General features: G+C 43.4%; 35 protein-coding genes and 2 pseudogenes (1 of these 37 running past the window's edge). 18 read left to right on the forward strand and 19 right to left on the reverse strand.

Features of this window, described 5'->3' with window-relative positions:
- Positions 1 to 389 (forward strand): HNH endonuclease signature motif containing protein (locus QUB35_RS18040; protein ID WP_333143154.1); only part of this gene is annotated, 389 nt, incomplete at its 5' end.
- A gap of 428 nt (positions 390 to 817) precedes the next feature.
- Here the strand turns inward: QUB35_RS18040 and QUB35_RS18045 are convergent.
- Positions 818 to 6,556: an alpha-2-macroglobulin family protein gene (locus tag QUB35_RS18045; protein WP_333143155.1), complete on the reverse strand. Its 5,739-nt coding sequence runs from the start codon at positions 6,554 to 6,556 to the stop codon at positions 818 to 820.
- 771 nt (positions 6,557 to 7,327) lie between these two features.
- On the opposite strand from QUB35_RS18045, the gene pbpC reads away from it, so the two are divergent.
- The gene (gene pbpC / locus QUB35_RS18050; RefSeq protein ID WP_333143156.1) at positions 7,328 to 9,658 is read left to right on the forward strand and encodes a penicillin-binding protein 1C; all 2,331 of its coding nucleotides are present in this window, start codon (positions 7,328 to 7,330) and stop codon (positions 9,656 to 9,658) included.
- Positions 9,659 to 10,137: 479 nt separating this feature from the next.
- Here pbpC and QUB35_RS18055 read toward each other — a convergent pair whose 3' ends face one another.
- Positions 10,138 to 10,428, reverse strand: a complete 291-nt coding sequence (locus QUB35_RS18055; protein WP_333143157.1) for a hypothetical protein — start codon at positions 10,426 to 10,428, stop codon at positions 10,138 to 10,140.
- 10 nt (positions 10,429 to 10,438) lie between these two features.
- Here QUB35_RS18055 and QUB35_RS18060 point away from each other — a divergent pair, with 10 nt between their 5' ends.
- Positions 10,439 to 10,729, forward strand: coding sequence for a hypothetical protein (locus QUB35_RS18060; RefSeq protein ID WP_333143158.1), 291 nt, complete (start codon positions 10,439 to 10,441; stop codon positions 10,727 to 10,729).
- Positions 10,730 to 11,319: 590 nt separating this feature from the next.
- Here the strand turns inward: QUB35_RS18060 and QUB35_RS18065 are convergent.
- Both QUB35_RS18065 and QUB35_RS18070 read right to left on the reverse strand, forming a co-directional pair.
- Positions 11,320 to 11,802 (reverse strand): Hsp20/alpha crystallin family protein, encoded by a 483-nt coding sequence (locus QUB35_RS18065; protein WP_333143159.1) that lies wholly within the window; start codon positions 11,800 to 11,802, stop codon positions 11,320 to 11,322.
- 260 nt (positions 11,803 to 12,062) lie between these two features.
- Positions 12,063 to 12,425: a DOPA 4,5-dioxygenase family protein gene (locus QUB35_RS18070; protein WP_333143160.1), complete on the reverse strand. Its 363-nt coding sequence runs from the start codon at positions 12,423 to 12,425 to the stop codon at positions 12,063 to 12,065.
- Positions 12,426 to 12,555: 130 nt separating this feature from the next.
- Between QUB35_RS18070 and QUB35_RS18075 the strand changes: the two genes are divergently transcribed.
- Positions 12,556 to 13,833, forward strand: a complete 1,278-nt coding sequence (locus QUB35_RS18075; protein ID WP_333143161.1) for an alpha-L-fucosidase — start codon at positions 12,556 to 12,558, stop codon at positions 13,831 to 13,833.
- Positions 13,834 to 13,976: 143 nt separating this feature from the next.
- Here QUB35_RS18075 and QUB35_RS18080 read toward each other — a convergent pair whose 3' ends face one another.
- Entirely contained in the window at positions 13,977 to 14,975 is a 999-nt protein-coding gene (locus tag QUB35_RS18080; RefSeq protein WP_333143162.1) for an IS630 family transposase, read from the reverse strand.
- 323 nt (positions 14,976 to 15,298) lie between these two features.
- Between QUB35_RS18080 and QUB35_RS18085 the strand changes: the two genes are divergently transcribed.
- Together QUB35_RS18085 and QUB35_RS18090 are read left to right on the forward strand one after the other, a co-directional pair.
- Positions 15,299 to 15,709 carry a hypothetical protein gene (locus QUB35_RS18085; RefSeq protein ID WP_333143163.1) on the forward strand — a complete coding sequence of 137 codons (411 nt, stop codon included), beginning with the start codon at positions 15,299 to 15,301 and terminating at the stop codon, positions 15,707 to 15,709.
- Between the two features lie 129 nt (positions 15,710 to 15,838).
- Positions 15,839 to 16,489 carry a hypothetical protein gene (locus tag QUB35_RS18090; RefSeq protein ID WP_333143164.1) on the forward strand — a complete coding sequence of 217 codons (651 nt, stop codon included), beginning with the start codon at positions 15,839 to 15,841 and terminating at the stop codon, positions 16,487 to 16,489.
- Between the two features lie 210 nt (positions 16,490 to 16,699).
- On the opposite strand, the gene QUB35_RS18095 is transcribed toward QUB35_RS18090, so the two are convergent.
- Positions 16,700 to 17,650 carry a GIY-YIG nuclease family protein gene (locus tag QUB35_RS18095; RefSeq protein ID WP_333143165.1) on the reverse strand — a complete coding sequence of 317 codons (951 nt, stop codon included), beginning with the start codon at positions 17,648 to 17,650 and terminating at the stop codon, positions 16,700 to 16,702.
- The gene (locus QUB35_RS18100; protein WP_333143166.1) at positions 17,640 to 17,765 is read right to left on the reverse strand and encodes a hypothetical protein; all 126 of its coding nucleotides are present in this window, start codon (positions 17,763 to 17,765) and stop codon (positions 17,640 to 17,642) included. Before QUB35_RS18100 ends, QUB35_RS18095 begins: the two co-directional genes overlap by 11 nt.
- A 177-nt stretch (positions 17,766 to 17,942) precedes the next feature.
- On the opposite strand from QUB35_RS18100, the pseudogene QUB35_RS39195 reads away from it, so the two are divergent.
- Together QUB35_RS39195 and QUB35_RS18105 are read left to right on the forward strand one after the other, a co-directional pair.
- Positions 17,943 to 19,115: pseudogene (locus QUB35_RS39195) on the forward strand (non-ribosomal peptide synthetase); the annotation flags it as partial.
- 96 nt (positions 19,116 to 19,211) lie between these two features.
- Positions 19,212 to 25,400, forward strand: a complete 6,189-nt coding sequence (locus QUB35_RS18105) for an amino acid adenylation domain-containing protein (protein ID WP_445252044.1) — start codon at positions 19,212 to 19,214, stop codon at positions 25,398 to 25,400.
- A gap of 130 nt (positions 25,401 to 25,530) precedes the next feature.
- On the opposite strand, the gene QUB35_RS18110 is transcribed toward QUB35_RS18105, so the two are convergent.
- The 4 genes from QUB35_RS18110 to QUB35_RS18125 all read right to left on the reverse strand — a co-directional run bounded on the left by QUB35_RS18110 (position 25,531) and on the right by QUB35_RS18125 (position 29,425).
- The gene (locus QUB35_RS18110) at positions 25,531 to 26,247 is read right to left on the reverse strand and encodes a class I SAM-dependent methyltransferase (RefSeq protein ID WP_333143168.1); all 717 of its coding nucleotides are present in this window, start codon (positions 26,245 to 26,247) and stop codon (positions 25,531 to 25,533) included.
- 121 nt (positions 26,248 to 26,368) lie between these two features.
- Complete coding sequence (locus tag QUB35_RS18115) at positions 26,369 to 27,472, reverse strand: aminotransferase class I/II-fold pyridoxal phosphate-dependent enzyme (RefSeq protein WP_333143169.1); 1,104 nt, start codon at positions 27,470 to 27,472, stop codon at positions 26,369 to 26,371.
- Between the two features lie 17 nt (positions 27,473 to 27,489).
- Positions 27,490 to 28,458, reverse strand: coding sequence for a guanitoxin biosynthesis L-arginine gamma (S) hydroxylase (gene gntB, locus QUB35_RS18120; RefSeq protein ID WP_333143170.1), 969 nt, complete (start codon positions 28,456 to 28,458; stop codon positions 27,490 to 27,492).
- Between the two features lie 103 nt (positions 28,459 to 28,561).
- Entirely contained in the window at positions 28,562 to 29,425 is an 864-nt protein-coding gene (locus QUB35_RS18125; protein ID WP_333143171.1) for an AAA-like domain-containing protein, read from the reverse strand.
- 568 nt (positions 29,426 to 29,993) lie between these two features.
- Here QUB35_RS18125 and QUB35_RS18130 point away from each other — a divergent pair.
- Positions 29,994 to 30,551, forward strand: a complete 558-nt coding sequence (locus QUB35_RS18130) for an EF-hand domain-containing protein (protein WP_333143172.1) — start codon at positions 29,994 to 29,996, stop codon at positions 30,549 to 30,551.
- Positions 30,552 to 30,656: 105 nt separating this feature from the next.
- Here the strand turns inward: QUB35_RS18130 and QUB35_RS18135 are convergent, their stop codons facing one another.
- From QUB35_RS18135 to QUB35_RS18145, 3 genes and pseudogenes are all read right to left on the reverse strand, one after another.
- The gene (locus QUB35_RS18135) at positions 30,657 to 30,857 is read right to left on the reverse strand and encodes a WD40 repeat domain-containing protein (RefSeq protein ID WP_333143173.1); all 201 of its coding nucleotides are present in this window, start codon (positions 30,855 to 30,857) and stop codon (positions 30,657 to 30,659) included.
- A gap of 27 nt (positions 30,858 to 30,884) precedes the next feature.
- A complete protein-coding gene (locus tag QUB35_RS18140; protein ID WP_333143174.1) occupies positions 30,885 to 34,445 on the reverse strand; it encodes a WD40 domain-containing protein in 3,561 nt (1,186 codons plus the stop codon).
- A gap of 229 nt (positions 34,446 to 34,674) precedes the next feature.
- Positions 34,675 to 35,008: pseudogene (locus QUB35_RS18145) on the reverse strand (Uma2 family endonuclease); the annotation flags it as partial.
- 394 nt (positions 35,009 to 35,402) lie between these two features.
- Between QUB35_RS18145 and QUB35_RS18150 the strand changes: the two are divergent.
- The 3 genes from QUB35_RS18150 to QUB35_RS18160 all read left to right on the forward strand — a co-directional run bounded on the left by QUB35_RS18150 (position 35,403) and on the right by QUB35_RS18160 (position 38,761).
- The gene (locus tag QUB35_RS18150; RefSeq protein WP_333143175.1) at positions 35,403 to 35,540 is read left to right on the forward strand and encodes a hypothetical protein; all 138 of its coding nucleotides are present in this window, start codon (positions 35,403 to 35,405) and stop codon (positions 35,538 to 35,540) included.
- 206 nt (positions 35,541 to 35,746) lie between these two features.
- Entirely contained in the window at positions 35,747 to 37,738 is a 1,992-nt protein-coding gene (locus QUB35_RS18155) for a histidine phosphatase family protein (RefSeq protein WP_333143176.1), read from the forward strand.
- Between the two features lie 15 nt (positions 37,739 to 37,753).
- Positions 37,754 to 38,761, forward strand: coding sequence for a hypothetical protein (locus QUB35_RS18160; protein WP_333143177.1), 1,008 nt, complete (start codon positions 37,754 to 37,756; stop codon positions 38,759 to 38,761).
- Between the two features lie 148 nt (positions 38,762 to 38,909).
- On the opposite strand, the gene QUB35_RS18165 is transcribed toward QUB35_RS18160, so the two are convergent.
- The 4 genes from QUB35_RS18165 to QUB35_RS18180 all read right to left on the reverse strand — a co-directional run bounded on the left by QUB35_RS18165 (position 38,910) and on the right by QUB35_RS18180 (position 43,043).
- Positions 38,910 to 40,259, reverse strand: coding sequence for an AAA-like domain-containing protein (locus QUB35_RS18165; RefSeq protein ID WP_333143178.1), 1,350 nt, complete (start codon positions 40,257 to 40,259; stop codon positions 38,910 to 38,912).
- A 118-nt stretch (positions 40,260 to 40,377) separates the two neighbouring features.
- A complete protein-coding gene (locus QUB35_RS18170; protein ID WP_333143179.1) occupies positions 40,378 to 40,764 on the reverse strand; it encodes a four helix bundle protein in 387 nt (128 codons plus the stop codon).
- Positions 40,765 to 40,929: 165 nt separating this feature from the next.
- Complete coding sequence (locus QUB35_RS18175; protein WP_333143180.1) at positions 40,930 to 41,862, reverse strand: pentapeptide repeat-containing protein; 933 nt, start codon at positions 41,860 to 41,862, stop codon at positions 40,930 to 40,932.
- Positions 41,863 to 42,494: 632 nt separating this feature from the next.
- Complete coding sequence (locus QUB35_RS18180; protein WP_333143181.1) at positions 42,495 to 43,043, reverse strand: EF-hand domain-containing protein; 549 nt, start codon at positions 43,041 to 43,043, stop codon at positions 42,495 to 42,497.
- 214 nt (positions 43,044 to 43,257) lie between these two features.
- Between QUB35_RS18180 and QUB35_RS18185 the strand changes: the two genes are divergently transcribed.
- Together QUB35_RS18185 and QUB35_RS18190 are read left to right on the forward strand one after the other, a co-directional pair.
- Complete coding sequence (locus tag QUB35_RS18185; RefSeq protein ID WP_333143182.1) at positions 43,258 to 45,003, forward strand: aromatic amino acid ammonia-lyase; 1,746 nt, start codon at positions 43,258 to 43,260, stop codon at positions 45,001 to 45,003.
- Between the two features lie 55 nt (positions 45,004 to 45,058).
- A complete protein-coding gene (locus QUB35_RS18190; protein WP_333143183.1) occupies positions 45,059 to 47,680 on the forward strand; it encodes an adenylate/guanylate cyclase domain-containing protein in 2,622 nt (873 codons plus the stop codon).
- An 82-nt stretch (positions 47,681 to 47,762) separates the two neighbouring features.
- On the opposite strand, the gene QUB35_RS18195 is transcribed toward QUB35_RS18190, so the two are convergent.
- Entirely contained in the window at positions 47,763 to 48,113 is a 351-nt protein-coding gene (locus QUB35_RS18195) for a four helix bundle protein (RefSeq protein ID WP_333143184.1), read from the reverse strand.
- A gap of 199 nt (positions 48,114 to 48,312) precedes the next feature.
- Between QUB35_RS18195 and QUB35_RS18200 the strand changes: the two genes are divergently transcribed.
- The 4 genes from QUB35_RS18200 to QUB35_RS18215 form a co-directional block, all read left to right on the forward strand.
- Positions 48,313 to 49,803 carry a mechanosensitive ion channel domain-containing protein gene (locus QUB35_RS18200; RefSeq protein ID WP_333143185.1) on the forward strand — a complete coding sequence of 497 codons (1,491 nt, stop codon included), beginning with the start codon at positions 48,313 to 48,315 and terminating at the stop codon, positions 49,801 to 49,803.
- A 456-nt stretch (positions 49,804 to 50,259) separates the two neighbouring features.
- A complete protein-coding gene (locus tag QUB35_RS18205) occupies positions 50,260 to 51,342 on the forward strand; it encodes a substrate-binding domain-containing protein (RefSeq protein WP_333143186.1) in 1,083 nt (360 codons plus the stop codon).
- The gene (locus QUB35_RS18210; RefSeq protein ID WP_333143187.1) at positions 51,339 to 51,815 is read left to right on the forward strand and encodes a hypothetical protein; all 477 of its coding nucleotides are present in this window, start codon (positions 51,339 to 51,341) and stop codon (positions 51,813 to 51,815) included. Before QUB35_RS18205 ends, QUB35_RS18210 begins: the two co-directional genes overlap by 4 nt.
- Before the next feature lie 343 nt (positions 51,816 to 52,158).
- On the forward strand, positions 52,159 to 57,671 hold the 5' portion of the coding sequence (locus tag QUB35_RS18215) for an amino acid adenylation domain-containing protein (protein WP_333143188.1). Its footprint extends 1,174 nt past the window's final position; 5,513 of the gene's 6,687 nt are visible here — the first part of the coding sequence; it begins with the start codon at positions 52,159 to 52,161; its stop codon lies off the right edge, out of view.

Consider the following 57,671-nt stretch of genomic DNA (forward strand, 5'->3'; position numbering starts at 1 on the left):
GTGCAGGGAAACTTGCAAGCACGGTTCTTAGGGGGGAAGGGGACAGCAATGTCCCTGCCCTACCCGACTATTGGAGTTCAAGAATGGGTAAAAACCCGGAAATGCCGTCTAGAGTGGCAACGCTCCTGAAAAAGCAAAAAGGGAAATGCACCCACTGCGGTTTGTTCTTCCGTGAAGATGATGTAATGGAAGTTGACCATATCATCCCCAAATCGAAAGGTAAAAAGGATGAGTATAAAAATCTTCAACTTCTACATAGACATTGCCATGATATAAAGACAGCCAATGATGGCAGTTCTGGCAGCAAATCCGACTGCAACAGTGTCGAGCCTAAACCCACCAAAAGACTTGAAAGAGTCGAGGATAAATGGGTAATGAGGTATGCGTAACAAGCACCAAATCATTGAGGAGCCGTGTGAAATTAAAGTTTCATGCACGGTTTTGAAGACCAACGGGGTTGGTGACAGTCTCGTTGAGTTTAATGGTGACACGCGGTACACAGAGCGATTAAGTTTTCAGGGCGGTTGTCCTCCGGTATCCGATTGCGATGGTGCACCGCCAAAGTTAAAGCACATCGTTCCGATTTGGTTAAACCGCTTTGTTTGCCCGGTCGGAGGCATTGTTGATGGCACTTTGTACAACGCCACCCCGCGTTTTCTTTCACCGAGAGCGCAATCTCTTGCCAATTGTCGGGATACCTCTTGGGTTTAGGCATAGCGGTAAAAGCTCATCTTTCTAAAATATGGCGATCGCTTTTGTTGCCATTACTTAGAATACCGCCTCATCCGGGCATAAAAGCGATCGCGCAACGGCTGATTTACTTATCCGACACAATCAAGGTAGAGGAAGCCGATCGCCCAAATTCTTCGGGAGCGTATTGTAAATGAGCTTCCGCACCCGGCCAGAGATAGGTTCCGGGGGTGACAGAACGGACGAGGTAGTGGAGGCTGTAGGCTCCGGGTTCGAGGCGATCGCTATAGGTGACAACGCGATCGCGATACATCGTTTTATACCCAATTTGCCAGCTATCACCTTGAGCTTCCACCGCCTTTGTAGAAGTTTGGAAACTGTTATCAATTGCCTCTAAACCAGCAGGTAGCTGGTCAGTAATTACCACATGATCTACAGGGCGATCTGCGATAATTTCCAAAGCAATATCAAACACTTGTCCAACTCCCAAAGTCAGCGGTTGAGGAATAGAAAATTGCTGTTTTCCTAACACTTTGTCTTCCCCAGCAGGTCGGATTTCTCGCAATACTCGCAACCCATTTAAACGTCCCGGTTGATTACCCTGCAAACGATAACCATAATTGACGAGATAGTGCAGCGTACCTTGACCAGATTTTTGAATAATTAAATCACCATTTCGCGGCAACAGATCTGTTGCTATAGTGATAAACAGACTGGGATTGCGGTAGCCGTCAAACTGAATCGAATCTAACTGTTTACCAGCCAGTTTTACAGTAGCACTAAACTTAGGCGGTGTCGGCTGAGTCTTGCTGTAGTCAGCTAAAGCTGCGAGTGCTTCTGCGTTGTCATAAGTGCTTTGCCAAGTGCCATGTCGCCGCAGATTTAGGAGACTTTGCAATAAGCGATCGATATCTTCTGCCTTGCTTTTTTGAGCGATAAATAGTCGCAAGGCTTGAGATTGAATAGCGGTAGGAGATGCTATCCAGCTTACATTTTGAGGTAGATTAACCCTAGCTGTACGACCAGTGATATAGATGTTTTTTTGCAACTCGTTAGTCAGCAATTTAGACTCATCTTGCCAGTCTTTGAACTGCGATAAATAACGGGCTAGCTCAATTTGAGTGACTAGATTATATTCACTTCGCTGCTGATAGATATCTGCGAGAAAGTCATTGCGTTTTTCGCCTAATTCTGCTAAGGCAATCAGAGATGATAACCTTATCTGATTCTTGCAAATTTGCTTTTGACAAAACTCATATTCTCCGGGGTCAGCAAGAGTTTTCTTCAAGTAGTCTGTCAGGCGAGACAGCATCCCAGCATTGACTGTATTGGCAAAAGCCTTAGATGCAGAGGCGATCGCATTCGCTGCATAGGGAGTCACAAACGGGTCAGATTGTTCTTGTCCGGGATAGGAAGCAAAACCGCCATCGGGACGCTGAAGTTTTTGCAGTCGTTCAAGTGCGCTCGCAGCTTCTTTACTAGGATTAAAACCTTTCAAACTCTGAGCGTATTGTTGAGCAAGAGTTTGCAAATTGGCTGCAATTAATAACTGACTAGCCGCAGGTTCCAAAAATGGTAATTGTTCATCCTGCAAAACCTGTTTCGCCGGTGCCACAATTTCCGGTATCAATGTACTAGCTAGAGAAATCTCCAAACCGCCGACATCAGACACGACATTTTTATCAATCTTCAGCGAAATTTTTACCTGATTTGCAGTTGTTCCCGTTTCTACAACGTTTTCTGTAACTTCTAAAGGTTTTACCTCTAAAGGCACTTCAAACGCATCCACGTTGCCATTTAATTGTGTAGCAAATTGAACTTTAGCATCACCAGCACTACCCGCAATAAAGGGAAAACGGTAAGCACGAGTACCCGACTCAGCCTGAGTTTTTAGATTCGCCGCTGCTGGATTATTGCCTTCAAATTTTACGGCACCGGCTACTTGACCGTTAATTGTCAGATTGCCTTTTTGCTGAGTATTGTTAGTCACAGATAAGCCAGCTTTTATGCGATCGCCTGGACGCGCAAACTGCGGCAAAATTGGATGAGAAATCAGCGATTTAGTGGTAATAAATGTCGCCTCTCCCTTGCCGAAATCTAAATTGCCGTCAGTAGCAACAGCCATCACTCGCCAAGTTGTCAAATCATCAGGGAGTTTAAATTTAACACTCGCTTTTCCATTAGCATCTGTAATAACAGAACCATTGTAATAAGCCAAAGCTTGAAAATCTTTGCGGACGCGAGTATTTGCTGTACCTGTTGAAAAGCCACCGCCATAACCCCAACCTTTTGCCAGTGGAGAGGTCATATTTTCTAATACTACATTCGGTCGATTATCACTGAAACGGGTAGAAATTGACTGTTCAGCATAGACAGTTTTTACCAAATCGGGCGGGCGATATCCAGTTAGTTGCAGCACGGCTTCATTGACAACCATAACTGTAAATTGTCCCTTGATTGGTTTCCCCTGATTGTCCTGCAATTTCAGTTGTACCGTTTCCTCTGCACCGGGTTGTAATTCTGTTTGCTGGGGAGTGACTTGGACTTTCAAATATTTAGCATCTAAACTGGTTTGAAAAGGAGCAAAGCCAATTTTTACCAGATTTTCCAGACTTCCAGGTTCCAACTCTTTTAAACTCTTGCCTTGACGGACTAGGACAGCTTCTACCGCTGCATTGGGCAACATTTCTGGCGTTACTTGAAACTGGATTTGAGGAGCACCACCCTTAACTTTAGTGACAGTTTGGTAGAGAGTTCTATCGCGTACAACTGCAAAGTATAACTCTGCTTCTGGATAAGGCGATTGAATTAAAGCTGTTGCCGTTTCACCTGGTTGATAGTTTTTCTTATCGAGTTTGACTTCCAGGCGATTATTATCGTATCTGTTACCCCAGCTTACGAGGTTTTCGCCTGTTGCCCAAATCTGCAAATCAGTGGCAGTTACTTCATTACTGCCATCAGCAAAATTAGCCCGAATGCGGTAAGAACCAGATTCAGGAGGATTGAGAGATACTGTTTGAGGATTGCTACCAGATTTTACCTCTGTTTTTGCTACTGTTTTGTATTCGATTTGATTGCGAGGATTGCGACTACCTTCGACTACTTGCGTGACGCTGCTGTAGTTGATTTTTTGCAGTTCAACGCGGACTTTTTGACCTTCTAGTAGTTTTCCTGTAGGATCGGTAACGATGAGTTGAATGGGTAAAGCTTTGCCTGCATCGGCAACGAAATTAGTTTGTAAACCAATTAATCGCTGGCTGGGTAGGGCAGTAAATGTTTTAGAATCGGATACAGACAGATTTGAAACATCGGAAACTTCAATATCTACCCGATAATTCATCGGATAGGGCAAATCTTTGCCGACTGTAAATGTTTGATTGCCTTTACCACTAGCATCTAAGACTGCATTTTGTTGCAGCACATCGGTGGGAACATTCGGGCTTTCTTCTGGCCAAAACCACTGCCGCCCAAAGGCAAATTCTTCCCAACCTTTGGGGGTAAATTCTGCTTGGCGGCGAGTGACATAGTATTTGGCTTTTCCACCTTCCACTGGCGAACCAAACAGATAATTACTTTGGGCATTGGCCTCAATTTTATCGTCAATCAGTGCAAATGCTTTATCAAGGTTTAAATCTACCTTAAAATTGGGTGGTTTGAATTCAGCAATCCGAAATTGACCCGAAATTTCCGCTCCGCTTGTCCCTTTAGCTAGAATGGAATAATAGCCTAAAGGTTGATTGCTTTCGATGGGCAATTCTAGGGAAAATGTGCCGAATTTATTAGTGGTCTGAGTTCCTAAATCAGTTGTAGTGCCGCTTGGAGTTTGCAGCTTAACTGTATAGCTAGCATTTTTATCCTGCTTGATAACTCCATTTTGGAGATAGTAGGCAGTTCCCGTAAACCAAGCTTTTTCCCCTGGTTGATAAAGTTGTCTGTCTGAGAAGATTGTACCGCGTGATTGTGGCTTATTACTGTTCCAAGTATCTCCCTCAATGCCGTAGCCATAAGCACCGCTATATTCTTCTGTTCTGGCAAATGCCCAGTCTTTATTTTCGCGGGCAATCACTAATAATTTTGGTGCTTTTTCAAAGCCGCCTGCTTGAGATTGAATACACTTCTCTAAATTCTCACGGTTTAGCAGTAATGCACCGTTATTGTCAGTTTTACCTGTTGCACAAGGAGTAGGTTTAGGGCTAGATTTTGCCTCTAATTGGGATTCATAAATCTCGACTGATGCTGCTACTGGGGAACCGTCATCAAGATGATGTACTCGAATCAAACCTGACTCTGGGAACCACTGGGCAAATACTCCCAAATTAGTTAACTGGACTAAGCCGTAATTGGCAGGTTCCCGCCATTGCTGTTTACCCTTTTCATCTGAGTAAAGATTCGTGCGTGCTTGAACTCCATAGGCCAGCATTCCTGTTGCCGAACCCAGTTTTTCTCGCAAGGGAACTGTTATATCATTTGTCTGATTTTTCTTGCCTGAAACTCGAAAAGTTTGCCACTCAGAAGGATTGGAAAGTAAATCATTTTCCCCCCCTCTGGGATATGCGTCAGCATTATAAACTAAATCAGTAGGTTGAACGACTTTATAAGCTGCTTTGTACTGGGATTCTGGCAAATTTACTGTGGAAATATTCAGTTGTAAGTCTTTACCTGCTGGAAAAATATTTAACCCTGTTGGTGTCGAAATTTCGCCAGAAACATCGCCTGTTTCATACAGCAATGTGACGGGTTTCCCCAAAGTTTGACCGAATTTATCTTTGAGGTTAGCACCAACAGTAATAGTATATTGTTTGGCTGGTTCTAAACTCCAAGGGTTGAGACTAACCAAGGATTCATTGTCATAAGCTTGAACAAGTGTAGGATGTTTTTTTTTAGGTGGGGGATTAACGGTGATATTTTCCTGCGCTGAATCGGCGATAATACCGTTATTAAATTGTAACTGACCGCTGCCTTTCACGAACCGCCCATAAGCACCGCCAGCATTGGGTTGCCCAAAAAAGTTAATAGCTTTAAATGCTAAGGGGGAATAAGTTTCTACCTGACTGGCGAATGCTGTTTCGCTGGGGAGATTACCGTGAAGTGGTAGCAAGCCAGAGTCAAATTGTAGGCGGTACTGAGGGGCTTTTTCTAGTGTTTGTTGGGGAAGTATGGTATAATTAAAAGCGCGAACAGATGGCTCGAAGTTTTCTTCTGGAGTTTGCCGATTTTCTGATTTTGCCTCTGCTTTTTCTAACTCTATTTTAAGTGGCACAGTTTTTGTCTGTCCCTCTGGCATTAGTTTTAAATGCTCTTGCACTGAAGCTAAATCTAATTCTACATTTGATGTAAATTTCAGGGTGGGCTTTAACTCAATGGGTTGGAATTCTGAATTCTCTGTCTTAGAAGTTGGTAAATTTGACAGTTGGATGGGTTCTGTGTTAAATGTCCAAGCTAAATCTTTGTCGAGGCGGTGATTTTTTAAATCGGTTAAACCTGCTTTGATGGCAATTTGAATGCGAGTAGCTTTGGGTAATGCTTGTTCGGGTTGAAATCCCACCATGCGCGGGGTTAAAAAACGAAATTTACCGGGGATAGTAGGTTGAATTTCAAATACTTTTAGTTGACTTTGCTGTTCGGAACTATCAAGGCTTGCAACTGGAATTAATGCTTCTTTAAACCGAATGCGAATTTGGTTGAGAGGTTCAGCTTTTCCAGTAGGGCTAATTTCTTCAATCCAGTCTACCAGTTGCGGAGCAATTAGGGGAGCAACTGAGGGAAGTGCCTCAATTTTTGAGGATTTATTAGCGACTCCACAGGTAGTTATTGCCAGTACGAGCGTGAAGACAAGTACCGCACCGATCCATTTTTTTAATTTCATAATAACGTCTCAATAAAGCGAGGGGCATGGTCAGCACAGCTTGCAAGATTACTCTTACAAGCTCAGTCTATGAGAGGACTGAGTTACTGACAAGTGATATCTCTTTTACGGATACTTGATCTACAGTTGACGCGCTAGAATTTCCAGATAAATTTATTAATTTTTTAACTCAACCACAGCCAGGAGGATATAGCCTTTCTCACAAAGATGAGGTAGACGAGATTCTCTGAATATCGGGACTTTCAAGCCTTATTACATTAGCCCTGGACGCAATTGTCACAATTGGTAAGGTGCGTCAGTTCCCGAAACTCTGAATCATCGTTCAAAAAATGCACAGCCACACACCCTACAGTTTAACTTTCGTATGCCAGTTGCGTAAGCCCTGTACAGACCTCATGTACCTGAGAAAGGCTAAGTAAGTCGGCGCTTTAAAACGCAACTATGTAAACGATGTAAAGTGTCCAAATGCTCTCTACTGGCTGACTTAAGCCTATTTACATACTGTTACATTATTCGGTTTAATCCCGCCTACCTACTTATATTAATCATTAAAGTTAACAATTTTATGAGGGTAAGGATTTTGTATTGTTTCTTAATGAGGTGGCAACCCGGTAGTTTCTGGAAACAAGTATCTTGGGGTTGTAGTCTTTTGTGAATCCGGTAGATGCGTTTCTCGATCGGAAATATAGCCTTTATTACTTATTAACGATCGCACATCATGTTACTGAGAAAGGCTATAGATTAAACCTTTGTTGGCTGAGGGATTAATTGATGAGGATATTGAGGCTGTGGCTGATTAAAATTATCCAAAAAATTTGGCCCAAATATAGAAACCCGAAATTTCGTCTATTTTTGGTGTTAGTATTAATTTGCCTAATTGTGCGATCGCTTCCTTATCTCGCACCTATCCGTACTGCTGACATCGCCCAGGAGCAGTCGGCGATCGAATTTAGCGATCGCAACGGACTCCCCCTGGGCACTATTCTCACTCGCGACCAAGAACATACCGCCACAGTACCCTTAAATCAAGTTTCTTCTCACTTTTTGCGAGCAATTATCGCTGCTGAGGACAGCCAATTTTATCAACATGGTGCCACAGATGCGATTGCTATCGCGCGAGCGCTCCTCGAAGCTGCACAAGCCAAACATTTAGTCAGCGGTGCTTCCACCATCACCATGCAGTTAGCACGGATGCTAGAGCCCGCACCTCGCACATTACCTAACAAAGTGCGGGAACTTTGGCTATCTTGGCGGATTTTCGCCGGCATGAATAGAGACGAAATTCTCGAATCTTACATCAACAGATTGCCAATGAGCGGCAATATTTACGGCGTAGAAGCCGCTTCTCGCACCTATTTTGGCATTTCTGCCGCTGATATCAATCTTGCTCAAGCCAGCCTTTTAGCAGCCATTCCTAACGATCCAAATAATCTCAATCCTTACTACCGTTGGCAATCTTTAAAAAAACGGCAAACTTACGTACTCGATCGCATGGTCAAAGACAAATATATCACGCGCTCGCAGGCAGAAAGAGCCTTAACTGAAGAAATTTTACTCGCACCAGTCAAGCAGAGAATTATTGCCGCACCTCACTTTTTATTCTGGCTTTCCAATCAATTACCTAAGCAGCATCCGTCTCATATTCGCACCACGATCGATCGTTCTTTACAGCAGTTTGTTGAAGCACAAGTGCAGCAAGTCGTCAATTCTTTATCTCCCCATAATGTCCATAATGCCGCAGCTTTAGTTATCAATAATCATACTGGGGAAATTTTAGCTTATGTCGGTTCTCCTGATTATTTTAATCAAACAGAAATAGGTCGGAATGACGGAGTGCAAGCCTTACGTCAGCCTGGTTCTACTCTTAAACCTTTCTTGTATGAATTAGCCTTAGAAAAACGTGCCATTAGAGCCAATACGATTTTGGCAGATGTGCCGACTTATTATGCCATTCCTGGTGCCAAACTTTATAGCCCTACTAATTATAACGATCGAACATTTTTAGGACCAGTGCGAGTGCGAATAGCTTTGGCAAATTCTCTCAATATTCCAGCAGTAAGGGTATTAGAAAAAGTGGGAGTATCTAATTTTCTCAATCGCTTGCATGAATTGGAATTTGAGCATTTGACTCAAACTCCAGAATACTATGGTTTGGGGTTAGTTCTAGGTAGCGGTGAAGTCAGTTTATTCGAGTTAGCTAGGGCTTATGTGACTTTGGCGAGACAAGGAGAATTCACACCACTTGTTAGTACATTTAATGCTGCCAAAACTTCTAATTCTCAACCTGTAATCCAGCGAAAAATATCTGCCTTAATTACTAATATGTTAAGCGATGCTCACGCCCGCGCTCAAGAGTTTGGGGTTGAGTCTGTGCTGGCTTTACCATTTCCTACGGCCGTAAAAACTGGAACTTCTTCTGATTTTCGGGATACTTGGACGGTGGGTTTTACTACTGATTATACTGTTGCTACTTGGGTCGGAAATTTTAATGGCGATCGCATGAAAAAAGTCTCTGGAGTTATGGGTGCTGCACCCCTCTGGAATCACATTATGCTACACTTACACGAACATCAAGAACCTGCGACTTTTCCGACCTTGAAAGGGTTAGTACAGCGTCCTATTTGTGCTATTTCTGGGTGGCGACCTAAACCTGATTGTCCGTCAGTTGTGCAAGAATATTTTGATACTGAAGATATTAGTAAGTACGAAACTGAGTCGGGGAGTTTAACGTTATCTGAAGAGTATAACGGCTGGTTAGCAAAGCAGAGTAACTCTAGTTTGAGTAACAGTAATTTTAAAATAGTCTTTCCTCAAAATGATGATTATTTTCTGATGAACCAGAATGAGACTTCACGGCTGGAGTTTAAAATTTTGGGAGTAAATACTACTCTTATTGAGTGGTGGTTGAATGGTAAGAAGTTAGCCACGCAGTCGTCTAATTCGCTATTCTGGCATCTGAAACCTGGAGAGTGGAATTTGCAAGCTAAATCAGGTAAAATGGTTGATACCGTGAGGTTTTATGTGCAGGTTGCCAACAATAAATCCCTGCGGAGTGGCTTTTCGTTTGTTGGCAATTCAACCTCTTTACCGACTGGCAAATAGAATTAAAAGAGATTGGTAACAAGTTAAGCTAAGAAAGTATTTCTCAATCAGCAATTATGTTCAACATTTACTCGGATTTTGGGCAGAAAACTGAGATTTGGGCGATCGAGGAATCTGGCCTCCCATGATATTTATACCTACTCCCTCTCAAATCGTGAATTTTTCACTCCTAAAAAAGCAGTTTTTTTGAGTAATATTACTGATTGACAAATGCAATTAAGTCTTAACTTGTCACCAATGATTAAAAGGAGACTTTTACTTCAGTAGTTCGGAAGACAATCCTACATAGTCGTTCGCTAAACTAGCGTAGTAGTTGTAGGAGCGATCGCATTTGTGCTCAGTTAATCCCTTGTCAATTGGCTAATTTTAGCCTAATCAGATTCTGATAGCCTATTGAATCGAAGAAACCAACGATGAAAAAGTTAATGCCCTTACTACTGGGTGCCGTATTACTCAGTAGCACTGTTGCTTGTCATAAGTTAAGCGAGCAGATCGCCAACACTTCTGCTCCGGCTAATAATCGCCCAAATGCTGTAGCTGACAGAAGCAGCCCTACGTCCAGTCAGCTTAAAACTCAGCCAGCGGCCGTCCCTGCGGCAACTAATTTTGATACCGTTCTCCAACAAGATTTGTCCGCAGGTAAAAACCGCGACAACGAGCGTTTTACTCTGCGAGTTAAAGGAGGCAATAAAACGCTTAAAGATGCCGTGATCCACGGACATCTGGAAGATGTCGTTAAAGCAGCTAAGGGCAAAAAATCGAGTTTGCATCTAATTTTTGATGACATTCAACTCGCAGATGGCTCAGCTTATCCCATTGATGTTACTGAGCGTGAATACTCAGGTAGAAACAAAAACCAAAGGCAAGTTTGTTCAGAATGCTGGCATTATTTTAGCTGGAGCAGCAGCCGGTCATTTCCTCGGCAATCAAGCTAAATTTAAGCATGGTGCTGTAGCTGGGGGTGCAGCAACAGCGGCTTATGTCTTGTCTAGTCCTGGTGGTGAAGTTGTCCTTAAAAAAGGAACCAATGTTAAGCTGAAACTTAAAACGCCTCTCGATACGAGTCCATAATAAATTGTGCTTTTTTAGACTGCATGGATGCAGAGAACGGAGGCGATTGAGTACCAATCGAAGGATCTCGCTCGTACAGAATAATTTGCCTCCGTTGAAGGTAACAGTAGAACAGATTTTACAGGAGTTGCTAGATACGTGAGTTCAGGACTATCAAACCTTCGCGTTCCTGGCAGCAGCGTTCCCCCCAGAGTTTCTGATGACCGTAAAAGCGCCCCCCGTGGTCTAATCACTCCAAGCGTCTTTATTCGCCACAGAATTGGGTGGAACGGAGGACTGAGGGACTTCAATGCCTGGACTCACGATTGGGTATTCTGCTCGCGAAGTGCACATCGACTGCATTTACTAAAAGCCGGCCTTATAAGCGTTACTGAATTCGCTGCGGGTTCAGGACACCTATAAGGCCGGCTTTTCTAAAGCTTCCCCAAATAAAGAATACCGAGAGCAACTGTAGCTCCCGGTATCAGCTTTTCCAGTTCCGTTGTTGTTAAGTAAATCCAATCAGGCTCAATGAAAGGAAAATTTGCCTCACTCAATTAAGCACAGCTTTCTGCGTACTGAGTTACCCACTAAACACGCTTGCCCCATCGTTATTGGTTAGCCTGTTCCAAAGCGGGATTTGTTGAAGCTCCAGCAATTTCTGCTAAATTAATCTTGACAACTTTATTGCGAGCTTCAGTCACTTTGGGCAGAGTTAGCGTTAGAATGCCATCTTTGCATTCAGCTTGCACAGAGTCATTTTGAATGTGTGCGGGCAAGGGTAGTACCCGGTGGAATTTGCCATAGCGGAATTCAGAACGGACGCAGCCAGATTTCTCGTTTGTGTTTTCGTAGCGGCGTTCGCCAGAGATAGAAATTGCTTCGCGAGTGACTTGAACGTCAATGTCTTTGGGGTCAATTCCAGGCAGTTGCGCTTTTAATACGAAGCTGTCCCCAGCATCAGCCAATTCTAGAGCGGGCATCCAAGCGGCTTCTGAGTTATCTCTTGCTGTTGCCCGTTGGTCAAAAACTTTATCGAGTTGTTGGCGGATGGTTTCAATTTCCGTGAAGGGTTGCCAGTAGCGCATCAACATAATCTGTCACCTCAAAGATTGGTAAAGCTCTATAAGTTTGTTTGGTTGAAGCTCGTTGCTTACAGTTATTATGATGCCGCTTTCTAAGTGGAGTAACAGTCAGGAGAACCCTACTTTATTGGTCGTATTTGCCAGAATTAAGTGAAAGAACCAGAAATAATTGGGATTGAAGAAAACCGTACAAAGCTATTGCTAGAAACCGAAAATGCTGTGTCAACGCCATGATGAGCTTGCCGAGCGAACTCTGCTGGCGTGCGAGCTCACCCGCTGGTGCTGGCCGTTTTAGGTCGCAGAACTTCAACATTCAGCTCTAGTTTTTCTCCCAGCCACAAAGAATGTGTTGTATGATCTGCCACATCATCTCCTGTTTCGGGATGGACGAGAATATTTAGTTCCTCGCGGTGGAGCATCAACCAGGGAACGACTGTGCCAAACTGTTCCGGTAAAAAGGCAACTTGATACATCGCTTGGGGGTGGGGGCCTATGGGTTTATCGTGCCAGCGCCCTAGCTGCACCTCAAACTGAGCCAATCCTTCGCGTACACGCGCAGCAGCATCGCGGCTATCACTCTCAAAGTAAATATGCGCGTGAAAACCAACAATTTCAATGGTGTCTGCTTTCATGATTTTCAGTGGGGTATTATGGGGAGGTTCATTGCAGCCAAATCCAACAAAGAAGTATACCTTAGCTTATTAATTTTACCGAAGAGTAAACATTACTCTTTCACAATAGCGCCTATTTCAGGGTGAACCAATGACTCAAGAAAACAACTGGTTTGAGACAGCACGATTGGGAATGTTTGTTCACTGGAGTCACAGCAGCCAGTGCGGGTACGAAGTATCTTGGCCGTTGGTGGGAGGCGTCTTTAGCTTGCCGTACTGCCAAGATGTTCCGGTAGCGGACTATCACCGCACCGCCCAAACTTTCAATCCGACTGAATACGACCCTCAAACTTGGGCGCATTTAGCGAAACGCTTGGGGATGCAGTACGTGATTTTGACGGCTAAACATCATGATGGGTTTTCCTTATTTCATACCCAGCAATCCGACTTTTCTATCGAGTATGCACCGTACAAAAAAGATATTGTTCGAGAATTTGTAGAGGCGATGCGGGCGGAGGGTTTGCGAATTGGGTTGTATTTTTCCTTGATTGACTGGCATCACCCTGACTACCCGGCTTTTACAGAAGCCGACAAACCGTATCAGTTTGGGAAATTTCGACAGCCAACGAGTCGAGCGTGGGAGCGCTACCTAGAATTTATGTTTGCTCAAGTCAAAGAATTGTTGAGCAACTACGGAAAGATTGACTTGCTTTGGTTTGATGGCGGTTGGGAGCGAAAGCCAGAGGAATGGCAAGCTAGACAGCTACATGAAATGATTCGCTCGCTGCAACCGCATTTGCTAATCAACGATCGCCTCCCTGGATTTGGAGACTTCGATACCTGCGAGCAATTCATTCCTCCCCAACCGCCTCAACGTACTTGGGAAGCTTGCCTAACTTTGAATGAAAGCTGGGGTTACAACCCGAAGGACACCCAATTCAAGTCAGCTCGCCAACTTATTCATACCCTCTGTGAAGTTGCAGGTAAAGGTGGCAATCTGCTGTTGAATGTCAGTCCTACGGGCAACGGGCAGATTCAATCCGAACAATTGGATTTGTTGCAATTTGTAGAAGCATGGATGGCTGTTCATGCCCAGAGCATTGTAGGAACACAGCCTGGACTGGAACCTTGGCAATTCTACGGCCCTTCTACTCGGCGAGGCAATCGCTTTTACTTATTCTTGCTGATGAAGCCCTACGAGTCAGTAACAGTAAGAGGTGTACCCATTAAACGGATTCAAGCCGTTTCTAAAGTCGCTGGAGGGGAATCATTACAATACTCAACTCGCTGTGCGATTGTCGATTCTATGTTAAGTGCCGATCCTCTTGGGGAGCTAACGATTCAAGTGCCTGAACAAGCTCTCAATCCCTATGCTACGGTGATTGCAGTTGATATTGCTCCAGCCAACGATACAATCGGCAAGATTTGACCAGTTTCGCGATCGCACTTCTTCACTTCCTACCCCCGTCGCTTTTGGCATCCAACTCAATATCACGCTCGCACTTTGGGTGTCCTCTCGTACCAACCCCGCAGCACGACCTTGATATTGGGACACGAGAAATAATTAAGTAGCTAGACAAAATTAATTACATAGTTTTCTCCAAATTCTTTCAGGATTTTTTCCACAGAGGTAACAAAAGTACCCCAATTCTTGTAAGCAGATATCTCAATCCATTCATACTTAATAAACCGCCATAAAATTTCAATTAAATTTAATTCTGGAGAGTAAGAAGGCAACTCAAAGAGAGTAATATTACGTTGTTTCCACTCTTCAAGTTTGTCAACAATAGCATCACTGGTATGAATAGAAGCTTGATCAGTGACAATCACCGTTGGCTTATCTACGGTGGGAAAAAAAGCATCAATACAGGCAATAACCACATCTGAATTAATACTTTGATATGAAATATAAGTTTCAAGATGGTTATTTCGATTCATAATTCCTAGTACATTTATTCGCTGACTACGACGACTAGGAATTGTTAAATATTCTCCGATTTCCTGCCAGCCATAGGGGACACAAGGAATCAAACAAAATCCCGTTTCATCCAAGTAATATAAATCAATTTTACCCTGTTCATCCAATTGCTTTAATTCTTCTAATTGCGCCTTTTTCTCTTGATATTCCTGGGCTGGAGGCGTTCCCGCCACTCCTTTTCGCATACGATGCCAACTCATGTTTAGAGTTTTTAGTATTCTTTTAATTGTTTTTGTACTGGGAGTTATGCCCCAGGTCTCTTGAACTTTTTGGCTAACATTTTTTAATTGCCTTGGTTCTTGTTTAGCCCACTCTTTAATTTGGGCTTTCTGCGAAGAGTTAAATAGTGGCTTAGAACCTCTTCCTGGTTTATTATAAAGTCCTATCATTCCCTCTAATTCCCACCGATTGAACCAGTTATAGAGGGTCTTATAACTTATGCTGAAAATATTCATTAACTCTCCTTTTTTTACTCCTTGCGAAGCTAATATGAGGCAATGTGCTCGTTGACGTACCTGATGATGTCGGCTTTGGCGATAAATTCGCTGTAACAATTTAGACGAAAGATGGTTTATTTCTCTGATAAACATCATAGGAAACTGTAATTAACTCATAATTTTGCCGGAAATATCATTCTACTATGTATTTGTGTAATTAATTCTGTCTGACTACTTAGTTAGGCAAACCGATGCAATGGGGGTTCGAGTTGCGTTCATATAAAGTGTAGTGACCGCACTCTTTGAGATTGGGGGCATAGGGGGCGTGTTGGGTTTGGTTCGGTTTCTCCCAAAATTGGCGTATCGGTGGCGATCGGTAACAAGTTTGGTAATAAATTGGTCATGGTGAGAATAGAACTTGCTAAGCCTGACACTCCGCTTATTTCCGAATATTAACCGTGGATAAAAACTTGAAAACTTTGTCTGTTTTCCTACCGATTCTAGCACTGGGCATGGTTGCCACACCTGCACGCGCAGGGAGAATTGAGGGAGCATCTGTTTCCTGTTGGTTGCTTCGCCAAGACAAGGTAGAACTTAAGCAAACTTGTATCTATGAGTCGGTTTCTTGGGCTGGAGGTGGAGGAAGGACTTTGCGCTGGGAAGATGGCGGGCAAACAAAAATGACGTGGGGATTACAAGGGCGTGGAGAAAGACCTTGCGGCGAGGATAGCATGAGCATAGATGGTGTCTGCGGTGTGGTATATTTCCGCCATCCCACCACCTTACAGCGGATTTCTGAAGAAGAGAGCTACAAGCGCGCCATAAACCGCCAACTGGCCGTGACCTGTGTCCAAGTACAAGATAAATCAATCGGCTGGCTATTTAGATGAAATTAATCACAAAGAGAAGTCTTAAAGTTACATTCGCCGAAGTATCAACAATATATCAAATCTCATACCAAGTTGCGTTCAGACGTACAATCATGAGTGATACCAAGTTGGGGTATAAACCCTAATTCCATGAATAAGAAAAACTTTTTGCTGGTACTCTGTCTGTTGCTACCTTGCCTAGTCATAGGCTGCAAGCAGCCACAAACATCTCAACAAACATCAAGTCCGTTTGCCGCCACACAAACCACCATCCCAGGTTGGAAAAAGTTTGAGGGACGCGGTGCCCAATTGCAGTTACCGGAGAATTATAGTGGCGGAGATCTCAGCAAAAATCTGGACGTGGTGGTTCAAGAGTTGGAATCTTGGGGACCCTACTATCAGCAGGTAGCTCAGTCTCTCAAACAGAATCCATCCGCATACGCCATTTGGGCTCATGACTCGAAGGTGGGTAAAGCCGGTTTTCTGACTAATGTTGCTATTGCTGTAGAGTCAGTTGGATCTACAGTGACGACAGATACATACTTGGATATGATTACCAAACAATTACCTAGCGAAATTCGTGTCGTGGAGCAGAAGAAGGTATCGCTTGGCGGCTATCAGGCAGGTCAGATTGGGACAGAAACAATAATTCCGAATGGAACATCTGTCAAACAGATAGTCTACACGATTAAGCAGGGAAGCAATATGTGGACTGTTGCATTTACTACCAGTGCTGAGGAATTTGAACAGCGCTTGCCCTCGTTTCAACAAAGTATTAACACGTTTTCAGTGAGCGATTAACTAGACTTTTTTTACAGCGAACATTGTAGGTCTGTTGTATGATCAGATGGGGTGCTTTATGGTAGTAAATTATTCAGTCTTTGCACGATTATACTTTTTGTTTCCGAGCGAAAAGGTGTTTCATAATTACCTAAAGTTTCTTAGCGATAGTTGCTGAATTAACACTTGTAACTGTACTGCAATTAATTATGTTTGTAAGTGCGAGCGCACTTATCTAACCCGCTGCTCTCTCGATTTTAACTCACATTCTCGAACACTCCTGCCGCCGAGCATCTCCACCTCAACATCGCTCAGCATTTTGGGTTTCATCTCATACAAATCATCCAGCACCGCCTTGACGTCCGGAAAAGCAAAATACTCTGTCAGTTTCCCAATGCGATAATTAAACGCTTTGTATCGGTGTTTGAAGTACAGTTCCACATTCCCCCGGTGTTCCCACAATCCCAGCAAATTGACAGCCACATCCGAGTAATGCGCTCTCACATCCCGCTGCACCTCGGCGATTCGTTCTTCAATTGATCGAGTAGTAATGCCAATTTTGTAGAACGTTTGACCGTCCACTTTTACCTCCAGAAAATAGAGCGAATTCACCAGAATCCGACGAAGCTGTGCTCGATAAATCAGCAAATCAGCCCGCCGTTCTTCTAAACAAGATAACCCCGCAGATAAAGCAATCTCTACAGAGCCTTCCAACGAAGCCAGCTCCGACAGCAGCAGGGGTTCCTGGACTCGGTTGAACAGCGCCAGGGGAAGTGCACCCACTGGGATTTTACCGAGGTTAGTAAATTGATAAGAACGATCGCCCGACGACTCCAGCAATCCCTTCAACTGCCAACGAAAGTTTACCAAGTCTTTAGGAATCGATCGCTTTTGGGCTCCGTACTCTTTCCACAGCACCTTCAACTGTTCCAATTCCTCACCCTTGAGTTCGATGTTGAAATGCTCGTAGAGGGGCAGCGAGGGAAACGCTTTGGTTTTAATCCGCTGTGACACGGGCTTGCAAGTCTCCCCGGTGTGCGCGAAGTGGTGCTCTTTCACCGAACCTTTTTTTGCTGTCAATCCGCCACCGCAGTAGAGACAAGCAAGGTTAGTTTTTCCACGCGCAACATCATCAATGCCCGTCAGTTCGCCACTGAGAGCAACACCAAATTTAAGCCACATTGTCTGTCAATTCTCCTTTGAGCCGGTTTCGTAGATGCACCTGCTCCACATGACCAACGATTTTAACAAATCCAGGGGTGAGGGCTTCTGCCGATCGAAAGAAAGCGATCGGCATTCGATGCTCTTGATGCGCGAGTGTCAATCCAAAATCTAAAATCTAAAATCTAAAATCTAAAATCTAAAATTGCTCGTCACCAGTCGGGAATTTCTTGGGCCGAGGAGTCTGCTTGGCCTTGTGACAGTTGGTGAGGGGGCAACGGATTTTCAGGCGTTGGGGGTGCTATATCAGGATATGGGTGTATCCTCATTGCCTGTGAGTGCAACACGGGTAATCTGCTTGGATAGCAACTGGCCCAATATCGACGCTCATAGTGAAGAAAATCCACTCACTGAGGTTAAACCTAGTAACTTGGCTTATGTGATTTACACTTCTGGGTCTACCGGAAAGCCAAAAGGAGTGATGATTGAACATCGGTCTATTGTCAATTTTACCTCGTCTGCTATAGCGATATACAACATTACACAGTCAGACCGTGTTCTCCAGTTTGCTTCCATTGCCTTTGATGCGGCGGTGATGGAAATTTTCCCTTGCTTGAGTGCAGGCGGAACACTGGTTCTACGGACAGACGATATGCTAGTGTCTGGCAGCAGATTTGTGCAACGATGCCACGAGTGGGGAATAACAATGATGGATTGGCCGACATCCCACTGGCATCAGGTGATGGTGGAACTGGCAGAGGCACAACAGACACTTCCAGAATCTTTGCGGGTGGTGTCTGTTGGGGGAGAAGCCGTCTTGCCAGAAACCTTAAAGCTGTGGCAACGTTGCGTGAAGGGATTGGTGAATCCTCCGCAATTGCTCAATGGCTACGGACCGACGGAAACAACAGCCGTGGCTACTTACTATGACTTGTCCGAGTTCATAGTCAAGAATCCTGCTGCTTCTTGTGTACCCATCGGCACCCCCATCGGGAATCTTACTACGTATATTCTGAACCATTACCTCCAACCAGTCCCAATTGGTGTTCCAGGGGAATTACACATTGGTGGTTTAGGTCTGGCTCGCGGTTATCTGGGTCGCCCAGATTTAACGGCAGAGAAATTCATCCCCAATCCCTTTAGCAATGAACCTGGGGCGCGCCTGTATAAAACCGGTGATCAAGTCCGCTATCGACCAGATGGAAACATTGAGTTTCTCGGTCGCATTGACCATCAAGTGAAGATTCGCGGTTTCCGTATCGAATTAGGCGAGATTGAGGCAGCGATCGCGGAGCACCCAAGCGTGCGAGAAACCGTGGTTGTGGCGCGAGAAGATGTTCCAAATCACAAATATCTGGCAGCTTATATCGTTCTTAACCAATCAGAGGCGATCACCACGAGGAACCTGCGCGGTTTTCTCAAAGAGAAACTGCCCGATTACATGATACCTGGAGCGTTCGTGATGCTAGATGCCTTACCATTAACACCTAATGGTAAAGTAGACCGTCACGCCCTAAGAGCACCCGAGTTGCATCTCGAACTCGAAGGGTCTTTTGTCGCTCCTCGCACTCCGATTGAGGAAATGCTAGCCTGCATTTGGGCTAACATCCTCTTAATTGATCCTTTAGGCATTCACGACAATTTCTTTGAGCTAGGCGGACATTCCTTATTAGCCACTCAAGTGATTTCAAGGGTGCGGGACACCTTGGCCGTCGAATTACCGCTACGCAGTTTGTTTGAAGCTCCCACGATTGCCGAATTAGCCAAGCGGGTTGAGAATTTGCTCAAGAACGGGCACTCACAAGAAGCTCTGCCGCTTCTACCAATTCCAAGGTCAGAGTCCATCCCATTATCCTTCGCTCAAGCCAGGTTGTGGTTCCTTGACCAGTTACAGCCAAACAGTGCATTTTACAACATCCCGCTTGCTTTGCGTCTAAGCGGTCAGCTTAATATAGCGGCGCTACAGAGCAGCATCAACGAAATTATAAGGCGGCATGAAGCTTTACGCACAAACTTCACAATAGTAGAAGGTCAACCCGTTCAGATTATCGCCTCAACCTTGAATTTAAAACTGCTTGTTGTAGACTTGCTTCATCTAAGAGAAAGCGAGCGAGAAATCGAGGCGCAACGATTGGCTACGGTTGAAGCGAATCGACCTTTTAGCCTGGAGCGAGAGCCTTTGCTCCGAGGTACGGTATTACAGCTAGATGAAACAAAATACGTTTTACTGCTCACCATGCACCACATTATTTTTGATGGTTGGTCGCAAGGCGTGTTCATGAGAGAATTAACAGAACTTTACAAAGCCTTCTGCACTGGAAAACTTCCACGTTTACCAGAGTTGCCAGTACAATATGCCGACTTTGCGGTTTGGCAGCGGCAATGGTTACTAGGAGAAATACAGGTTCAGCAGCTTGACTACTGGAAGGAACAACTTAAGAACGCTCCTTCTTTATTAGAATTACCGACAGACCGACCGCGAAAAGCTGTTCAAAATTTCCGGGGAGGACATTACTACGCAGCCCTTGACAAGGAGTTGAGCACAGAACTTACCGCTTATAGCAAGCGAACGGGAGCCACTCTGTTTATGACGCTTTTTGCAGCGTTTGTAACATTACTCTACCGCTTATCAGGTTCCGATGACATCGTAGTGGGTACGCCCGTAGCTGGTCGCAACCGAAGAGAAATTGAAGGGTTAATTGGTTTTTTTGTCAATACTTTAGTGCTGCGAACCAACCTCAGTGGCGACCCCAGTTTTGAGGAGTTACTCGGCAGAGTCAGGGAAGTGGCGCTCGGGGCTTACACGCATCAAGACCTTCCTTTCGAGCAATTGGTAGAGGCATTGCAACTAACACGAGACTTAAGCTATACTCCGCTATGTCAGGTAATGTTTGCCCTCGATGACGCTTTAGTTCCTTCTGTAAAACTGCCTGAGTTAACGGTAAGCTCGTATGCAGTGGAAATCAGCACAGCCAAGTTTGATTTGACCCTATCAATGGAAAATACTGCTGATGGATTGGTAGGAAAATGGCAATACAATGCTGACCTTTTTGATAAGACCACCATCGCTCGCATAGCCGGACATTTCCAGACGTTACTGGAGGGAATCGTAACTAATCCAGAACAGCGGGTTTCACAATTGCCCCCGCTAACAGAGCGAGAGCGACACCAGATATTAGTAGAGTGGAACAACACCACAAAAGAGTATCCCTCTGATAAGTGTATCCACCAGTTGTTTGAGGAACAAGTGGAGCGATCGCCCGATGCTATTGCGGTCCTCTTTGAAGAGGAACAACTGACCTACCGAGAGCTTAACCAACGTGCGAACCAAATAGCACATCACTTAAAAACTCTGGGCGTGGGGCCAGAAGTTTTAGTGGGGATTTGTGTAGAGCGATCGCTCGAAATGGTAGTGGGATTGCTTGGCATCCTCAAGGCTGGTGGTGCTTATGTGCCGCTTGACCCAACGTATCCCTTCGAGCGCCTGTCGTTGATGATAGAAGATGCTCAACCGTCGGTGTTATTAACCCAAGAGCGGTTAGTTGAGGAATTACCGTCTCACTCGGCACAAGTGATTTGTTTAGACTCAGACTGGCAGTCAATTGGCGCTGAGAGTACAGTCGCTCCTGTTAGTGGTGCCACCGCTAATAACTTGGCTTATGTAATTTATACATCTGGCTCTACAGGCAAACCAAAAGGAGTGATGATACCACACCGAGCAATTTGTAATCATATGCTCTGGATGCAAACAGACTTCCCTTTAAGCGAAACAGATAAAGTGCTGCAAAAAACTCCCTTTAGCTTTGATGCTTCAGTTTGGGAATTTTACGCACCCTTGTTAGTTGGAGCGCAATTGGTCATGACTCGACCGGGAGGACATCAAGACAGCGATTATCTGATTCAAACAATAGTCGAGCAAAAAATTACGACTTTACAACTTGTGCCTACCTTGTTGCGAATGCTTTTGGAAAATGATCAAATTAGCATCCGCCAATCTCTGAAAAATGTATTTTGTGGTGGAGAACCTTTAACTGTCGAATTGCAAGAATGCTTCTTTGCCCATCTCAATGCAGAATTGTATAATCTCTATGGTCCTACAGAAACTTGCATTGATGCCACATATTGGACTTGCAAACGTGGGCTGAATCAACAAATAGTACCAATTGGTCGTCCCATAGCCAACACGTCAATCTACATTTTAGACCGCAATCTCCAACCAGTACCTATCGGTGTTCCAGGGGAAGTGCATATTGGCGGTGCTGGTGTTGCCCGTGGGTACCTTAACCACCCAGAGTTAACTCTAGAAAAATTCATTCCCAACCCATATAGCAATAAACCTGGGTCACGCCTGTATAAAACTGGTGATTTAGCCCGTTACCTCCCGGACGGCAACATCGAGTTTCTAGGTCGCCTGGACAACCAGGTCAAGATTCGCGGCTTCCGCATCGAACTTGGAGAAATTGAGGCAGCGCTGGCGCAGAACCCCGGCGTGCGAGAAACTGTGGTTATAGCACGAGAAGATGTTCCAGGTCACAAATATCTGGCAGCTTACATTGTCCCTAACCATGAGGATGCTCTCGCTAGCAGCGACCTGCGCGGTTTTCTCAAGGAAAAACTGCCCGATTACATGATTCCTGGAGTGTTCGTTCACTTGGATGCCCTGCCACTAACCCCCAACGGCAAGGTAGACCGAAAAGCGCTACCAATAACCGGTACAGCACGTCAAGAACTACAAGCACTGGAGGTAGCACCTCGTACAAGAGCTGAAGAAATACTAGCCCAAATCTGGCGTGAGGTTTTTCACCGAGAGATTCAAAGCATCCACGACAACTTCTTTGAACTAGGCGGAGATTCCATTCTCAGCATTCAGATTATTTTTAAAGCGAATCGTGCAGGTCTTCACCTCACTCCCAAACAAATCTTCCAACATCAAACAATTGCCGACTTAGCTGCCGTTGCAACGACTTTCAAAACCTTAAAAGCTTTCCAAGGTTTAGTAACTGGGCCATTACCACTTACACCCATCCAGCACCGATTCTTTGCACAAAATCTCCCCAATCCTCACCACTTCAACCAAGCCTTTCTACTCTTCGTCCCACCTACTCTCAACCCCGACCTGTTACAGCAAGCCTTACAACAATTATTAGTCCATCACGACGCCCTACGCTTGCGGTTTAATCAATCAGAAGGTTGTTGGCAGCAATTTAACGCCTTACCCGATGAGACTGTACCTCTCTCACTTATAGATTTATCCACATTACCAGAAGAAGCACTCTCCCAAACAATTGAATCTACATCCTCCCAATTACAAGCCAGCTTAAACCTCAACTCAGGTCCACTCCTGCGAGTTGCACTTTTCCATCTAGGATATCAAAAACATAAACGCTTGTTGCTAGTTATCCACCACTTAGCCGTCGATGGAGTTTCCTGGCGAATCTTACTAGAAGATTTACAAACAGCTTACCAACAACTCGAATCAGGTAAACCCATTCAACTTCCTCCTAAAACCACCTCTTTCAAACACTGGGCCGAAAAACTCACTGAATACGCCCAGTCGCCAGCCGCTACAAAAGAAATAACGTATTGGTCAAACATTTCCACCTCAAAAATCACCCATCTCCCAGTAGACTGTAAGGGGGGAGCTAACACAAAAGCCTCAGCCCGTAGTGTAAAAGTATCCCTCAACTCTGACGAAACTCGCGCCCTACTCCAAGAATTTCATAAAGCTTACCATACCCAAATCAACGACATATTACTAACAGCTTTAGTACAGGTATTAGCGACTTGGAGCGGGTGTAACTCAATTTTAATTGACTTAGAAGGTCACGGACGAGAAGAAATCTTACCCGATGTAGACTTATCCCGCACAGTTGGTTGGTTTACAACTATCTTCCCCGTGCATTTAGAACTAAAAGCAACAGAAAATCTACCAGAAGCAATCAAGTCTATCAAAGAACAACTTTGTGCCATACCCAACCGAGGCATCGGCTACGGTTTGCTGCGGTATTTGAGTGGGGATGCTGAAATTACCTCTCAACTCTCTTCAAAACTAAAAGCCGAGGTAAGTTTCAACTACCTGGGGCAATTTGATTGGGGAATGCAATCTGATTCTTTCATTAAATTAGCCTCTGAATCAGTTGGTCATGAACACAGCCAGCTAGGACAACGCAGTCATTTGCTACAGGTTAACGGACTCGTAGTAGAAAACCAGTTACAACTGGAATGGACATACAGCGAAAACTTTCACTCCTGGGCCACAATTGAAAGTCTAGCCCAAGATTTTGCAGCCAGCTTGCGAACGTTAATCGCTCATTGTTTATCTGCTGATGCAGGGGACTATACACCTGATGTATTTGAAAATCAGACGATTCATCGCGAAGCTCAACCAATAAACAATGTCCTGCGTCAGGAAAATAACGTTCCTCCACCCCTACATTTATTAGAACTTCCTCTAGAAATCTCTGAGTTACTTCCCCTAGATACAGAATCAGCATATCCTCTTGCCAAAATGCAAGAATTTATGTGGCATCATTACGTGAATGACCATCAAAAAATGGGGGTTTACCATTGTCAGCAATCCTACGATATCTATGATGAAAGCCTCGATATGAATGCCTTTAAGAAGGCTCTCTTAATTCTCGTGCAAAAACATCCCGCTTTGAGAACCGTATTCATCACTTCTAACGAATTCCCAGTGGTTCAGGTAGTCAAAAAGAATCTAAGGTTTTCCATCAATGAGCAAGACATCAGCCACCTCAAATCGGAGGAGCAGTCGAATTATATTGATGCAGTGATGAAGCAAGATAGGCAGAACTTGTTTGACGTTGAAAATCCCAATGAGCCGCTTTTTCGCTTCGGGATTTTTCAGAAAGCCGAGAATAGGTTTGAATTCTTGATGTCAATTCATCATGCAATTACAGATGGTTGGAGCAATATTGAATTTCTCAACGAACTGTACGAAATCTATTCGGCTCTCAAGAAAGGAGAAGAAATAACAGTAGTCCCGGCTGCCAATGTGTACAAGGAATTTGTCGCTTTGGAGAAAGAGATTATTGGCTCACTAGACGCATCTTCTTTCTGGAAGCTTCACCTCAAAGACTATACCTATAAACCCTTGAAACCATTAACCACTTCAGTGGAGCAAGGGGAAGCTGTTACTGAAGAATACAACTTTGAAGAGGAAGTCATTGCTGATGTACGTCAATTGTGTCGAAAATTGAGAGTTTCACCAAAAGCACTTTTCCTGAGTACCTACCTCGACCTGATTGGTACTGTGATGAAATCAAATAGGGTTTGTGTAGGAGTTATCTCAAATGGTAGGACAGAAAGATTATCTGACCCGTTTGGAGCTTTGGGCTTGTTCTGGAATATTGTTCCGCTCTGTCAGCCAACTAAAGAAGATAAAGGCGTACAAATTAAAAATGTGCAGCAATCTCTAATTGATATCGAACCATATGTTAGGTATCCACTTTTGGAAATTTTAGCAGACAAACAAAAAACTGAGTTATTTTTCGCTACGTTTAATTTCGTGAATTTCCATAATGCCAAAAATCTAAAGGCTGACACTGATTTGAAGGTGAATGCTAGAAAGCTTCATGACAAGTTCAACTTCCCTTTAAATTATGCTGTGTCAATGTCGCCAGTTGGAGGAAATGTAAGCCTACGTGTGGAATACGATAAAATGTATTTCAGCCGTCAAGAGATTCGCTCAATGATTGAGAGTTACATTGAAATGATAAGAGCGTGTTTACAAATGTTACCCCGACAATAATTTGTCTGTGTCACCATACCCAATTTTTTTCTGGGTATGGTGAGAACTTGCTGCGTAAGCTTCCGATATTGGCTTAAGAGAATATGTTTCTTGAAAGTTACCTCATTCATCTCTGTATTTCTGATAGCTTTTATTTAATTATGGTAGGAGCTATCATGACTGGCTTATCCCAATAGGGACAACTTTTTGGCGGATTCACGGAAAAGAGTGTTGCACTAATCTCGGTAAAGCCAAGTTTATCTAAAAATTGACTATGATCGGGCGTTAGTTCAGTCATGGCGGAATACTCAGTATACACACCTCCTTTTTTCAGAAGACGATAGGCGTGTTTAACAAAGTCAGTGTGCCAATACTTGTAGTCATTTTCACTCAAAACAGCAGGGTCAAATAAAATTCCGTCAAAACTCTCACTTGGTAGTGAATCAACGACCTCTTGCCACAATCCAAAGATAGGTGTTACTTTGTGTTTTGCTTGCCGCGCAAACTCTTCAAGTTTTCTAAAAACGTCTGAATTGGCTTCTATGATAAAATGCTCTTCAATTTCATGTTGCTGTATGTATCCTGCTGAGATACCAAGACCGAGTCCAACCTCAAGAATAGTTCCTCCTTTGGATGTAGCAATCTTGGCAAGTTCCCTCATTAAAGGCTCTTCCCATCTCTCCATAACTGAACGATTCAGTATTTCCAACCTGTCCTCGCTAATTTTAGCGGGAGCGTCTTTCCAATCACTGGGACGGTTAGGGAATACTCTGTTCTTAAGTTTTTTATTTAAATCATCCTCAGTTAGGATACCCAATTCTACCGAGGATGGTCTTTCATTTTTTTGATTTGGTGATTCTAGTTCCAAGTGTTTTTATTCCTTTTTTGATTTTTTACAACTTCACCGATCATCCTTCAAAGTTCCAGCAACTGCGAGCTTTGGCTGAATAACAGCCATTTTCTATGCCGAAGTTGTTGTAACGGAGTAGCTAAGTTTGAACGCAGCGTTCAAGTTCGTCGATCGCCTTCTGAAAGCGATCGGGTTCAACACCCAAAGCGATGCGGAAATGACCCGGACGATCTAACGCTTCTCCTGGTAATATCAATACCCCAGTTTCTTGCACTAATCGGTAAGCAAAATCTTGACTATTGAGAGTTTTCAAAAAGGGAAAAGCGACCGTTCCTGCTTCCGGATAGACCCAATCTATGAGGTCAGGATTTCGCTCAATCAATTCCCGCAAGCAAGTGGCATTTTTTACAATCCATCCTCGATATTTTGGCAGGATTTTTCGCCAATTTAACAATGAATGTTTAGCCAACATATCATTTATCGCACCAACAGTATGGGTCGTGTAATCTTTAAAATCATGACAGCCTTTGAGAATTTCTGGTGAGCCAATTAACCAACCAATTCGCAAGCCGATAGAGCCAAAACACTTGCCAGTTGAACCCAAAGCAACCACAGAAGGATATCTGCCAAATAATGAGGGAATAAAATCTATTTCTTGTTGATGAGGTAAAAAGCGATAATGCTCATCAGCCAGAATTTCTGCCTGATATTTTTCGGCCAGTTCGCTAAATCCTTGTATTTCTTCCGGGGAATAGACAACTCCTGTGGGATTGTGGGGACTATTTAAGACAATGACTTTAGTTTTATCGTCTACTAATTTTGCTAATTCTGCTAAATTCGGGCGGAATTCTTCTTCCCGTCGCAAAGGTAAGTAACGGACTTCATAACCTAGGTACTTGGGAATTTCATGTAAGATATGAAAAGCTGGAACGGGAACGACTACATTAGCTCCAGGTTCATAGCGAACGTGATAATAAATAAGAATGGCTTCTGTGGTTCCTGCGGTGACTAAAATATCTTCAGGGGTAACGTTTTCGTAAACTGAGGCGATTGCCTCTCTCAAGCCCAAAGAACCGTAGGTATCATTATTTTCCAAACTCAAGCTATAAAATTCCGATTCACATTCTGTCAGCTTGATTAACTCTGCTAACGACAAGTTAGTAACACTACTTTCCCCCAAATTATAGGGAGCTTTTTCATATTCTAACAACCAGGTTTCTAGTAAGGAAGGTTCTATTTTCATCAATTGTGTACCTAAATTTAGAAATCTGTTTCGCGTTGGGAACGAAGAGTGGCGATCGCACTTTGAATTAAACTCGGTACATTATTGGCAGAAATAAATATTCCTCCTGCTTGGCGATCGAATTGAGCATAGTTTTTATCCTGAAGATAAACCTGATGTGCTTTTGGAACATTCCAAAAAGGAATTGCCGGATTCAAATGGTGAACAAGATGATAACTTTCATTGTGCATTCCTGTCAAAAATTTTTCCAGCCAATGACTGTGACGATTGCGAGTCTTGTAGAGATTAATGCTATTGTTCATCAACGGATAATGTTCGCTCATCTCAATAAACCAGCCAATGATTTGGAAGGTAGTTAAATAAGGAACGAGCCAAAATAGCAAAATATACTTGCCCAATCCAAACCCGATGAAAACATATGCTATAACTCCCAGGTAAACAATCATGACAATTGTCTCTTGACGATTGCGCTTGTCCAAGAGCCGATGCTGAATTAAGGAACACAAGTAGCTGGGAACTTTAGCCAACAAAAATGGTAAAACTATGTTGTGGAGCGTAAACTTTTCCACAGATTGAGGTCGAGCATACCATCCTGCTTCAATAGCAAATTTGTAATCTGGATCTAGTTCAATATCGCCGAAATGTCCGTGATGAAATCGCACATGAGATTCTCGATAAGACCCCATTGTTTGTAAAACAAAGTAGCCAGAAAAAAAAGTACCGATCGCAAAATTAAGAAGTTTATTTTTGGCTAAAGTTTTGTGAGACGCTTCGTGGAGAAGCGTCGCCAATGCACGCTGGCGAGACCCAATAATTAAAACTGCCACAGGGTAAAGATACCAGGAAACTGAACAAGTGGCTGCCATCAAAAAAATTATAACATAATCCTCTAGAAGAGCGAGAAAACAATGCCAGTTGTCTAATTTTGATAAAGAAGATATTTCTTTGCAAATCTCATCCTCAAACTGGTAAATTTTACAGTCCATAGTCACTTCTTTGTAATTCCCAGCTTATTTAATAAGTAGAACTGAAGGTCGCTCTCAAACAAAGATGGTAGCTCCCTTAAACAGATACCTAAAGTTAGTCTTGCTACCCATATTCGCGATACTCGTTCAGCATGGGATTGAGATTCCACTGCCTGCTGAGATTAGCACACAACCAGCCCCAAAATTGATTGAGTTTAGCAGAAACGGTAACGTCTGCTTCCTGAAACTCCAAGTAGACAGTCTTGTATCCACAATGCGTGACACGATTCAGAATCCGGGAGAGTAGGGAATTTTTACCCGGAAGCCTGGGTGCTTTGATGTGGCTCGATCGCCCAGATTCACTAATTTCATTATAGGTGAGTTCTGCGATCGGGGGGCGATTAATGTAGAGAGGAGAGTCTAGTAGCAAACAACCCCTAGGAATTGTTGGTTCGCTTTGTGTGGCTGGGGCTTTTAAATTATTTTTTGCCTCTGTATTATTGGTAGAAGTTTGGTATTTCTGCTGCACTCTAAAAAGCCACTCATCATCTTCTATTACCAATTCGTTGCGATCGCAAACCAGTGATAATTGCTCGCTATCCCGTGAGTATGAAGCCTCCACAAAATCAGTAGCAACTGATAACTGATTAGTGGTAGGCAGTAGTGGCGATTCTATTACTTCTACCAAGGAAAAGGTAACAGGTAACTGGTCACTATTGACTGTTTCACCTATCTGGGAGAGCAGATATTGCTTCAGCACTAAAAACAGATTTTTTTTCGTCACCCTCTCCCCTAATGTTTTGGAAAAAGCCTGCCACAACTGAGAGCCAATATCCTTGATATGAGCGATACTATAGGCACAATCGGCTGCCATCTCGCTATAACCGCGTCCGAGCCATGACTGACACAGGATTAAGCGCTCAAGGGAACTCAGTTGCCTAGATAGCAGACTTTGTTCTACAGTGTCCAGAACTTCGTCAACATTCATGTACTAACTCCATTTGAGTAGTATGCACACAGCAAGGAACGCTAAGGATTCTTATGCCCCAAAACCGGCGGTTAATAAAAGAAGGCTTTTATGCAGATAGCAGAGGGCATAAGGACAAGGGCTCAATTACTGTAAGCGTACATTCACCAAAAAACTTCACTATTAATTATTCAGTTGTTTAGCTCAACGAGAAATAGATAAAGTTGGTATGTTTGTGTAAAGTTATATTGCAGTAAGGCGCATATTGCACAAGTAGTTGATTTTGTCAATATACTAAATTGGTCAATTAATCCCCCAACTAGAATCTCAGGTTGGTTCCAACAGGTGTGATGACGGATTACAGATACTCGCGTCACCAGTCGTTTCACCTCTGTTGGGGCGATCGCCCTTTGATCTTCCTTTATTTCAAGGCGATACCTTCGGTAAGCTTCCCTAACGCACCCCCTTCCTCTCAAACCCAATTAATCGGAAAAGTAGGAAAAGTAGGTTTCCTATCAAAAAAAGTAGGTTTCTTATCAAAACATGATAAAGTTTAATCGGTCATGTACTAATCGCAGGAGAATTATCAATGTTAAGTCAATTATTGCAAAAAAAACACACTAAAAATTTTCAGGTTTACGATTTAGATGGAAGTGGCTTTGTAGAATTAGCCGATCTAGAACGTTGTGCCAGGAATATTGCTAAACTGCGTAAATGGGAACCCGATTCATCAGAATTTTTAGAACTAAAAGCAAAATATTTAGCAACTTGGAAAAATTTTTGGCAGCCTGCTGATATTAGTGGGGATAATAAGGTTAGCTTAGAAGAATATCTGAAAGTAGCCGAGACTTCGATTAGTAATTTTTCTAATTCCACCGTACTTCAAGACGCCCACCAGAATAAAGCTAATGTAATATTCGACATTTTGGATGCTAGTAACGATGGTCAAATTAGCCTTACAGAATATAAACAATTTTTTGTAGCTCTTGGTCTGACTCAAAAAGATGCTGAAACAGCTTTTGCTCATTTAGATCGCGACGCTGATGGGCATATTTCACGCGATGAATATCTCCAAGCCTCCCAAGAATTTCATATCAGTGATGATTTGAATGCTTCTGGTAATTGGCTTTACGGTTCTTATGAATAGAGCTCTTGAAGAACTCCCAAAGCCTTTATAATTTATCAAAAATCTTTGAGGTAACGAATATTACCCTCTAACCCTAAAGTTCGTCCAACTTCATCTCGTGGATGTCTATTGGGGAGATCGATCGCACAAATGTCTATCGCCCTCTTCCACCTCTTTCGATGTCCGCAGATAATCTCGTACCCAATTACAGCCATATTCCAGCAGGTCAAGATTGAGTATGCGCGGTAAATTCCAGACAACGAGAGTGTTATCTTCACCAACAGAAGCTAAAAAACTGCCATCAGGTGCGATCGCGCCTGATGGCAAACTAAAGTCCTATGTTTTTGGAGAAGTCTATTGGGGAGAGCCATCATCGCACAAATGCCTGTCCTCCTCCTTCACTTCAGCATTAGTCCGCAGATAATCCCGCACCCAATCACAACCCACTCCAACTACCTTATCTAGCTCTACAGACTGCTCTAAATTCCACAAAATTACCGTTTTGTCCTCAGCAGCCGAAGCCAGAGTTTTGCCGTCAGGAGCGAAAGCTAATCCCTTAACTCCAGCACTATGTCCAATTAAATTTGTGAGGAATGTACCGTCAGACTTCCAGAGTTTAATTATCCCATCATTACTTCCTGTAGCGATCGTCTGACTGTCAGGACTAAATGCTACACTCCAAATCCCAGAATCATGTCCCTGTATAGTATGCAGTAACTTGCCGTCACGACTCCAAAGTTTAGCCGTCTTGTCTTCACTCACTGAAACAATCAATTCGCCATTAGGACTGAAAGCAGCGTTCATAACTGTATTATCATGAGCTTGAATAATCTTGAATAAACTATCCTCACTTTTGACCACTGATTGAGAATCTAGCGTGCGCTTTTGATTCAAAAATGGAGCTAAACGCCAAAACTTTAGTGTCTTGTCGCCACTACTAGATACAAGTGTCGAACCATCGGGACTAAAAGCCACAGCCCAAGTCCCCGCCGTGTGTCCTCTAAAAGTAGCGATTTCGGTGCCATCCTTGCGCCAAAGTCTGACGGTGCGATCGCTACTCGAAGATGCAAGCATCTTACCGTCAGGACTAAAAGCAACTTTCCTAATATCACCCTCATGCCCTTTAAGGCTATGAAGCAATGTACCGTTCGGACTCCAAAGCTTAATCGATTGGTCTGCATTAGCAATAGCAATTGTTTTCCCATCTGGACTGATAGCAACTGAGCTAAAGTGAGGGTTGGAATCATTTAAGCGCCTACTGCTAATCCCATCCTTCCCCCACAAGATAGCCTCCTTTGGACTCGATGAAGCAACTAACTGTCCGTCGGGGCTAAAAGCCACTCCCCAAACTCCAGCCGTATGTCCCCGCAGAACTTCCAGCAAAGGAGTGCGTAATTTCCAGAGTTTCACAGTGCCATCCCAAGATGCAGAGAATAGAGTCTCGCCGTTGGGACTAAATGCAATATCTTTAATGGCACTGTCATGGGCTTTAATGGCATTCAAAGCAGTACCGTCAAAGCTCCAGAATTTTAGCATCTTGTCGTCAGAGCCAGAGACGAGGATCTGCCCATTGCGGCTGAAAGTTAGTGCATTAATTGCAGCCTCGTGTGCGGTGAAACTCCTTAACAAACGACCGTCACGCTGCCACAGTTGCAGCTTGCCCTCTGCATTGCCTGTTGCTAGGAGTTTGCCATCAGGACTAAAGGCAATTGATAAAACAGGAGATTGAATCTCTGAAAGTGTTTTTAGCAATATGCCATCCCGCTGCCAGAGTTTGACAGTGCCGTTCTCAGAAGCCGAGGCAATTAGCTCTCCATCGGGGCTAAAAACTACCTGCGTAACGTTCACGCCATGCCCTATCAGGGTTTTTAGCAATGTGCCATCGCCGCGCCAGAGTTTCAGTGTACCGTCAGCACTGGATGCAACAATCAGTTCTCCGTCAGGACTAAACTTTACTTTGTTAGCTGAAGCTTTAAAGCCTTCCAAAGTTTTCAGCAGAGTACCGTCACGCCGCCAGAGTTTGACGGTTGTGTCTCCGCTTGCTGAAGCAATCAACTGACCGTTGGGGCTGATGTCTACCCCTAAAGCTTGGCCTTTATGTCCTTTGAGGGTCAGAAGCAACCTGCCATCGCGCTGCCAAATTAGGATGCCCTGATGGCAGGCTGCTACAGCAATAATCTCGCCATCCGAACTTACAGCCAATGTGTTATTTACGGCAGGATAACCCGAAAAGCGGTTAGATTCAACAGCTCCATAAATTGACCGTCGCAAAGCTAACTCCACTATTGTTCCTGTCTGCGGGTCGGTTGGGGCTAAGTGTTTGAGTTCTCTTCTAGCCTTCAGCGCTTCAATTAAAGCATCTAACCTTTTATCTAAGGCTAAGAGGGCTTCCGAATATCTAGCCCTGCCTTGAATTTTTTCTATTTCCTCACTGCGTTGGCTAACGAGGGCTTTCTGGTACTGGGAGAAAGCGAAGATTCCGGCTGCGATCGCTCCTGCTAAAGCGATCGAAAGTCCCGCAATCAAATAAGTTTGGCGTTTGGCACTTTTTTTCTTTAGCGCCAGCCTCGCTTCTACTTCTTTCAGACGTTCTGATTCTAAAAATAATTGCAATTCTTGTCTGTCTACTTCTTGGCTAGCTGCTAAAAAATGATAGTCAAAATCGCTTAAACTTTTGCCCTGCGCCCACATTTGAGCGTCTTTTAAAGCTTGTCCGCGCAAGAGGCGGGAATTATCCTGTTGCCCTGAAGCTACCCAAGCATCAAACACCTGCGAGTAAGGACGCAATGCCGCTAATTTTTTTTCGACCCATTGAAGATTAAATACTTGTTTATAGATGGGATTTTTTACCCTTAATATTCCCTCGTATTTAACAACTAAGCCACTAAGTAACAATTCAATCTGTTCTTGAGTATCATCAGTTTTTATTTCAATTCCTTGCAAAATTTTTTGATATATGCCTAGAATTCTACCAGCCCGCTGACCGTTACGTTCAATGCGATCGCGAATCGTTCTCAGGTGTTCCGGTTCATCCTGCGATTCCCAACGCTCAATAATGTGAGTTTTGACCAAGTTCTCAATCCAGAAGGATTCCGTACCTAGTGGAACACTCATCTTGCCACCGTCTTCCATTGTCCGCTGACTCAATTGCACGACTAAATGACACAACTTCTGAGTCAGAAACGGTTGTCCAGCCGTCCAGTCTAAAATCGCCTTCACAACCGATGCAGGTTGTTCCAACGTCTTTTCCAATCCTTGAATTAAGGGAGTTACTTCCTCCCACTCAAACCCTTTTAATTCGATTGCTTGCCCAATATTGAACGGTGTCTTTGTTCTGTCTCGAATTAAATCCGAGGGAGTAGCTACCCCAAAAATCGCAAAGGTAATGCGTTGATATTCGGAGTTGATTGCCCGTTGGTTATAGCAGAAACGAATTAAGGCAAAAAAGTCATCAATTGAAAAGTTAAGACCGAGTAGACTATCGATTTCATCGACAAATATAAATAGCTGTTGTTGAGGAAACTGCACCAGTAGCAACTCTTCAATAAACCACCGCAGACGTTGCAGTAAACCGAGATCGTTGCGTTCTTGCCACCAAGTTTTGAGGTTTAAGGTTTCCATTAGCCCCAACTGTCGCCATAAGTCACCGACGAATCCCTTGTACCATTGCAGCGGAGTAATTTGTTCGCTGCCCACCACACTCAAATCGACAGCAGCGCAGTGAAAGCCGTCTTGCTGGAGGCGATGCTTGGTTCGCACCAGCAGTGAGGATTTGCCCATTTGCCGGGAGTTGAGGACATAGCAGAACTCTCCTCGCTTCAGGGCTTCATACAGTTGGGAGTCGGCTTGTCGCTGTACGTAACTAGGTGCATCAATGGTTAAACTGCCGCCGAGTTGATAGCTATTTTGGGACATAAAAAGCTGATTATTAAAGTCAATATCTTAAAGGTAGAGTAGCATGAAGTTTAACAGCAGTTTGTCGTCGAACCCAGTCTAACGAATCTTCACCTGAAAAGACACTAAGAAAGTCCTTAGTGCTGACGTTTGACCACATCAAGAAGACAGGGGCAGGCATTCCTCCGGCCTCCGGCCTCCTGCCTTTCTTACTCAGGAGTAGAGTTCTCATCGCGACAGAACACTATTTCTAATTCCACACCCGACGTAAATTCAACACAAAACCCGGTAACACGGCTTCACCAGACAACTCAGCAGGATTCTCCAACACTTCCACATTTTTACTCGATCGATAAATTTCCACCCGTCGCTGCTGCGAATCGATTAACCAGCCAAGGAGAGCGCCATTGTCGATATACTCCCTCATCTTGGCTTGCAGGGACTTAAGACTATCTGAGCTAGACCGTAACTCAACCACAAAATCGGGGCAAATAGTAGCAAACGTTCCTTTTTGTTCCGGAGTGAGTGCCGGCCAACGTTCTCGACTCACCTGCATAGGCATCAGGAGAGTGAGTCGCACCATGCCATATATGTCTCTCACATGAGGCGTGCGCGGCAAATCTGTGAAATCGCCCTTGACACAAGTCAGGCACTGAAGTCGCCCAATATCCCTGTTCAGATTGACGATCGAATTAACAATGCATATTTTCTAGTAAAACGCAATATATAAAGTTGGTATCTTTAATATATCAAGTTGGTATCTTTTAACTATGGAATCTTAAATATTGGTAAATTCAATCTAGCCAACTTTGTTATATTGATATGCCTAAAGTTTTATGATTTAATTTTGCTATGGATTAAGAAATTCAGCCGAGGGAAACAACCGCACAGTGGAAAGCTTCCCTTTGAATAAGGTTGAGTCAAGCAAAAAAGTAAATTTGCGTAAGTCCGGATTCCCAGACATCAAAAAGGTAATTTATGAGCAATATCACCGACGTACTACGCGCTTCAGAATTTCAGAAAAAGAACTTAGGTATTTCTGAAACTCCCATGGAAGCATACCTTAACTATAGATATGCACTGCTCACTATTGCTGGAGCAGATTTATTTAGTTAGAGAAAGTTATTATTAGATTAGCGGGCCAGCCATAATAATGATAATGCTGCTCAAAATTTAATAAGAATAAGGGCGGAATAACTATCGAGATAGGCCACAGCTAACAGTTACTTGTTCTCGATTAAATGATATTCACTATCATTAACACATCGCTTGCCTTAACGATTGCCTTTGAAAATCATTAAGGATTTAATCCCTTAAAAATCATGACAAAAACGAATTACGGCTCTACTAGCCGGGTTTCAGCAGCATCTGAAAGAACAGATGATCTGCCAGGAAAGGTATACTTTATTCGACATGGCGAAAGTACCAGCAATGAGCGCAATATTTTTGCGGGTATTTTGGATGTGGGACTCACAGCATTTGGTAAGCTGCAAGCACGCCGTGCTGGAATGGATATTAAGAAAAAAGGGATGAAGTTTGATGCTGTCTATGTATCTCATATGAGACGCGCGCAGCAAACTTGCGAGTTAGCACTTGAAGTTAGCCAAGGGCGAGCTTCCGCAGATACCCCGTTACAAATAGACCATCGCATTGGTGAGAAATCCTTTGGTATTTTTGCCGGACGCAACATAAATCTAGTGCGACTGGCTCTTGGCTACGAAGCCTTCGAGGAAATGTTGCATTCCCATAACGAGACGCCGCCAGCCGGGGAGAAAATGGCTCAAGTTTACGCACGGGCTGCTTCTTTTTATGAGGAGAAGGTTGTACCGCACTTAAAACGCGGTGAAAATGTATTGGTGGTGTCTCATGGATATGTTTTGGAAGCTCTAGCGTTATATTTAAGTGATTTACCGCCAACTGATTACAAAACCCTGAAACTTTCCAATGCCAAAGCGCTGAGTAAAGAAGATTTAGTTAATTTTCGTAAGAAAGAATCTAGTGGTAGCGCATCTTTGCGTAAACAGATAAATGACCTTACTACAATGTGGGGCATTTTTCTGTATGCCATTGCATTTTTAATTGGCGGTTTGCTAAAGGTAGCCAGCTCTTTTGCACCAGGAATTCCTGCCAATCTTTTTACCGTAATAATTGTTAGCTGTTTGGCAATTTCTACCTTTTATACCTATTTAGACATTGACTTTGCCGGGACTAGGGGCAAAGTTTCTAAAAGTGTGAAGGCTGTCGTTAAATCGTGGATGTTGGTACGCTGGACTGTTGGGCTATTGTTAATATTTTCAGGAGTTTTGTATCAAAATACCGGGGATTTATACAAAGTTTTGTGGGTGCTGTTTTGGATGGTGCCGCCAGCCCTGACTTCCCCAGTTTTATCAGTACTATGGGGGGGAAATCTTTATCCCTCGGCTGTAATATCCAGGACATTATCAATCATCGCTCCCGTTGCACTAATTGGGACATTTGCTGTTGCGAAATTACCAATTAATATTGCTAGCCTCAACTTTTTCTATTTTATTCTGATTGTTGGCTTGGCCATACCAGCAACTCTCGCTCAGATTTGGCGTGCTAAATCTCCTGTTGATTCTAATCACCACAGTAAAAATTGGAAATTTATCGGTGTCTTGACTGTGGCAGTAATGGCTTTGGCAACAGGGTTTCAATTTACCCCTGCAACATTTATTTCCGATATCTTTTTCCCAACAGATACAAACCGAGTCTTAGCCTGTCTGCAACAACTTGGTTTTGCCATACTCGTATTTGCCCTCATGCGCGGCTTAGCGGTATTAACTTTAGTATTTTCCCAGCGTTGGATTAGCAAAGCCGAAGCGCAGGATGCTTATATCCTACTTGTAAATCCCAACTTTTTCCTCTGGGCTGCTTTGTTCAGTGGCGTGAGTACAACCGCCAATATAGATGCACTCAAATATACAGCTTTTTGGGCAGCATTGGGCTTTTTCTGCATTCCCCTTGGCGAGCAAGTATTGTTTATGGCTTCTTTCACCAATGAAATGTTGCAAGAAACAATGCGTTCTTCGAGAATGGCAACAGAAGATATTAAAAAGCTGTTCAGTCAATTGGATACTGATGGCAGTAAGGCACTGGAAAAAGCTGAAATTATTGAGCTTTTAGGGTTAATTGAAGATCTGACAACAGGGGAACGTAGTTCTCAAGAAGCTAGGACTTACATAGCTGATTATCTTTTTAATACTCTTGACGCTGATAAAAATGGTTCGGTAGATTTACAAGAATTAGAAGACTATCTATCAACCTATGGGTTGGTAGCAAACCTGAACGTTTAGCTTAGGACAAATCATATGCGTTTACAAGCCGGAGACAAGCCAGACTATGAATTTGCAAAATTCGTTTCTGCTACAAACACGACTGTTCACCCTAACTGTCATGTGCGTACTGGAGGCCATGTTGCATGTATGCTTCAGGAGAGTTTACTCGGTCACTATAGAAGGTACCGAGACAATCCCCTCTTACCATTTGCTACAGTTCAAATGTCGAATAATCAATTGAGAGGAATGCTCTGTTCCTTCTGGGATACTCTTCCAGAATCGATAAAGCAGTACACCGATACCGTATTCGTTCGGAGCGAGACGGTGATTCTTCGATGCATTGGCAACAGTAAACTACCGGTCATCGACGAGAGTGGCGATCTGGAAGTTAGCCGATCTCATCTTCGAGATATTCATGCGCTCGTCCAAAAGTTTCCTGATAATATCATTTATAGAATGCTGGACTACCTTACTGATGACTTCGCATTTCTCAACTCTAAGCTCCCTAATACAGTGAGAGGGGCGCAGCGGTTGCTTGAAGAGCCTTACTTACTAAGGCGAGAGCTGGGTGTCATATCTTCTTGCCTTGAATCCGGAAAACAGATGACAGTTCTCGTACCCTATTGTACTGATAAGCAGCAATATCATGAACTGTATCACCAGTTGAGGAAAGCGTTTGGAAATAATATTAGAATCGGTATATCAATAGAAAATAAGTACTCCCTCGACCTTTTAGAGAGTTTCGCTGGCGCTGAAGTAATCTTTTTTGCACCGTCCGACTTGAAAGCAAGCCTGATTCAAGAAAAACGAAGCACTGTTGATGTAACCAAAGGAAATGAGATAGTCATAGATGCGGTACGTGATGCTATATCGAGATTTGAGAAGAGTTCCGTTCAAGGCAAAGCTCCGGAACTTATTGCCTGTAAAGTCTTAGTCGATCGGATAGCCTCAGAACGTTTTAAGGTTCGTACTCTTTACACTCCAGATCAGTTAGTAATGACAGAACAAGAAAGAAATAGCGTGCAGTTACTGTATACGTGATGATGCTGTTAACGAAATATTTCGTTACATTTTGTAAGTATCACACTAAGTCCGCCATTATCGCCGAGTAAATTTATGTTTTTCATGAAAAAATTGCTATTCAAAAAAAATAAGAGGATATTAAAATAAAAATAATGCTGTTCAACAATTAAGAAAAATTATTGCGGAAATACTCTCGATATAGCTCACAGCTAACAGTTGCTTGATTCTCGATTATATGCACCAAACCTAAACTTTTTAACTTAAACGCCACCTCCATCTCTAACTGAAGAGGAGCCGTTAAAACCTGCTTAAAAGCGTCAGCTAATTTAGGATATTGCTGAAAAATATACAACTGATACTGAAGATGTTTATGATAAATTCCCCTATCAAGGGTATCATCTTGAAGTAACGTTTTTATAGGAATATTCAAGCGGGCACTTTGATACAAGGCCAGTCGAATTAAATACGGAAAGCCACCAGTAAGCTTCATTAACTGCTCAAGTTCAGGCGTCGTGAGTGGAAGTTGGTGGCGTTGAGCTAAATCCTGCACCTGTTCTTGGTTAAAGGTAGGCAGTTCGATCGCCAATCCTACATTAAATGGAGAACGATGGGTGGGTAAGGGAATGTAAACTTCAACGGAATGAGCCATCACGACTCGTAACTTTTGCCAAACCGAAGTGTCTTTGGTTTCCTCATACCAGGAACGCAACAGCACGAAAAAATCACCAGCGAGTCCTGGATACTGAAATAATTGGTCGATGCCATCTAGTGCTAAAATAATAGGGTTACAGGTTTCCTTGAGGATATAACCTTGAAAATAAATCGTGGTGTTCATCAAGGCTCCCATATCCTCATCCCAGTAGTCATTTAATCTAGATTCCCAACCCAACTGTTGAGTGACATTGGTACACAACCAGCGTAAGAAGCGATCGCTCGAAGCAAACACCTCTGTGCCGGCGCAATGTAAGCTAAGTCTCACTGTGTGGTAATTCTGACTGCTGCCACAATCCAAAATGCGTGCGATTAAGGAAGTCTTCCCCATTTTTCGGGGTGCACAAATGCGAAGGAATGCACGGGGTTGGAGAATTTCTTGATAACAGGTTTGTTCAATAGTCGATCGCTCAACGTACAGGCCCGAAGCGAGGGGAACTTGTCCTTCAGGAGATTCTAAAACGTAGTGTTCAGGAGTCAATCCCACCCCAGACATTGCTGCTGTTGTCTCAGTGGGCGAAGGATTATTCTGATTTATCAAATGCTGTTCTAGCAGCGCCGGAAGATTTGTTTTATTAACTTTTTCACCGATCGCCTGTGAAAGCAAATGCCATAACTTAGGTGCAACTGAAAACTTAATATAGCTTTCCGAATAATTATTTTCTTCAGCAATTTGAGCGTAAGTTTTTTTGTCTTCGAGTAGAGATTCTCGCAAGATTACCTTTTGAATAAAGTTAAGCGAAAACCCTGTTTCTGTAGCAACTAAGTCGATTGCAAATTCAACACGTTCTTCAAGATTTTTCATTCAAGTCGCAACTTTTTAAGCTGGGATATTCCTGATTTTTCACGGCATCTCTGGTTAGGGGCTGGGTGTGGAGGAATGACACTAAGAACGAGCTGGGGAGCTGGGGAGCTGGGGGAGCTTAATGTTTCATCAACCAAGGTGATGGGTTGTTAATCATGCTTACAAGACCAGCTAAAACCTGGTTATAAGTTCCATAAAGTTCTCGACCTGTTTCAGTATTTATGTAATTGCATCTAACTGCGAATTCAATCCATGTTTGGGTTTCGGCTGCTTCAGCTTCGCAATCGTTTAGCTTAGCGATAAAGGCTGCTTGATACCGACGCTTTCGCCATGCCTCAGCAAAGTTAGCACAAACAGAGCGTGATGACCGACGAATCTGATCTGTCAATGAGTATCGTTCTTCAACCGGAAACTTTTTGGACAATTCAAAAATCTGCATCGCAGCTTCAAACGCCTTCTTGTATATGTCCAAGTCCTTATGACTTTTAAAGGTTTCTCTACTCAACTTCCCCAGCTCCCCCAGCTCCTGATCTTATTCTTGTATATGTCCAAGTCCTTATGACTTTTAAAGGTTTCTCTACTCAACTCCCCCAGCTTCCCCAGCTTCCCCAGCTCCCCCAGCTTCCCCAGCTTCCCCAGCTCCCCCAGCTCCCCCAGCTCCCCAGGGCTGTCAGGGGATATTCAAGGCTCCATTAGCTCTGAGCCACTGCTTCTGTTGGCAAGTTAACCCTTGAGCATCTGTAAAACAGGCTTTTTTGACGCGAGAACCAGAGAAATCAGCACCCATTAGCTGAGTCTCTTTAAAATTAGTGTGTCTCAGATCGGTCTCAACTAGATTGGTATCTCGCAAGACTGCTCCCTCTAGGTCAGCTCGAAATAGAGAGGCTTGTTTTAGATTAGCACGACTTAAGTCAGCGCCAACTAAGTTGGCTAACTCTAGAGCAACTCGGCACAAAATTGCTTCTGTCAAATCCGCATATCTCAAATCAGCCCCAACCAAATCCGCCTCCGTCAAATCAGCTCTCTTTAAAATTGCCTCATTAAGTTGGCTCTCTTCCAGATCAACTCGCTGTAACGAGGCTTGGCTTAAGATGGCACCTTCCCAATTTGTCTGACGCAGATTTGCTTCATCGATGTTGGCTGCCGTGAAATCTGCCCCTTTCAAGATTGCTTTCAATAAATTGGCTTGACTCAGTATTGCTTGAACCAAACAAGCGCCTTGTAAAGACGCTTCACTTAAATTAGCACCCTTTAAACAGGCAGAAGTTAGATTTGCATTATTTAGGAGAGCATGACTCAGGTTGGCGTTAACTAATATGGCTTCCTTTAAATCCGCCCAAACAAGGCTGCTGTGGAGTAGACACGCTTGACTTAAGTTTGCCTGTTTTAAGTTGGCTCGATTCAAATCTGTCCCCATTAGATTTGTATCGCTTAAGTTGGTGGAACTCAAATCGGCACTATTAAGGTTGGCATTACTAAAATCACTTCCTTGTAGGTCAGTACCCTTCAGGTCAACTCGACTAAGGTTAAGATTTAGAAAATTGCGTTCCTCCTCGGCATAACGCTTAAGAATGTCACTGGCATTAATTAGGTTCATGAGCATTAACGAGGCCTGGCTCGGCTTAACGATTGTTTTTGAGCAAACTGGATTCTGATGCCTTATATTCCTACCTTTGTCATCTATACTAATACTTTGTCCTCGCTTGTTTCCCAGACTAAGGCTAGATTTAAAATATTCATGAATACTATAAAAAATTGGCTGAATTTAGGAGTTTAGCGCTCGCTCTGTCTCGATTCACCAGGTTGATGTTACCTACAAAAAAAATTGAGCTTAAACTGAACGCAAGCAAATTCTAGCATAACTCTAATTAATAGTCCACACTATACCCAAGACTCGCATCAGATTTCCGAGCGATTATTCCGAGATTTACCAACTTTTGGTCAACCCGTATATCTGATAGTTTCCGGCAAAAAATTTATTGTGGTCAATACCAAAAGTATAACACAGAATGCTTAAAGTTTTTTAAGGGGCGGCGTCTTGATACTAAGTGTAATGAAAAAAAAATACGAATTCAACCCAAGCATGGAAAATATGTATTAAGGTGACTATCAAATATTCGTTCTTTATTTTTTAGAGGGGGATTTCCGGGATTGCAGATAGATGTTGCCTGAGACTCTGAAGTCATCGGGTTCTCAGGCAACTTCTATCTGCGCTCTGAATCCTTAAGTGTCAGCTTACTCGTAGGGACCAAAGAATAAGTTACCAGGCGATTCTGGGTTATTACTCAAGTAGAAATCAGCAACTAAATTCAGGTGGTCATTTTTCATAATTTTGCCATCCCCATCGAAATCAAGCTTGGAAAAAATTTCTGCGGCTAAACTATCATCACCAATTCCATGAATTTTGTAGATGAGTTTATATTCTTCAAGACTTATTGCACCGTCCTTATCTACATCCTGAATCTCGTGAAACATACTTGCTATTTTCAGCCAGAGAAAGTCGCTTTTGGGATCGTTCACTAAGTTGTCTTGATAGGAAAGCCACTCATCTAAACTCACTTTATTGTCTGCGTTTGTGTCTGCCTCTTTTGCAAGCCCCTCCCAGCGCTTAGCATAGGTTGAGGAAAGATATTGGTAGGTTTCAGAATCCTGTGATAGGTTGTAAGCTTCTGCATAACCATTGACAATTTTATCAAAGTCAGATTTTTCCAGAAAACCATTTTTATCAACGTCAAATATAGAAAATTGATAGGTCAGTTTCTTTTTTTGAAGTTCAGTTAGCATAGGTTGACCTGTATTGTGAGAACTCAACCCATAATAAGCTATTTTTTTATTTTTTAATCGTGGTTGTAATAACTTCCTACTTTTCCTACTTTTCCTACTTTTCCTACCTTTCCACTTTAAAGTAAAGGATATTTTAGCTGCAAAAAGCTTAGAAAATGGCTTGACTCAAAAAAAATAGTGTGATATATATAAAGTCAGACATACAATTTTTATAATGAAAAAATCAATAAAGCCTCGAAATAGTAGATATATTGGTTTGTTGGTATCTACTTCACTATGTCTATTTAGCGGACAGGTCAAAGCTTCTGAAGGGGTTTCCCAAAGATTTTATGCTTTTAAGAAACCTACTCAGGAACTCGCTCAATTAACCCAGCAAACGCAAACCTTAGTCTTTAATGGCAATAATCTCACGCCCTCTGATGTTATAAAAGTGGCCAGAAACGGTGCCAAAGTGAGCATTAGTGATGCAGCTTTAAAACGACTTCAAACCGCACATGAATTGCTGCTACTTGCTGCTAAAAATGGTCAAGCCATTTATGGTCTCACTCAAGGGGTAGGCTTAAATAAAGACCAGACTCTAATTGATGCAAAGGGAAATTTGAGTGAAGAGGTTATTCGACGCTCTCAAGAATTCAACCGAGGCTTAATTTACGCTCATAGTGCAGGTGCAGGCCCTGAAATGAGCAAAGATGTAGTACGAGCCATCATGGCGGTTCGCCTCAACTCTATTTTATTTGGTTCAACAGGCGTTCAACCGAAAGTTGCCCAATTATACAGCGATTTTTTAAACAACGACATTGTTCCTATAATTCCCTCTAGAGGCTCTGTGGGACAAGCTGATATTACCCTGATTACCCATATTGGTTTGGCGATGATTGGCGAGGGAGAAGTGTATTACCAAGATAAAAAGATGCCTGCCAGTCAAGCCTTGAAAATGGCTGGGCTTGAGACTTTAGTCCCCTTTGGTAAAGATTCACTGTCAATTCTCAGTTCCAATGCTTACTCAGCAGCCTTGGGTGCATTAGCAGTAGCCGAGCTTGAAAACGCATTAAATATCTCAAAACTGGTCTTTGCTTTAAGTCTTGAAGCTTTCGACGGTAATATTGAACCTTTCTTAGAAGATGCTAACAAAATTCGACCTTTTCCAGAAGCAAATCAGGTATCGAGAGACATCCGAGAAATTCTCAGTGGAAGCTATCTCTGGGAAAAGTCAGAAGAGAGAGCTCTTCAAGACCCTCTTTCATATCGCACAGGTGCTTATATACTAGGCGCGGGCGAACATTCTTTAAAACAACTACAGGAACAACTCAAGATTCAACTCAATTCCTCGGATGATAATCCGGCTGTTGTACTCGATGTTGAACCACCATCAACTCGATCTGAGGAAGCATCTCTCTATGTTAATGAGGGAGGAATTCGAGGAGCTGTTATGCCAACGGCTAACTTTTCGCCCTTACCTTGGGTAATTTCGTTTCAAGAAGCGGCGATCGCTTTGAGCTACCTTTCAAACGCATCGGCCCAGCGAACAATTAAGCTGGGCGACCCACATTTTACACACTTGTCCCGATTTTTAGGAACGGAAAATACCGTTCATGCCTATGGTGCAATTCAGAAAACTTTCGTAGCTTTAGCCGTAGAAAATCAGGAACTAGCAGCACCAATACTTGATAATTTTGCCATTGCTGGAAATATCGAAGATGTCTCAACCAATGCTCCCAGAACTGTGCAGCGTGTTAGGACACAGATTGATACCCTCTATTACATCTTAGGAATCGAAATGATGCACGCTGCACAAGCTATTGACTTAAGATTGCAAAAGAATCCTAATTTGAAATTATCGACAGTCACCAAAAGTTTCTTTGAACAGTACAGGCAGGTTGTTCCTTTCATGAAAAGCGATCGGGTGTTAACGTATGATATAGAAAAGTCGTATTCGTTCTTGAAAGCCTACCCTAAATAGGTTTATCAGTTTGAAAAAAATCACTAATTTTAGTTGTTGTAGAGCAATAAAAAAGATGTTAAATCCCCTAAATCGCTTGCGTAAATTCCGTAATGACTCCCTAGGTAATCTCAAACTGGGTAATTTCAAACTACTGGCCGGCTGGACAATTCAATCCAAAATGCAAGCGTTACTCCTAGGAGTTAGCCTCGGTTCCGTAGTGGTAGTTAGTGGGATTGGTTGGTATCAAACACAAGCCACCCTCAGAAACAAAATCGCCGAGCAACTTGCAGGTATCAGCAGCAGCAAAGCCGAGCAGTTTGAATCCTACTTTGAAAATTTGAACAACCAAGTAGGGATGCTGGCAGCAGACAGCAACGTTGTTAAAGCAATGGTGGATTTGAATGGGAGTTTCCGCAACCTGGAGCGCAGCTTTATTCCTGCCGAATGGGAGACAGCGCTGGATACTTACTACACCGAGCAATTTTTCCCTCGGTTGAAAACAAATCTCGCCCCACAAGAAGTGACCCCCAGTGTCTATCGTCCCACCGGACAAGCAGCTCGCTATCTCCAGTATCACTACATTGCTTCTAATCCCAACCCAGTCGGAGAAAAAAACAAGCTACTCGATGCTGGTGATGGCAGCAATTACAGCAAAGCTCATGCCAAATATCAAAAAATATTTGCAGAAATTATCCAAAAATTCGGTTATTACGATTTATTTTTGATTAATCCTAAAACCGGGGATATCATCTATTCCTATTTTAAAGAGACAGATTTTGCGACTAATCAACTACAGGGTTTTTACGCCCAGAGTTCACTAACTGATTTGGTGCAGGCAGTCCAGTCAAATCCTACACAAGGTAGCATTCAGGTTGCTGATTTCAAACCTTACCGACCCTCTTATAACGCTCCAGCCGCATTCGTGGCAACACCCATTTATAGCGGTTCTAACATGATTGGCATTTTGGCCGTGCAAATTCCCATTGAAAAAATCGACCGGGCTATTAGCCGGAGTAATAATTGGGAAGGCAGTGGTTTGCAGAAAACGGGGGAAGTTTATTTAGTCGGGCCGGATTCCTTAATGCGTTCGACATCCCGTTTTTGGGTTGAAGACCCCAAAAAATATCAAAACGTGGTTCGTTACACGGGGACTGACCCGACAACTCTGCAACTGATGGAGAAATTCAACACTACCATTGGCTTACAGAAAATCAACTCGACCGCAGCCCAAGCTGCCTTAGCAGGGAAACAAGGCTTGATAGTAGACCGCAACTATCGCGGGGCTGAGGTATTGAGTTCCTACGCTCCTTTGAAGTTGAACGGCTTAAATTGGGCGATTCTGGCAGAGATGGAGGTGGGGGAAGCTTATCGTCCGCTTTACACGTTGCAGGTAATTCTGTTGATGGCGGCGGTACTTTTTCTACTAGGAACGGCGTTTTTAGCGGCAATTGCTGCAAAGATTTTCACATCTCCCCTGCGTCGTTTGACTGATAGCGCCCGGAGACTTAGTGCCGGTGAACTGGATGTGGAAGTTGATGTGAAATCCCAAGACGAATTTGGGGAATTGGCAACCGAGTTCAAAGAGGTGGCGAACAAATTACGCCAAACTGAGGAACAACTGGAAACCAAGAAGCAAGAAAATGATATTCTCTTGCATAATATCCTACCCAGCGCGATCGTCGATCGCCGAAACGAAGGAGAGTTAGTAATTGCCGACAGCCTCAAGCAAGTAACCATTCTCAATGCCCATGTGGCAGGTATTGCTGAGTTGAGCAAGCAAATGTCACCGGTAGAGATAACAGAACTGCTTACCAGACTATTTGATGAATTTGACCAAGCGGCAGAACATTTTGGTGTAGAACGGCAAAACACTCTTAGTACAGATTACGTAGCAGTGTGTGGACTCACCCAAATCAGATTTGACCACAGCAAACGAACGATTGATTTTGCCCTAGCCATGTTAGACATTATCCAACGCCGAGAAAATGGTCGTCGTAATTTTGCTTTGGGTTTACGCATCAGCATTCATGCAGGCCCAATCACAGCAGGAGTAGTCGGAACCCAGAAAATTGCGTACAGCATCTGGGGCGAAACAGTGTATTTGGCAAGTCGCTTACAAAGCAAAACTGAGTTGAACTATATTTTGCTAACTCAGAATGTGTATGAACGGGTAGCAGATAGCTACACATTCATGCAGAACCCTTCGGTGAATATTGAAAATCTAGGAAATGTAGAAACCTGGACGTTAGTAACGGCCCAAAAGTTGATGAGAAGTCAGGTGGACTTGGTTCAGTCATCTTTTGAAAAAGTCAAGCCTATTTCTGGGAAGGCTGCCGAACTATTCTACAATCGGCTGTTTGAATTAGCACCTTCTTTTCGTCCTATGTTTAAGGGGAATATGAAACCGCAGGAAGGTAAGTTAATGGCTACGCTTGCTATCGCAGTCGAAGGTTTGCGTCAGCCAGAGAAGATTATCCCAGCCGTCCAGAAATTGGGTCGCGACCATGCGGGCTATGGTGTCAAGGCTGAATACTACGATACCGTCGGCGAAGCTTTGCTGTGGGCTTTAGCGCAAGGACTGGGTGAAGAGTTTACTACGCCTGTGCGAAAGGCATGGGAAGAAGCTTACACATTCTTGAGCGAGATTATGAAAGAAGCAGCAGCAGAAGTTGAGTTGGAAAAAATAGGCGTTTGAAGGAGGCAGGAGGCAGGAGGCAGGAGGCAGGAGGCAGAGGGCAGAAGGCAGGAGGAGGTAGGAGACAAGGGGCAGGAGGGTTTTAAGATTTGATTTTTTGAATGCTTGAAACTAAAATTCCTTGAAACCTATCGACTTCTTCCAAAACAGGACTAAATAGTTCAGGAGATGCTAATCCGACTTCCTTGGAAATAATCAACTGAGTGTCAAGTTCTCGAAGCGAACCTAAAGCAATGTGTAGAAAATGGATATATTCGTTTTGCGTTCGTCTTCCATAGCCTTCGGCTATATTTGATGGCACAGAAACTGCCGAACGTCTAATCTGGCTAGTTAATCCGTAAATTTCAGATTTCGGGAATTTTTCGGTAAGTCGATAGCAGTTAATAGCAAGCTTGACTCCACACTGCCAGATAAATTGCTCTCTGTAGCTCATGGTTTAGAAGTTAGAAGTAGGAAGTTGGGACAAACTAAACTAAACAATTATAAACCTCCTCCTGCCCTCTGCCTTCTGCCTCCTCCTGCCCCTGCCCCCTGCCTCCTGCCTCCTCCTGCCTCCTGCCTCCTCCTGCCTCCTGCCTTCTGCCTCCTGCCTCCTACCCCGCTACTTACCGTTTGTTGGTTAAAAAACAATCATGGATAAATCACTTCTGGGATGGTTATTGCTTTTAGGATTGGGATTCCCCTTGTTTGGCATATTGCTTGGCGAAGCTGCCTCAAGATTGGAACGCCAGCAACACCCCTTAGCAATTGGTCTGCGTCAGGTGCGCGAGTATCTGTTACCGCCGTTAGCCGTGCTGTTGGTAATGCGGCAGCTTTTGAACGTGGCTGGAAAAGATTCCTGGGCACGTTTTGTGGAAACGTTAACTTGGGTTGCCGTGATTGTAGCGGGGCTTTCTTTAGTCAACGCCTTACTGACTACAAAAAAAGAAACTATCAAATGGCAAATTCATGTCCCTAACCTGTTTTTTCAGGTAGCTAGGGCTGTAGTAATCTTAGCCATTGGCTATCACATTCTCAATGGAGTTTGGGATATAAGTTTTACTGGTTTGGGTTCCAGTGTAGGGATAGCTTCAGCAGTAATTGCCCTCGCGTTGCAAGATACCCTCAGTAACTTGGTATCAGGATTGTTGCTGCTATTTGCTAAACCCTTCAGAACGGGTGACTGGATTGAGGTAGACGGAAAGCAGGGGCGGGTACTCGAACAAAATTGGTGGTCGGTCACCATAGGAACTCCTGCCTGGAAATTAAATGTTCCCAATGGTGTGTTGTCGAAGGCAAAGATTATCAATTATGGCCAGGGAGCAATGTTTAAAAATATTTCCGCCAGCTTTTCTTACGACGACTCTCCTAATGAAGTGATTCCAGCACTAAGTAGCTTGTTGGAAGGTATAGATGCGATCGAAGGCAAAGGTTTTGCTGAGGTTAATTCCTATGGAGATTCCAGTATCACCTACGACCTTTGGTATAAAGTGCTGCCTGAAAAAGCTATTTTCGTTGCTCCAGAGCTCAAATCCCGACTTTACTATCTGACCAAACGTTATGGTTTTACCGCCCCCTATCCGATCGCAGTTCAATACAGCGTCGATGCCAAACAAGGAATACCGAGCCGGATTCCTCAAGTATTAGAAAATCGCCAAGAGGAATTGGTAACTTATTTGCGATCGCTCCCATATTTCCTAACGCTCAATGACAATCAGATTGAAAAATTGGCCCAACGAGCTAGATTTAAAAGCTACGGCCAAGGTGAGCTCATTATTCAGGAAGGCAAAGAAGACGAGGGACTTTATCTTATGTTCAAGGGTACGGGAGAGGCTTACCTAAAAGATGAAAAAGGCGATCGCAAGGTAGTGGATGAGCTTGAACTTAACGAAGCCTTTGGTGAAATGGCTATTTTTCCAGGAGAGGTAAGTCCAGTTACAGCGATCGCCAAGGCAGATGTTGAGGTTGTAGTCATTCCCGCCGAAAAGATTGTCGAAGCAATTGAATCTAACCATAAATTTGCCTCAGAATTTCTCCAATATATCGAAGAACGCAAAAAAATGGTTTTAGTTGCTAAAGGAATTAAGGAGGATGTGAAGCCGCCTATTAACAACAATGGTAGCCGAGTGCAAGTGAGAAGATAGTTAAATGGTGGACTTTGGACTGTTGACTATTGACACATGAAGCGTGATGTTTTTCGGATGGGTTTTACAAAAACATTCCGCCCTGAAAGCTGAGTTTTTAACCCTGAATTTTGATAAAGTTATAGCAACCGCCAAGGGGATGCCGAACACGAGCGATCGCAAAAACAGGTAGCTTTCATTACTCCTGTTTCCGGCCTCCTACCTTCTGCCTCCTGACTCTGGCTATCCTGAAATTAGCGCTAAAAATAGTTATTTGTTTGGTAGTTTTAGGCTTGACTTTTTTGGTCAAATAGTGTAGATTTTGTTTATTGGTAAAGTTTAAATTTTACTTCAAATAAATACGACACCTTCAGGTCTAGTAAACACTAGGTTCTCCCGGAAAGGAGACTATAAACCCACTAACAGATTTCCGATTTTTTTCAATTTCCCTCCTAACTACCTGGGTAGTTCCCATATATGTCATCAATCAGGATGAGAATAAGTAGAGCAAAAAATTACATAACTTACTTATTTTTGCTCAACCTAGTTTTAGTGTTAACAGCCTGCGCTGGTCAATCCCAAACCTCACAAGCAAATATTGGCAATCAAGCTAGTACGGATCAAGCTTCCAAAGAAAACTTGGGTATTCAGAAAGTCGAGGGGAAATTAGTTAAATCACCCTCAACTCAAGACTCAGCTAAACAGGGTATTGTCTTACCCGAAGTAAAACCCCTGGAACTAGAGGGAACACTGGCGATATCGGGAAGCCAGGTAGTTTTGCCGATTAGTCAGGCTATTGCTCAACGCTTTATCCAAGACGGCTATCCCAGCAAGATTAATCTCGCTGGTATTGATACTCAGGTTGGCTTCAAGCTATTTTGCGAGGATAAAAAGGTAGATATTGTCAATGCAGTTCGCCCGATTACCAGTCAGGAGTTAGCAGCCTGTGCCAAATCAGGTGTTGAGCCGATCAACTTTCAAATAGCCACCGATGCTGTGACTATTGTAGTTAGTTCTCAGAATAATTTCGTCCCAAACAGTTTGACGCGCGACGAACTGGCAAAAGTATTCACTGTTCAAAATTGGTCAGATGTCAATCCCAAATGGCCAAAAGAGCTGATTAAACGCATTGTCCCAGCGGGGGGTGCTACTGGCGGCTCTGTTGACCTGCTTTCCCAAGCTATTTTCCAAGGGAACGTTAGCCAACTTACTAATGCTCCCAATACGGTATTTTATGACTTTGTAGAGCAGTTGCACTCAGAAGCTTTAATTAATCCCTATATGATAGGCTTTTTAGAGTATGCCTCCTATCAACAAAACCGCGACAAGTTGAGGGCGATCGCTATTGATAGAGTAGACCCTTTCCTGGCAACATATCCGATAACTCGTCCGTTGTATATTTATGCGGATGCCAAAGCGATTCGGCAACGACCGGAAGTAGCAGGATTTGTTAACTATTACTTGACCTATGTGAACGAAGAAATTTCTAGTTTGGGCTACTTCCCAGTTAAACAGACCGTCTTGGATGAATCAAAAACTAAGTTTTTACAATTGAAATGAACCAGAAAAAAATAACTACAAAAATGCGAACTTCCGGCATGGCTACTTCGGGGAAATTTTTAAGACTTGCAGGAATAGCTATCCTTGCCTCCTCTGTTTATTTGGGTGATGCTCAGGCTCAATCTCTCACTAACAATAGAAGTTTATCTCCAAAGGCAGAAGGCAGAGGAGCCACTGATAAAGCTCATAAAACCTCCTGCCTCCTGCCTCCTGCCTCCTGCCTCCTGCCTGTTTCATTAATAGCCCAAAATCTAGGGGGAATAGTACGAAAAATACCCCTAGAAGAAGTAGCACTTCCAGCAATGTCTTCAGCAAAGACAGCGACAAATGCTGCATTTAGCCAAGCCCGAATTGAACTAAAGTCAGATGGTTCGTTAATATACATACTCAGAGGTAAAAACCAACAAGGCTTTGAATTTGAAGTACAAGTTACTCCCAGTGGCACTCTTATTCAAGTTGACGAGCAAATATAGCAATCCGATCTAAGTCTCACAACATAACGCCCTCTTGTCTTCCTAGACTTCTTGTATAGCAAGACTTTCAGATTTTACAGATATAGAAAATCACTTATGATTGCTATAGAGTCCAGTGGAGTCCCTGAAATTGCTCTAAAAGCTTTCAAAAAATGGGCACCCAATGACGACATCTCGTCGGCACTAACCTCCTCGCTCATTACCTGCTCAACTTAATTAAACTTAAAATGCTCTACAGCGCAACCTCCTTTCTTCCCTCTGTTCTCAAGTCCCTCAATAATTGCATCCACTAAATCCACCTCATCCTCAAGCACCCGATTTGCTAATTTACAGTAAGGTAATTATGAATTTAAAGTATTTGCTTGAAAATCTTTCAGAAAAAAACGTTGAACTGTGGACTGATGGAGATACACTCCGCTATCGAGCGCCCGAAAACATATTAACTCCTGAATTATTGGCAGAAGTTAAACAATATGAAGAAGAAATTATCTATTTGCTGCAAAAGCGTACTGATACCGTACAAACTAACCCTCTTTCGCATAGGCAAAAAGCACTTTGGTTCTTATATGAACTAGCACCTAATAGTACTGCTTACAACGTTGCATATGCAGCACATTTAGTGTCAAATGTAAATATTCCAGCATTGCGACAGGCAGCGATCGGTTTAATTGAGCGGCATCAAGTTCTGAGAACTACCTACACCGCAGAGTACGGCGAACCAATGCAAACGATTCGACAAAATCAAGAATTCTGCTTTAGTGTGCAAGAGGCTGCTAATTGGAGCCAAGATGACTTTCACCACTGGCTTGTGAGTGAAAGCGATCGCCCTTTCGACCTGAGCAACGGACCCGTACTACGCTTTAATCTGTTGATTAAAAACACATTAACAGAAGCCTCGCGTGCAAAGGAAGTGATTCTGTTAATGACGGCACACCACATAGCAGTAGACTTCTGGTCTTTAGAATTGCTTGTTAGTGAGCTTAGGGTGTTTTATGAAGCCATCAAGATAGGCGAAGACGTAGCGTTCCTACCCCAAAATTTGCGATACAAAGATTATGTGCAGTGGGAAAACCAAATGTTAGCAAGTCAGCAAGGAGAGCGACTGTGGAGCTACTGGCGACATCAGTTAGCTGGGGAATTGCCGATACTGAATCTGCCAACCGATCGACCCAGACCACCAGTGCAAACTTATGAAGGCGCTTCTCACTCTTTCGTTTTCGGGGAAAAACTGACCCACAAACTCTTGGAACTAGCAAAAGCAGAAGGTGTAACCCTTTACACAATCGTGCTAGCAGCATTCCAGGTACTGTTACTACGCTACACAAATCAAGAAGATATCCTAATTGGCTCTCCAATGGCTGGTCGCAGCCTGACTGAATTTGAAAGGATTGTTGGTTACTTTACTAATCCCGTTGTTTTGCGAACCAATCTGTCTGGAAATCCTACATTTCGAGAGTTGCTTTGCCGAGTACGCTCTTGTGTGTTAGGGGCGCTAGAACATCAAGACTATCCCTTTCCCCTGCTGGTCGAGCGACTGCAACCGTTACGCGACCCAAGCCGTTCACCACTTTATCAGGTGGCGTTCGCCTGGGATCTCTCTCATCAGAGTAACGGACAAGTATCACTTATGGATAGTGATGGGTTAATTGTGGAGTCTATAGTTCCAGAGTCAAAAGGGGTTCCTTGTGATTTAACTTTGACCATTTTTGATGTAACCAGACCGCTCAAAGGTATCTGGAAATATAACACTGACTTGTTTGATAGCAGCACGATTGAGCAGATGGCGGTTCATTTCCAGACATTGCTAGAAAGTATCGTCGCTAACCCAGAAGAGCAAATTTCTACCTTACCTCTGTTAACAAAAACGGAACCTTACTATTTAAAAAGCCGTGGTAACGTTGTCTGTCCATCCAACCCCTTCATTGAATTTCGCAAACAAGATATTGAACAATCAATCCCAGCTAGGTTTCAAGAGCAATTTAGGAAAAATCCCCATAATATCGCTGTCCATACAAAGAATTATCATTGGACATATAGTGAATTGAACTGCCGTGCCAATCAAGTAGCACAGATAATCCTGAAACAATGCACATTGGGAGAAGAAAGAATAGCTTTATTGTTTGAACACGATGCACCAATGGTTGCTGGGATTTTGGGAGTATTGCAGGTTGGGAAAGCCTATATTGCCCTAGACCCAAATTATCCCAGTGACAGAGTTGTTTATATTCTAGAAGATTCAAGGGCTAGTGCTGTTCTTACTAACAACAAGAACTTAGCCCATGCCCAAGAATTAACTAAAGGTATTGTCCCGCTCATTAATATAGATGACATGAGTTTGACTGACTCTTCTAATGAAGTCAAGCTGGAAATCTCACCAGATACTATTGCTTACATTCTCTATACATCAGGTTCCACAGGACAGCCGAAAGGTGTTATTCAAAACCATCGAAATATTCTGTATTTCATTAAAAGCTACACGAATAATCTTCACATCAATGAGCAAGATGGATTGACCCTGTTATCATCCTATAGCTTTGATGCTGCACTCATAGATATCTTTGCTGCTATCTTAAATGGTGCAACCTTATACCCAATCAATATCAAGGAGGAAGGTTTAACTCATCTATCCCAGTGCTTGCGACAGCATCATATTACAATCTATCACTCAACACCAACTTTATATAGGTACTTTGTTAGCACTTTGAGTGGGAATGAGCATCTGACTAATATCCGTCTAGTTGTCTTAGGGGGAGAGGAAGCTGTTAAAACAGATGTTGATTTATATAAAAAACATTTTTCCAGCCAATGTATATTGATCAATGGTTTAGGAGCGACAGAATCAAGCTTTTACTTGCAATATTTAATCAATAAGCAAACAGAAATTACTCGCAATACCGTCCCAGTTGGTTATCCGTTTGAAGAAACGGAAGTTTTCTTGTTAAATGAAGCTGGTGAAAAGACTGATATCTACGGAGAAATTGCGGTTAGAAGTCCTTACATTGCGCTCGGTTATTGGCACAAAGCCAACTTGACAAGAGCTGTTTTTTTAAGCGATCCAGAATGTGGTTCGAGGCGAATTTACCGCACAGGAGACCTGGGTCGTATCAGACCAGATGGTAGCATTGAATTTTTAGGACGAAAGGATTTTCAGGTCAAAATTCGGGGTTTCCGTATTGAGTTGGGAGAGATTGAGACCGCGATCGCTCAACACCCTAGTGTACGCGAAACCGTGGTTATAGCCACCGAAGACGTACCAGGTAACAAACACCTAGTAGCCTACATTGTTCTCACACAGCCAGTTACAACTGACGAACTCCGCCATATACTCAGACGGAAACTGCCCGAGTATATGATACCTACAAGTTTTGTATTCCTAGATAGCTTGCCCCTGACTCCTAACGGTAAGGTAGACCGCCTTGCCCTGCCTGCCCCACAGTTACATCGCTCATTTGACAAATTTGTTGCCCCTCGCACACCCATCGAAGAAATGCTAGCGCAGATCTGGGCATCGGTTCTCAAAGTAGAACGCGTAGGCATACATGATAACTTCTTTGAACTCGGGGGCCACTCGCTGCTGGCAACCCAACTGATTTCACGCTTACCAGAAGCCTTTGGAACTTCGTTACCGTTGCGTTCTTTATTTGAATCGCCAACAGTTGCTCAGTTAAGTGAAGTCATCTTATCTGAACTTCAAACCAGTTCGAGTCTTACGCTTCCTGCGACGATTGCACCAGTTTCCTCCAAAGAAGACATACCTTTATCTTGGGCACAGGAGCGCTTGTGGTTTCTGCACCAGTTGGAAGGTGAAAGTGCTGCTTACACAATAGTTTTCGCTGTACGTTTAGTAGGGAATCTCAGTATTAAAGCTTTAGAAAGGGCGTTCCAGAAGATAGTGCAGCGCCATGAAGTTCTGCGTACTCGCTTTGAAATCAAGGATAAAAAGCCAGTACAGATAATAGCCTCCAATGTAAGCATAACGTTGCCAGTGGTAGATATACAAAATGTGGCAGATCCCTGGAAACAAGTGGAGCAACTGGCAATAAAAGAAGCTTACAAACCATTCGATCTGGCTAAAGCTCCTGTGTTGCGGGTCAAGATGTGGCAAGTTGCTCAGCAGGACTATGTACTGCTGATCGCCATTCACCATATTGCTGCTGATGATTGGTCATTAGGCGTTTTGAACCGTGAATTATCTGCCCACTATAGAGCCATTGTCACGGATAGTTCTCCTGAGTTACCAGAGTTACCTGTACAGTATGCCGACTTTACCATTTGGCAGCGCCGATGGCTGACCAATCAAGTACTAGAGCGTCAGTTGAACTATTGGAAGGAACAGTTAGCCGGAGCACCACCTTTGTTGGAATTGCCTACAGACCGTCTTCGCCCAGCGATCCAGACGTTTCGAGGAGGGACAGAGCCATTTCAACTAGATCGCAAGCTAACTTCTGCGCTTCGACAGATTAGCCAAGAGTCGGGAAGCACTTTGTTTATGACGCTGCTGGCGGGTTTTGTGGTGTTAATGTCTCGCTACAGCGGAGAAACGGATCTTGTAGTTGGTTCGCCAATCGCCAATCGCAACCGCCAAGAAATCGAAGGGTTAATTGGATTTTTTGTCAATCTGTTAGCACTGAGGTTCGATTTATCAAAAGAACTGACCTTTGCAGACTTATTGACCCAGGTACGAGAGGTGACTCAAAACGCCTACGACCATCAGGATTTGCCTTTCGAGATGTTAGTCAAACAGTTGCAACTGGAGCGAAAATTGAATCGTAACCCACTGGTACAGGTGGTGTTTGCCTTCCAGAATGCACCTTTATCTCCTTGGGATCTGCCTAGCTTAAGAGTAGAGAAAATGCCTTGGCTACTTGATGCAGCGCGGTTTGACCTTGAACTACACTTGTGGGAAACCCCGGAAGGTCTTGAGGGTTTTTGCTGTTACAGCAGTGATTTATTTGATGGGGCGACGATCGCACGCATGATGAAGCATTTCCAGAATTTGCTTGTGGCAATCACCGCAAATCCACAGCAATCAGTAGCTTTACTACCCTTGCTCACACAGCAAGAGCGTCATCAACTGTTGCTGGAGTGGAACGATACAGGTGTAGATTATCCTCAAACTAAGTGTATTCATCAGTTCTTTGAGGAGCAGGTAGAGCGTACCCCAGATGCAGTGGCTGTAGTGTATGCAAATCAACATCTTACATATCGTGAATTAAACTGTCGCGCTAACCAGTTGGCGCATTACTTACGTTCTTTGGGTGTGGGAGCAGATGTGCTGGTAGGCATTTGTGTAGAGCGATCGCTCTTAATGATTGTGGGGCTGTTAGGAATTCTCAAGGCAGGTGGTGCTTATGTACCACTCGATCCAGAGTATCCCCAAGACCGTCTTAGTTTCATGTTAGAAGACGCTCCACTTTCGGTACTGTTAACCCAACAACAATTAGTAAAGTCTGTTCCTAAACATCAAGCGCGTGTCGTTTGCTTAGATACAGACTTCTTAACAGTTGCTCAAAACAATGAGTCAAATCTGGAAAACACTGCAACACCCGATAACCTCGCTTACGTCATTTACACGTCAGGTTCTACAGGTAAGCCCAAAGGCGTTTTAGTCAATCACAAGAATGTCGTGCGTCTGTTTGCAGCCACCAACTCTTGGTATAACTTCAATGCCCAAGATGTATGGACACTTTTCCACTCTTATGCATTCGACTTTTCCGTATGGGAGATTTGGGGTGCATTGCTGTATGGTGGACGACTGGTAGTAGTGCCATACTTAGTGACGAGATCGCCAGAATCCTTCTATGAATTGCTGTGTAAAGAAAAGGTCACAATTCTCAATCAAACGCCTTCCGCCTT

Source organism: Microcoleus sp. B13-B6 (genome assembly GCF_036705405.1).
In the GTDB taxonomy this organism is placed as follows: Bacteria; Cyanobacteriota; Cyanobacteriia; order Cyanobacteriales; family Microcoleaceae; genus Microcoleus.

What these genes read in the sequence shown, in the direction of transcription:
- QUB35_RS18045 (WP_333143155.1), bottom strand. Translation starts at nt 6,556, where the DNA reads ATGAAATTAAAAAAATGGATCGGTGCGGTACTTGTCTTCACGCTCGTA.
- pbpC (WP_333143156.1), top strand. Translation starts at nt 7,328, where the DNA reads ATGAGGATATTGAGGCTGTGGCTGATTAAAATTATCCAAAAAATTTGG.
- QUB35_RS18055 (WP_333143157.1), bottom strand. Translation starts at nt 10,428, where the DNA reads ATGCAAACTCGATTTTTTGCCCTTAGCTGCTTTAACGACATCTTCCAG.
- QUB35_RS18060 (WP_333143158.1), top strand. Translation starts at nt 10,439, where the DNA reads ATGACATTCAACTCGCAGATGGCTCAGCTTATCCCATTGATGTTACTG.
- QUB35_RS18065 (WP_333143159.1), bottom strand. Translation starts at nt 11,802, where the DNA reads ATGTTGATGCGCTACTGGCAACCCTTCACGGAAATTGAAACCATCCGC.
- QUB35_RS18070 (WP_333143160.1), bottom strand. Translation starts at nt 12,425, where the DNA reads ATGAAAGCAGACACCATTGAAATTGTTGGTTTTCACGCGCATATTTAC.
- QUB35_RS18075 (WP_333143161.1), top strand. Translation starts at nt 12,556, where the DNA reads ATGACTCAAGAAAACAACTGGTTTGAGACAGCACGATTGGGAATGTTT.
- QUB35_RS18080 (WP_333143162.1), bottom strand. Translation starts at nt 14,975, where the DNA reads ATGATGTTTATCAGAGAAATAAACCATCTTTCGTCTAAATTGTTACAG.
- QUB35_RS18090 (WP_333143164.1), top strand. Translation starts at nt 15,839, where the DNA reads ATGAATAAGAAAAACTTTTTGCTGGTACTCTGTCTGTTGCTACCTTGC.
- QUB35_RS18095 (WP_333143165.1), bottom strand. Translation starts at nt 17,650, where the DNA reads ATGTGGCTTAAATTTGGTGTTGCTCTCAGTGGCGAACTGACGGGCATT.
- QUB35_RS18100 (WP_333143166.1), bottom strand. Translation starts at nt 17,765, where the DNA reads ATGCCGATCGCTTTCTTTCGATCGGCAGAAGCCCTCACCCCTGGATTT.
- QUB35_RS18105 (WP_445252044.1), top strand. Translation starts at nt 19,212, where the DNA reads ATGCTAGCCTGCATTTGGGCTAACATCCTCTTAATTGATCCTTTAGGC.
- QUB35_RS18115 (WP_333143169.1), bottom strand. Translation starts at nt 27,472, where the DNA reads ATGAAAATAGAACCTTCCTTACTAGAAACCTGGTTGTTAGAATATGAA.
- gntB (WP_333143170.1), bottom strand. Translation starts at nt 28,458, where the DNA reads ATGGACTGTAAAATTTACCAGTTTGAGGATGAGATTTGCAAAGAAATA.
- QUB35_RS18125 (WP_333143171.1), bottom strand. Translation starts at nt 29,425, where the DNA reads ATGAATGTTGACGAAGTTCTGGACACTGTAGAACAAAGTCTGCTATCT.
- QUB35_RS18130 (WP_333143172.1), top strand. Translation starts at nt 29,994, where the DNA reads ATGTTAAGTCAATTATTGCAAAAAAAACACACTAAAAATTTTCAGGTT.
- QUB35_RS18140 (WP_333143174.1), bottom strand. Translation starts at nt 34,445, where the DNA reads ATGTCCCAAAATAGCTATCAACTCGGCGGCAGTTTAACCATTGATGCA.
- QUB35_RS18150 (WP_333143175.1), top strand. Translation starts at nt 35,403, where the DNA reads ATGAGCAATATCACCGACGTACTACGCGCTTCAGAATTTCAGAAAAAG.
- QUB35_RS18155 (WP_333143176.1), top strand. Translation starts at nt 35,747, where the DNA reads ATGACAAAAACGAATTACGGCTCTACTAGCCGGGTTTCAGCAGCATCT.
- QUB35_RS18160 (WP_333143177.1), top strand. Translation starts at nt 37,754, where the DNA reads ATGCGTTTACAAGCCGGAGACAAGCCAGACTATGAATTTGCAAAATTC.
- QUB35_RS18165 (WP_333143178.1), bottom strand. Translation starts at nt 40,259, where the DNA reads ATGAAAAATCTTGAAGAACGTGTTGAATTTGCAATCGACTTAGTTGCT.
- QUB35_RS18175 (WP_333143180.1), bottom strand. Translation starts at nt 41,862, where the DNA reads ATGCTCATGAACCTAATTAATGCCAGTGACATTCTTAAGCGTTATGCC.
- QUB35_RS18180 (WP_333143181.1), bottom strand. Translation starts at nt 43,043, where the DNA reads ATGCTAACTGAACTTCAAAAAAAGAAACTGACCTATCAATTTTCTATA.
- QUB35_RS18185 (WP_333143182.1), top strand. Translation starts at nt 43,258, where the DNA reads ATGAAAAAATCAATAAAGCCTCGAAATAGTAGATATATTGGTTTGTTG.
- QUB35_RS18190 (WP_333143183.1), top strand. Translation starts at nt 45,059, where the DNA reads ATGTTAAATCCCCTAAATCGCTTGCGTAAATTCCGTAATGACTCCCTA.
- QUB35_RS18195 (WP_333143184.1), bottom strand. Translation starts at nt 48,113, where the DNA reads ATGAGCTACAGAGAGCAATTTATCTGGCAGTGTGGAGTCAAGCTTGCT.
- QUB35_RS18200 (WP_333143185.1), top strand. Translation starts at nt 48,313, where the DNA reads ATGGATAAATCACTTCTGGGATGGTTATTGCTTTTAGGATTGGGATTC.
- QUB35_RS18205 (WP_333143186.1), top strand. Translation starts at nt 50,260, where the DNA reads ATGTCATCAATCAGGATGAGAATAAGTAGAGCAAAAAATTACATAACT.
- QUB35_RS18210 (WP_333143187.1), top strand. Translation starts at nt 51,339, where the DNA reads ATGAACCAGAAAAAAATAACTACAAAAATGCGAACTTCCGGCATGGCT.